This is a genomic window from Acinetobacter boissieri, assembly GCF_900096955.1.
In the GTDB taxonomy this organism is placed as follows: Bacteria; Pseudomonadota; Gammaproteobacteria; order Pseudomonadales; family Moraxellaceae; genus Acinetobacter; species Acinetobacter boissieri.
Genome location: NZ_FMYL01000002.1, coordinates 57,672 through 115,342, shown reverse-complemented (window position 1 = coordinate 115,342; position 57,671 = coordinate 57,672). Strand labels below are relative to the sequence as shown.

Annotated in this window: 49 protein-coding genes, 1 tRNA gene and 1 pseudogene (2 of these 51 cut by a window edge); 29 read left to right on the top strand and 22 right to left on the bottom strand. The window is 37.6% G+C overall.

Going from position 1 to position 57,671, the window contains the following annotated elements; genetic code table 11:
• On the bottom strand, positions 1-2,479 hold the 5' portion of the coding sequence (clpB, locus tag BLS38_RS02680; RefSeq protein ID WP_092746799.1) for an ATP-dependent chaperone ClpB. The gene continues 101 nt to the left of window position 1, outside the view; 2,479 of the gene's 2,580 nt are visible here — the first part of the coding sequence; it begins with the start codon at positions 2,477-2,479; its stop codon lies beyond the left edge, outside the window.
• Between the two features lie 290 nt (positions 2,480-2,769).
• Here clpB and BLS38_RS02675 point away from each other — a divergent pair, with 290 nt between their 5' ends.
• A complete protein-coding gene (locus BLS38_RS02675; RefSeq protein ID WP_425283447.1) occupies positions 2,770-4,947 on the top strand; it encodes a TonB-dependent receptor in 2,178 nt (725 codons plus the stop codon).
• Positions 4,948-5,074: 127 nt separating this feature from the next.
• The gene (locus BLS38_RS02670; protein WP_092746797.1) at positions 5,075-5,878 is read left to right on the top strand and encodes a peptidoglycan DD-metalloendopeptidase family protein; all 804 of its coding nucleotides are present in this window, start codon (positions 5,075-5,077) and stop codon (positions 5,876-5,878) included.
• Between the two features lie 28 nt (positions 5,879-5,906).
• On the opposite strand, the gene BLS38_RS02665 is transcribed toward BLS38_RS02670, so the two are convergent.
• Entirely contained in the window at positions 5,907-6,332 is a 426-nt protein-coding gene (locus BLS38_RS02665) for an OsmC family protein (protein ID WP_092746796.1), read from the bottom strand.
• Positions 6,333-6,498: 166 nt separating this feature from the next.
• Here BLS38_RS02665 and crp point away from each other — a divergent pair, with 166 nt between their 5' ends.
• Positions 6,499-7,182 carry a cAMP-activated global transcriptional regulator CRP gene (gene crp / locus BLS38_RS02660; RefSeq protein ID WP_092746968.1) on the top strand — a complete coding sequence of 228 codons (684 nt, stop codon included), beginning with the start codon at positions 6,499-6,501 and terminating at the stop codon, positions 7,180-7,182.
• Positions 7,183-7,233: 51 nt separating this feature from the next.
• Here the strand turns inward: crp and BLS38_RS02655 are convergent, their stop codons facing one another.
• Together BLS38_RS02655 and mqo are read right to left on the bottom strand one after the other, a co-directional pair.
• The gene (locus BLS38_RS02655; RefSeq protein WP_425283454.1) at positions 7,234-7,965 is read right to left on the bottom strand and encodes a M48 family metallopeptidase; all 732 of its coding nucleotides are present in this window, start codon (positions 7,963-7,965) and stop codon (positions 7,234-7,236) included.
• Between the two features lie 725 nt (positions 7,966-8,690).
• Positions 8,691-10,319 carry a malate dehydrogenase (quinone) gene (mqo, locus tag BLS38_RS02645; RefSeq protein WP_092746793.1) on the bottom strand — a complete coding sequence of 543 codons (1,629 nt, stop codon included), beginning with the start codon at positions 10,317-10,319 and terminating at the stop codon, positions 8,691-8,693.
• 748 nt (positions 10,320-11,067) lie between these two features.
• On the opposite strand from mqo, the gene BLS38_RS02640 reads away from it, so the two are divergent.
• The 3 genes from BLS38_RS02640 to BLS38_RS02630 all read left to right on the top strand — a co-directional run bounded on the left by BLS38_RS02640 (position 11,068) and on the right by BLS38_RS02630 (position 15,292).
• Positions 11,068-11,724 carry a hypothetical protein gene (locus tag BLS38_RS02640; protein WP_092746792.1) on the top strand — a complete coding sequence of 219 codons (657 nt, stop codon included), beginning with the start codon at positions 11,068-11,070 and terminating at the stop codon, positions 11,722-11,724.
• A gap of 92 nt (positions 11,725-11,816) precedes the next feature.
• The gene (mgtA, locus tag BLS38_RS02635) at positions 11,817-14,573 is read left to right on the top strand and encodes a magnesium-translocating P-type ATPase (protein WP_092746791.1); all 2,757 of its coding nucleotides are present in this window, start codon (positions 11,817-11,819) and stop codon (positions 14,571-14,573) included.
• A 5-nt stretch (positions 14,574-14,578) separates the two neighbouring features.
• Positions 14,579-15,292: an MgtC/SapB family protein gene (locus tag BLS38_RS02630; protein WP_092746790.1), complete on the top strand. Its 714-nt coding sequence runs from the start codon at positions 14,579-14,581 to the stop codon at positions 15,290-15,292.
• Between the two features lie 49 nt (positions 15,293-15,341).
• Here BLS38_RS02630 and BLS38_RS02625 read toward each other — a convergent pair whose 3' ends face one another.
• From BLS38_RS02625 to BLS38_RS02615, 3 genes are all read right to left on the bottom strand, one after another.
• A complete protein-coding gene (locus BLS38_RS02625) occupies positions 15,342-16,664 on the bottom strand; it encodes an adenylosuccinate synthase (RefSeq protein WP_092746789.1) in 1,323 nt (440 codons plus the stop codon).
• A gap of 51 nt (positions 16,665-16,715) precedes the next feature.
• Positions 16,716-17,891: an ATP phosphoribosyltransferase regulatory subunit gene (locus BLS38_RS02620; RefSeq protein WP_092746788.1), complete on the bottom strand. Its 1,176-nt coding sequence runs from the start codon at positions 17,889-17,891 to the stop codon at positions 16,716-16,718.
• 147 nt (positions 17,892-18,038) lie between these two features.
• On the bottom strand, positions 18,039-18,491 hold the full coding sequence (locus BLS38_RS02615) for an Lrp/AsnC family transcriptional regulator (RefSeq protein ID WP_092746787.1): 453 nt from the start codon (positions 18,489-18,491) through the stop codon (positions 18,039-18,041).
• Between the two features lie 153 nt (positions 18,492-18,644).
• Between BLS38_RS02615 and BLS38_RS02610 the strand changes: the two genes are divergently transcribed.
• On the top strand, positions 18,645-19,382 hold the full coding sequence (locus tag BLS38_RS02610; protein ID WP_092746786.1) for an AzlC family ABC transporter permease: 738 nt from the start codon (positions 18,645-18,647) through the stop codon (positions 19,380-19,382).
• Between the two features lie 12 nt (positions 19,383-19,394).
• Positions 19,395-19,700 (top strand): AzlD family protein, encoded by a 306-nt coding sequence (locus tag BLS38_RS02605; RefSeq protein ID WP_092746785.1) that lies wholly within the window; start codon positions 19,395-19,397, stop codon positions 19,698-19,700.
• Here BLS38_RS02605 and BLS38_RS02600 read toward each other — a convergent pair.
• Complete coding sequence (locus BLS38_RS02600) at positions 19,697-20,749, bottom strand: type I glyceraldehyde-3-phosphate dehydrogenase (protein WP_092746784.1); 1,053 nt, start codon at positions 20,747-20,749, stop codon at positions 19,697-19,699. The genes BLS38_RS02605 and BLS38_RS02600 overlap by 4 nt on opposite strands.
• 251 nt (positions 20,750-21,000) lie before the next feature.
• Here BLS38_RS02600 and alaS point away from each other — a divergent pair, with 251 nt between their 5' ends.
• The 3 genes from alaS (at position 21,001) to csrA (ending at position 25,459) form a co-directional block, all read left to right on the top strand.
• Positions 21,001-23,646 carry an alanine--tRNA ligase gene (gene alaS / locus BLS38_RS02595; RefSeq protein ID WP_171258517.1) on the top strand — a complete coding sequence of 882 codons (2,646 nt, stop codon included), beginning with the start codon at positions 21,001-21,003 and terminating at the stop codon, positions 23,644-23,646.
• Between the two features lie 66 nt (positions 23,647-23,712).
• The gene (locus BLS38_RS02590) at positions 23,713-24,993 is read left to right on the top strand and encodes an aspartate kinase (RefSeq protein ID WP_092746783.1); all 1,281 of its coding nucleotides are present in this window, start codon (positions 23,713-23,715) and stop codon (positions 24,991-24,993) included.
• Positions 24,994-25,216: 223 nt separating this feature from the next.
• Complete coding sequence (gene csrA / locus BLS38_RS02585) at positions 25,217-25,459, top strand: carbon storage regulator CsrA (protein WP_092746782.1); 243 nt, start codon at positions 25,217-25,219, stop codon at positions 25,457-25,459.
• 80 nt (positions 25,460-25,539) lie between these two features.
• Here the strand turns inward: csrA and rnhB are convergent, their stop codons facing one another.
• The 3 genes from rnhB to BLS38_RS02570 all read right to left on the bottom strand — a co-directional run bounded on the left by rnhB (position 25,540) and on the right by BLS38_RS02570 (position 28,284).
• Positions 25,540-26,106, bottom strand: coding sequence for a ribonuclease HII (gene rnhB, locus BLS38_RS02580; protein ID WP_171258529.1), 567 nt, complete (start codon positions 26,104-26,106; stop codon positions 25,540-25,542).
• Positions 26,106-26,495: a hypothetical protein gene (locus BLS38_RS02575; protein ID WP_092746780.1), complete on the bottom strand. Its 390-nt coding sequence runs from the start codon at positions 26,493-26,495 to the stop codon at positions 26,106-26,108. The genes rnhB and BLS38_RS02575 overlap by 1 nt, the downstream gene beginning before the upstream one ends.
• Positions 26,496-27,666: 1,171 nt before the next feature.
• Entirely contained in the window at positions 27,667-28,284 is a 618-nt protein-coding gene (locus tag BLS38_RS02570) for a LysE family translocator (RefSeq protein ID WP_092746779.1), read from the bottom strand.
• Between the two features lie 231 nt (positions 28,285-28,515).
• Here BLS38_RS02570 and BLS38_RS02565 point away from each other — a divergent pair, with 231 nt between their 5' ends.
• Positions 28,516-30,150, top strand: a complete 1,635-nt coding sequence (locus BLS38_RS02565; RefSeq protein WP_244518141.1) for a hypothetical protein — start codon at positions 28,516-28,518, stop codon at positions 30,148-30,150.
• Between the two features lie 671 nt (positions 30,151-30,821).
• Complete coding sequence (locus BLS38_RS02560; protein ID WP_092746778.1) at positions 30,822-31,523, top strand: Type 1 glutamine amidotransferase-like domain-containing protein; 702 nt, start codon at positions 30,822-30,824, stop codon at positions 31,521-31,523.
• Between the two features lie 300 nt (positions 31,524-31,823).
• Here BLS38_RS02560 and BLS38_RS02555 read toward each other — a convergent pair whose 3' ends face one another.
• The 7 genes from BLS38_RS02555 to glyA form a co-directional block, all read right to left on the bottom strand.
• Entirely contained in the window at positions 31,824-32,297 is a 474-nt protein-coding gene (locus tag BLS38_RS02555; protein WP_092746777.1) for a BLUF domain-containing protein, read from the bottom strand.
• A 121-nt stretch (positions 32,298-32,418) separates the two neighbouring features.
• Positions 32,419-32,847 (bottom strand): BLUF domain-containing protein, encoded by a 429-nt coding sequence (locus BLS38_RS02550; protein WP_171258516.1) that lies wholly within the window; start codon positions 32,845-32,847, stop codon positions 32,419-32,421.
• 1,000 nt (positions 32,848-33,847) lie between these two features.
• Complete coding sequence (locus BLS38_RS02540; protein WP_092746774.1) at positions 33,848-34,846, bottom strand: adenosine deaminase; 999 nt, start codon at positions 34,844-34,846, stop codon at positions 33,848-33,850.
• A gap of 67 nt (positions 34,847-34,913) precedes the next feature.
• Complete coding sequence (locus BLS38_RS02535; protein WP_092746773.1) at positions 34,914-36,236, bottom strand: NCS2 family permease; 1,323 nt, start codon at positions 36,234-36,236, stop codon at positions 34,914-34,916.
• 348 nt (positions 36,237-36,584) lie between these two features.
• A complete protein-coding gene (prmC, locus tag BLS38_RS02530) occupies positions 36,585-37,415 on the bottom strand; it encodes a peptide chain release factor N(5)-glutamine methyltransferase (RefSeq protein ID WP_092746965.1) in 831 nt (276 codons plus the stop codon).
• A 4-nt stretch (positions 37,416-37,419) separates the two neighbouring features.
• Positions 37,420-38,508 (bottom strand): peptide chain release factor 1, encoded by a 1,089-nt coding sequence (gene prfA / locus BLS38_RS02525; protein WP_092746772.1) that lies wholly within the window; start codon positions 38,506-38,508, stop codon positions 37,420-37,422.
• Positions 38,509-38,752: 244 nt separating this feature from the next.
• The gene (gene glyA, locus BLS38_RS02520) at positions 38,753-40,003 is read right to left on the bottom strand and encodes a serine hydroxymethyltransferase (protein ID WP_092746771.1); all 1,251 of its coding nucleotides are present in this window, start codon (positions 40,001-40,003) and stop codon (positions 38,753-38,755) included.
• A 226-nt stretch (positions 40,004-40,229) separates the two neighbouring features.
• Between glyA and BLS38_RS02515 the strand changes: the two genes are divergently transcribed.
• From BLS38_RS02515 to BLS38_RS02465, 12 genes and pseudogenes are all read left to right on the top strand, one after another.
• On the top strand, positions 40,230-40,919 hold the full coding sequence (locus BLS38_RS02515; RefSeq protein ID WP_092746770.1) for a putative quorum-sensing-regulated virulence factor: 690 nt from the start codon (positions 40,230-40,232) through the stop codon (positions 40,917-40,919).
• A gap of 900 nt (positions 40,920-41,819) precedes the next feature.
• A pseudogene (locus tag BLS38_RS13340) lies at positions 41,820-41,897 on the top strand (SEL1-like repeat protein); the annotation flags it as partial.
• Positions 41,898-41,912: 15 nt separating this feature from the next.
• Positions 41,913-42,164 carry a tetratricopeptide repeat protein gene (locus BLS38_RS13335; RefSeq protein WP_425283453.1) on the top strand — a complete coding sequence of 84 codons (252 nt, stop codon included), beginning with the start codon at positions 41,913-41,915 and terminating at the stop codon, positions 42,162-42,164.
• A 115-nt stretch (positions 42,165-42,279) separates the two neighbouring features.
• A complete protein-coding gene (locus tag BLS38_RS02505; RefSeq protein WP_092746768.1) occupies positions 42,280-42,414 on the top strand; it encodes a DUF2256 domain-containing protein in 135 nt (44 codons plus the stop codon).
• Positions 42,415-42,524: 110 nt separating this feature from the next.
• Positions 42,525-42,600, top strand: a tRNA-Arg gene (locus BLS38_RS02500).
• A gap of 174 nt (positions 42,601-42,774) precedes the next feature.
• Positions 42,775-43,710, top strand: coding sequence for an ABC transporter ATP-binding protein (locus BLS38_RS02495; protein WP_092746767.1), 936 nt, complete (start codon positions 42,775-42,777; stop codon positions 43,708-43,710).
• Complete coding sequence (locus BLS38_RS02490; protein WP_092746766.1) at positions 43,707-44,480, top strand: ABC transporter permease; 774 nt, start codon at positions 43,707-43,709, stop codon at positions 44,478-44,480. Before BLS38_RS02495 ends, BLS38_RS02490 begins: the two co-directional genes overlap by 4 nt.
• A complete protein-coding gene (queF, locus tag BLS38_RS02485; protein WP_092746765.1) occupies positions 44,477-45,295 on the top strand; it encodes an NADPH-dependent 7-cyano-7-deazaguanine reductase QueF in 819 nt (272 codons plus the stop codon). The genes BLS38_RS02490 and queF overlap by 4 nt, the downstream gene beginning before the upstream one ends.
• Before the next feature lie 107 nt (positions 45,296-45,402).
• Entirely contained in the window at positions 45,403-46,050 is a 648-nt protein-coding gene (locus BLS38_RS02480; protein WP_092746764.1) for a hypothetical protein, read from the top strand.
• Positions 46,051-46,151: 101 nt separating this feature from the next.
• Positions 46,152-47,303 carry a rod shape-determining protein RodA gene (gene rodA / locus BLS38_RS02475; RefSeq protein WP_092746763.1) on the top strand — a complete coding sequence of 384 codons (1,152 nt, stop codon included), beginning with the start codon at positions 46,152-46,154 and terminating at the stop codon, positions 47,301-47,303.
• A 38-nt stretch (positions 47,304-47,341) separates the two neighbouring features.
• The gene (gene mltB, locus BLS38_RS02470) at positions 47,342-48,325 is read left to right on the top strand and encodes a lytic murein transglycosylase B (RefSeq protein WP_425283452.1); all 984 of its coding nucleotides are present in this window, start codon (positions 47,342-47,344) and stop codon (positions 48,323-48,325) included.
• A gap of 229 nt (positions 48,326-48,554) precedes the next feature.
• Positions 48,555-49,172: a septal ring lytic transglycosylase RlpA family protein gene (locus BLS38_RS02465; protein WP_092746761.1), complete on the top strand. Its 618-nt coding sequence runs from the start codon at positions 48,555-48,557 to the stop codon at positions 49,170-49,172.
• Between the two features lie 859 nt (positions 49,173-50,031).
• On the opposite strand, the gene tsf is transcribed toward BLS38_RS02465, so the two are convergent.
• Entirely contained in the window at positions 50,032-50,910 is an 879-nt protein-coding gene (gene tsf, locus BLS38_RS02455) for a translation elongation factor Ts (RefSeq protein WP_092746759.1), read from the bottom strand.
• Positions 50,911-51,049: 139 nt separating this feature from the next.
• A complete protein-coding gene (gene rpsB / locus BLS38_RS02450) occupies positions 51,050-51,805 on the bottom strand; it encodes a 30S ribosomal protein S2 (RefSeq protein WP_092746758.1) in 756 nt (251 codons plus the stop codon).
• A gap of 218 nt (positions 51,806-52,023) precedes the next feature.
• On the opposite strand from rpsB, the gene map reads away from it, so the two are divergent.
• The gene (map, locus tag BLS38_RS02445; RefSeq protein WP_092746757.1) at positions 52,024-52,851 is read left to right on the top strand and encodes a type I methionyl aminopeptidase; all 828 of its coding nucleotides are present in this window, start codon (positions 52,024-52,026) and stop codon (positions 52,849-52,851) included.
• Between the two features lie 71 nt (positions 52,852-52,922).
• On the opposite strand, the gene BLS38_RS02440 is transcribed toward map, so the two are convergent.
• Positions 52,923-53,516 carry a nitroreductase family protein gene (locus tag BLS38_RS02440; protein ID WP_092746756.1) on the bottom strand — a complete coding sequence of 198 codons (594 nt, stop codon included), beginning with the start codon at positions 53,514-53,516 and terminating at the stop codon, positions 52,923-52,925.
• Positions 53,517-53,804: 288 nt separating this feature from the next.
• On the opposite strand from BLS38_RS02440, the gene BLS38_RS02435 reads away from it, so the two are divergent.
• The 3 genes from BLS38_RS02435 (at position 53,805) to oxyR (ending at position 55,967) form a co-directional block, all read left to right on the top strand.
• Complete coding sequence (locus tag BLS38_RS02435; RefSeq protein ID WP_092746755.1) at positions 53,805-53,969, top strand: rubredoxin; 165 nt, start codon at positions 53,805-53,807, stop codon at positions 53,967-53,969.
• Between the two features lie 135 nt (positions 53,970-54,104).
• Positions 54,105-55,046, top strand: coding sequence for an alpha/beta fold hydrolase (locus BLS38_RS02430; protein WP_092746754.1), 942 nt, complete (start codon positions 54,105-54,107; stop codon positions 55,044-55,046).
• Between the two features lie 15 nt (positions 55,047-55,061).
• Positions 55,062-55,967: a LysR family transcriptional regulator OxyR gene (oxyR, locus tag BLS38_RS02425; protein WP_092746753.1), complete on the top strand. Its 906-nt coding sequence runs from the start codon at positions 55,062-55,064 to the stop codon at positions 55,965-55,967.
• Positions 55,968-56,006: 39 nt separating this feature from the next.
• On the opposite strand, the gene gyrA is transcribed toward oxyR, so the two are convergent.
• On the bottom strand, positions 56,007-57,671 hold the 3' portion of the coding sequence (gyrA, locus tag BLS38_RS02420) for a DNA gyrase subunit A (protein ID WP_092746752.1). It continues 1,023 nt past the right edge of the window; the window shows 1,665 of its 2,688 coding nt (coding positions 1,024-2,688); the start codon falls outside the window, past its right edge; it ends in the stop codon at positions 56,007-56,009.

Here is a 57,671-nt window from a genome sequence, read left to right as displayed (position 1 = left end):
GTATATTTTCAATCTGTTGCTGAATCGCTCTTTTTAGTGGTCTAGCACCATAAATTGGGTCAAATCCTGCATCAACTAACACATCAAATGCACTGTCTTCTACGGTTAAGCCAATATCTCTATCTTGCAAACGCTCACGTAAACGGCCTAACTGAATATCAGCAATACCTCGAATCTGTGATTTTTTCAAGCTATGAAATACAACCAATTCATCAATACGGTTAATAAACTCTGGGCGGAAGTGTTGGCTTACTGCATTCATCACCACTGCATGAACTTCATCCTCTGATGCATCATCACCTAACTCTCGCACATCTTGTGAACCTAAATTTGAAGTCATCACAATCACTGTATTTTTAAAGTCAATCATACGCCCTTGCGAGTCTGTTAAACGACCATCATCTAACACTTGCAATAAAATATTAAATACATCTGGATGTGCTTTTTCGACTTCATCAAACAATACAACGCTATACGGTTTACGGCGTACAGCTTCGGTAAGTACACCGCCTTCTTCGTAACCTACATAGCCTGGAGGCGCACCCACTAAACGACTGACCGAATGTTTTTCCATAAACTCGCTCATATCAATACGAATCATGGCATCGTCATCATCAAATAGGAAATTGGCCAATGCTTTAGTCAACTCTGTTTTCCCCACACCTGTAGGACCTAAAAACAGAAATGAACCACTCGGACGGTTGGGATCAGACAACCCAGCTCTTGAACGGCGTACCGCATTTGACACAGCCACCACTGCTTCATCTTGCCCAACCACACGTTGGTGTAAGAAGCTTTCCATCGCAAGTAATTTTTCTCGTTCGCCTTGCAGCATTTTAGACACAGGTATACCTGTTGCCGCACTCACCACTTCAGCAATTTCATTTTCAGTCACTTTAGTGCGAATAAGTTGTAACGCATCATTTTCATCAATAACATCATCTTGCTCAAGTTGCTTTTCAAGCTCAGGAATAAGACCATACTGTAAACGGCCTGCTTCTGCCAAATTACCTTCACGCTGGGCTTTTTCCAGTGCTATACGGGCTTGATCAAGTTTTATTTGACTCTGTTTGGTACTTTCAACCAGAATTTTTTCTTTACGCCATACTTCTTCTAGACTGTCATACTCTTTTTGTAAAGGCTGAATCTGATCATTTAAATATGAAATTTCAGCTTTACTACCTTTATATTTCTCTTTTTTAACGACCTCTAACTGCATTTTAAGTTGAATAATACGGCGATCTAAACGATCTAAAGATTCAGGTTTAGAATCAATTTCCATTTTAATACGAGATGCAGCTTCATCAATTAAATCAATGGCTTTATCGGGCAATTGACGGTCTGTAATATAACGTTGTGACATTTTTGCAGCCGCAATAATCGCAGCATCTAAAATTTTCACACCATGGTGTACTTCGTAACGTTCTTTTAAACCACGTAAAATTGCAATCGTATCTTCAACACTTGGTTCATCCACCAACACTTTTTGGAAACGGCGTTCTAACGCGGCATCTTTTTCAATAAATTGACGATATTCATCTAAAGTGGTCGCACCTACACAACGCAATTCGCCACGTGCCAATGCGGGTTTAAGCATATTTCCTGCATCCATTGCGCCATCAGTTTTACCTGCACCAACCAATGTGTGTAACTCATCTATAAATAGAACTACTTGGCCATCTTGTTTAGCAAGGTCTTTAAGTAAGGCTTTTAAACGCTCTTCAAACTCACCACGATACTTTGCGCCTGCAAGCAATGCACCAATGTCTAAAGATAATACACGTTTACCTTTTAAACTTTCAGGCACTTCACCATTTACAATACGCTGTGCCAAACCTTCCACAATGGCAGTTTTACCCACACCCGGCTCACCAATCAGTACAGGGTTATTTTTGGTACGGCGTGAGAGCACCTGCACTGTACGACGAATTTCTTCATCACGGCCAATCACAGGGTCAAGTTTACCTAGCAAAGCACGTTCAGTTAAATCAATTGTGTATTTACTGAGTGAGTCTCTTTGCTCTTCATAATTATTACTGGTCACTTTTTCTCCACCTCTAATTTTTTCAATCACTTGACGTAATTTTATAGCCTCAACACCAACGGCTTTTAATAATTTTTGGCTTTGACCTGATTCCGCTAATGCCAATAGCACCCAATCGGTCGATACAAAGCCATCACCTGCTTTTTGTGCATATCTGTCGGCTAAATTAAGCACCTTTACTGCATCTGGGCTCAAGCCAACATCGCCTGTCGGTGTGGTAATCGTTGGTGCATCGTCAAGTGCTTTAGATACACTACTTTTTAGCACAGGAAGCTGTGCACCGGCCTGTTGCAATACACTTAAGTTGGCTGCATCTTCAAGTAAAACCGATAAAATATGTAATGTATCTATACTGGTATGATCTTTACCTACTGCCAAAGACTGAGCGGTTGAGAGTGTATTGGTTAAACCTGTTGTAAACTTATCAAACTGCATGATGTATTCCTCAAAATTATTATCTATTAATTTATATATTAGGTCAGTACTGATATTTTCAATAAAAATTTGTTTATTTTCATTAACTTAAATAATTTTATTTTGGGTATTTTTCTCTATTATATGTGAGTCTTAGATAAGGTTTTTCAAGTATAAAACAGTAAATATTTTGCAATATGAAATTTATCTTAAAAAAAATATGAAAAATGTAGGAAATATGAATATAATCACAACCAATTTGCAAACTAAATGATAATACTTTACATTATCTTTAACAATTGGTGACTACATTGGCTACAACATCCCTCCCCCTCTTTAAAGTCAGCTTACTTGCCCTCCTTATTTCAAATATTACTCAAGCATCTGTACAAAACATTGATCCTTCAGCGACTGCTACGCTAGAAACGATTAAAATAGAAGCAATGAGTGAGCTAGACCCCATCAAAAGCTACATTGACTATAAAGAAGCCAATGTTACACGTAACGGCTTAGCAAAAAGAGATATTCCCCAAACTGTAGATACCATTGATGTTCAAAAGTATAAAGTCTACGGCTCAAATGACTTAAGTGTCATGTTACAAGGTACTCCTGGGATCTCCACCAGTTACGACATGCGTGGTGACGGTATCACCATTCGTGGTTTCAATGCAGATACAGGCGACATTTACCGTGATGGTATTCGTGAAGGTGGACAAGTTCGCCGTAGTACTTCAAGCGTAGAACGTATTGAAATCTTAAAAGGCCCTGCTTCGGTATTATATGGCCGTAGTGCTGGCGGCGGCGTTGTCAATATGGTGAGTAAATACGCCAACTTTAACTCAAAAAGTACGTTAGGTATTTATGCTGGGTCTTGGAATAATTTAGGTACAGCCATTGATCTTAACCATGCGGTGAATGATAACTGGGCAGTACGTCTAAACAGTGAGTATGGCGAAGCCGATAGCTTCCGTAAAGGCATTCATAGCCGTCAAGTCATGGCATCGCCAAGTGTGACCTACCGTAACGATGACCATACACTCACGTGGACGACACAATACACCTTTGATAATTTACACCGTATACCCGACCGTGGTCCCTACGTATATAACTTACCGCAAGGCACATCAACCAAACAAAGTTATGCACAAAATGGCGACTTTGTTGATGATACATTGCATGTTGCACGTACAGATTTAAAATATGAATATGCACCAAATTGGAATTTTCATTGGGCACTCAGCTACCGTGTCGCTGAACAAAACTTCGATCATTTTTATTTAGGTACTATGTGTACCAGTACAGTGAAAGCAACAGCCACAAACTCTGGGTGCTATAAAGATTATATTAAACAAATTTACTATTGGCAAAATACCAAGAACACAACCACAACGAATACCTTTGATATCACTGGTGAGTTCAACACAGGCGTAATAAAACACAATATCATGCTGGGTGCAGACTGGACGTATGAACAACGTGAACCACAATTGGCAAACAGCAATCAAAATAACTCTCTCATTTATGGTTTTGTAAACCCGCTTACAGGTGATAAGTTTAGCTCTCGTGGTAGCGGAGATTTAAAACTTAATACATATAACTATAACCAAGCCACAGGTTTAGGCTTCTTTTTACAAGACCTTATTAGCTTTAATGAACAGTTTAAACTCATGCTTGGGGCACGTTACGACAGTTATGAATCTTCGACCAGCAATAAACTACTGGCAAGTAATAATCCGAACTTTAAACGAACTGTAGATAGTGAAAGTTTTAGCCCAAATGTGGGGTTAATTTATCAACCCAATGAACATCACAGCATATATGCATCATACAGCAAGAGCTTTTCACCCTTTGGCGGTTCTGCCGGTGTGAATGCAGTAACCTCAAGTCAAAACCTTGCGGTATTTAATGCAGAACCCCAGTACAATATACAATATGAAATCGGTGTAAAAAGTGATTGGCTAGATAACCGTTTGAATACTCAAATCTCTGTCTATGATATTCGTAAAGACAATATTCGCTATCGCCCAGACCCAACCAACAACCCTGATTTATGGGCTGTAGCAGGCCAACACGAGTCAAAAGGTGTAGAATTTAGCTTTATTGGCCGTTTAATTGACAACGTATTTGTACGCGGTGGTTATGGTTACACCGATGCAAAAGTGACTAAAGACTTACAAACACCAACAAATGTAAATAAGCGCCTTGCACTCACTTCAAAAAATACAGGCAATTTATTTGTACGTTATTTACCAACTGAAAGTGTGTACCTAGAAACAGGGGTAACGTATGTTGGGTCATTTTACAATAACCTCAACAATGATTATAAAGTCAAAGGCTTTAGTCGCTTAGATGCTGCGATTGGTTATAGCCAAGCACCTTGGAATGTTACCCTAGCTGTAGGTAACGTAACCAACAAGAAATATTGGCGTTCAGCTGACCTGCCAGGCACACCGCGCAGTGTTCTTATGCGTGTAAACTATCAATTTTAAGTCAATCAAACGATAAATCAAAAAAAGCCATACTAAAACGTATGGCTTTTTAGGTTATAAAAAACGTACACCAAATATAAATTGCTACCGCTATAATTAATTGACTTAATATTTATGTTGCATCTATATGACTTATAAAAAATTACTCACACTACTTTCAATTTGCTGTTTTTCTAGTTCAAGTTTTGCATTTTTACCACAAAACTCACTAAGAGCAGGTGGCATTGCTGTATTACCTATTTCAGAAGACGTACAACAGGTCAGCTTTCAGAATATGCCGGTGTTATTAACACACGAAGCACAAAAAAAATATGCAATTGTAGGCATTCCTTTGTCTACACCTGTCGGTTCTGTAAAAGTAGATACAGATCAAGGGCCAATTCATTTAGATATCCAACCATATGCCTATGCTGAACAACATATACAACTCAAAGATCAGAGCTTTGTCGAGCCTTCTGCCGAACAGCTGGCAAGATACAAACAAGAAGCTGAAGAACAACAACGTATTTACCATTCTTTTACGCCAAGTACGTGGAATAGCTTTCCACGATTTATTGCGCCAACACCAGGTAAATTTAGCAACTCATTTGGACGAAAACGATTTTTTAACCAAGAAGCACGAGCACCTCACTCAGGCCTAGATATTCCAGCACCTGTTGGGCAAAAAGTGGTTGCACCTGCAAATGGTACAGTTGTTGGCATTGGCGATTATTTTTTTAATGGAAAAACCATTTTAGTTGATCATGGACAAGGTTTAATTAGTATGTTTTGCCATTTAAGTGAAATAGATGTCACTGTTGGACAACATGTAATACAAGGTGAGCGTATTGGATTGGTTGGTAAAACGGGCCGTGTAACAGGGCCTCATTTACATTGGGGAATGAGCCTAAACGATGCACGTGTAGACCCACAATTGTTTCTACAAAAATAAATAATGCGAAATTATATCAAAGAATGACTTAAACACTGAGCTCAATCAGCTCGAAGTCATGGGTGATTTCAACACCACCATCGGTCAGCATTTTGCTGGCCGAACAATATTTTTCTGCTGAAAGCTCAACAGCTTTAGCGACTTGTTTTTCCTTTATACCATGCCCTTTCACCACAAAGTGAAGGTGTATTTTTGTAAACACTGCAGGAATGCTCTCTGCTCTCTCTGCTTGTAATTGACATATTACATCAGTAATATCTTGACGTGACTTTTTTAAAATAGTCACGATATCGAAAGAAGCACAACCGCCTAATCCCATTAAAATCAACTCCATAGGACGAGCACCACGGTTTTCACCCCCATATGCAGGTGATCCATCCATCACTACAGTATGACCACTTTCAGACTTGGCTTCAAATGCAACATTTTCAAGCCATTGAACTGTTGATTGCATTGCAACTACCTTAAAAAAAATATAAATTAAACACGATATACGTTACACTAACACACTTTGTTCAATGAGCCTATTCCCAATGGTTTGGGCTTATTTCATTGAACTCTTTCACCAAGTATTAAATTTACTTACACCCCCTTTAACTACTGCCTCTGGAATAGGAATCATGCCAGCTAATTTTTTCCCTTTTGCGAACGAGATACTCTCCCCAAATCAACTTCCTGAGTCTGTTAAAGCATTATTAAAACGTGCGTATATCAATCGTCACCCAAAACGTACAACACTCATTGAGTCTGGTAAAGAGTCTAAGTCGCTATATCTTATTTTAAAAGGCTCGGTATCTGTTATTTTACGTGAAGATGATGAACGTGAAATTGTTGTTGCTTATTTAAATGCTGGTGAATTTTTTGGTGAGATGGGGCTTTTTGAAACAGAACCACACCGTACTGCTGAAGTCAGAACACGTGAAACATGTGAAATTGCTGAAATATCATACGAAAACTTTTTAGAACTCGCTGTACAGTACCCAGACCTAAACTATGCTATTTTTTCACAGCTCACTAAGCGCTTAAAAAATACTACACGCAAAATGACTGACCTTGCATTTATTGATGTCACTGGTCGTATTGCACGTTGTTTAATTGATCTTGCTCACCAACCTGCAGCAATGCTTCTATCGAATGGTCGCCAAATTCGTATTACTCGCCAAGAAATTGGTCGTATTGTTGGATGCTCTCGTGAAATGGTTGGTCGCGTGCTTAAATCTCTTGAAGAACAAGGAATGATCGAAACAGAAGGTAAAGCCATTTTAATATATGATGCTGCTTTAGAGTGCTCAACTGAGAAATAGCCAATTAGATTGACGGCTAAATATAAGCCGTCATCTCGCAAGCAAAGAAACCTAGCGTGTTCGATTATAAATTGCAATCGCCGCAGGTAAGTTGTTCTTCATTTCAGCAATACGTTGTGTATTTGATGGGTGCGTAGATAAAAAACTTACGCCGGTATTACCCTGCGCTCTACTCATTTTTTCCCATAATGTTAGGGCTGCTTGTGGGTTATAACCTGCTTTTGCCATGAGCATCAGCCCGCCATAATCGGCACGTGTTTCTAAGTTTCTAGAATATGGTAAACCCACTCCCACTTGACTCCCTAAATCAATCGCTGCATTTCCAAATTGTCCAATGCTTTGCCCAGCATAATTTTTGCCAATATCGATTGCTAAATTGGTGAGTGCATCTGCACCTATTTTATTTTTTGCGTGTTCTTCTAAAGCATGGGTCATCTCATGCCCCATAATGGCTGCAATTTCATCGTCAGATAAATTAAGTCGATTCACAATACCTGTATAAAAGACAACCTTACCACCAGGAGCAACATATGCATTCAGCGTGTCTGACTTAATAACAGCAAGTTGCCATTGAAACGCTTGGCCTGTTCTATTAAGCTGATTCGCATAAGGCTCCATACGCTGTAATATAGTATAAATACGTTGGTATGTACTTGATGACGTATCGAGCACCCCTTTTTGTTTTGCTTCCTGTTGCATTTTAGCAAAGCTTTGTGCAGAAGTTGCATTTAGCGTGGCTGAATCTGCACCTGCCATATCTGCAATTGTGGTACATCCCGACATAATAAATAACGTAGAGAATCCTAACGCTATAAAAACCTTATTTTTCACCATATGTTCCTGTCTTATTTTTCATTCATTTTCATTATATACAACAATAAAATGTATTTAACATACCTACTGTGTAAATAAGCACTTCTCCTTTTTATTCATTAGTGTATTACCAAATCACTCTACTTTTACAAAAATAAAAAAGATTATCTCTATACTCACAAAGCACCATACTTTTGCCAAGTTTCACCACTATCCTCTTGATTATATTTATTTTTTATATCTTTAATATAATTATTTTGATGTATAACTAAAGAACATATCAAGATCAAAAATAGAATTTTTTTTGTTACTAACAATTTATTTACTTTGAATAATAATATGCTGTAAACAAAGCTTATAAGTGATAGAAAGTATTCTTGCGCCAAAATAAAATAAAAACTACTAAAACTAGCTAAAACCACAATATATACATTTCTATTACATGAATAATTAAAAAATTTAACAATACTGAGTGAGAGTAAAATATAGCTCATAAGGTAAAAAGAATGTACATCTCCACCAACAACTACAATATACATTGATTGAAAGAACAGAAAAAGTAGTATAAAAAAAGTCAGAATTTTAACCAATATTAAAAAAAAATTTAGGTAGATACTCATCTTATAACTCCATTTTTATCAACAAAAATAGGAGGTCATTTTGACCTCCTATTTATCACAACAACACTTAAAAAATTACTTCTGTGTATGCTGAGGAGCACCATTAAACAAATCAGTCGGTGTTGTATAATTCAAACCCAATACTGTACTTGTGTATTTACGTGTTTCATCTAAAAGCTTTGGATCTTCACGTAAATCTTGCTGATACGATCGAATGATTTCATGCAACTTAGGATTCCAATCTTGTTTTGTTTTTTCAGGGAATGCTTTTTCTAACAACGTCAATAACGTATAAGGTGATGTTGACGCGCCTGGTGATGCACCCAATAACGCAGCAATAGACTTATCTTTAGACACAAAAATCTCTGTTCCAAATTGAAGCTTAGCAGGTTTACCAGGCTCATTTTTAATGATCTGAACACGTTGACCACCTTGACTCAAACGCCAATCTTCTGGTTTAGCATTCGGATAATACTTTTTAAGTTCATTAAAGCGATCTTCATCTGACATCATCACCTGACTTACTAAATATTTCACAAGATCAAGATTCTCAACACCTATTTTTGTCATAGGTAACACGTTGTTCTTGTTCGTTGAAGCCAATAGGTCTAACTGAGAGCCATTTTTCAAGAACTTATTTGAATACGTTGCAAATGGACCAAACAAAACATATTTTTTCCCATCAATATAACGTGTATCAATATGAGGAACTGACATTGGTGGTGCACCTAATTCTGCACGACCATAAACTTTTACAGTATGCTTTGCAGTAATTTCAGGATTATCTGTAATTAAAAATTCACCACCCACTGGGAACCCAGCATATTGTTCAGCCTCTGGAAGACCTGTTTTTTGTAACATTTTAATGGCCGCACCACCTGCACCAATAAAAACAAATTTCGCTTTAATTCGACTAATTTCACCTGTTTTTAGGTTTTTCGATTCAACAGACCACGTTTTATCATCATTTTGACTAATATTGGTGACTTCGGTAGATGTACTGAGCATGAAATTCTTAGATTTTTCTAAATTTTTAATAAGTTGTGTGGTAATTGAACCATAATTAACATCTGAACCAATTTCCATACGAGTCGCAGCAACTTTTTGCTGAGGATCACGCCCTTCCATGACTAATGGTGCCCAAGATTTAATCACGCTAGGGTCTTCTGTATAGTACATGCCTTTAAACAATGGATGCGCAGACATGGCTTGGTAACGTTTTTTGAGAAAATCAACATTATCACCCCAAACAAAGGCATCATGTCCAACAGGATTAATAAAGCTTTTAGGTTCTCCTAATGCTTTATTTTCAACTTGATATGCCCAAAACTGTTTAGAGATTTCAAATTGATTTGCAACATTTACTGCTTTTGAAATGTCCATTTTACCGTTTTTTTCTTCGGTATAATTCATTTCCATAAAACCAGAATGCCCTGTACCTGCATTATTAAACCCGTTAGAGCTTTCTTGCCCAACTTGGTCTAAGCGCTCGAACATATGAACCTTCCAGTTCGGTTCTAGTTCATTGATATATGTGCCAAGGGTTGCACTCATGATACCACCACCAATGAGTACAGCATCAATGGTTGTTTCTTTCACATCCACTTGAATATGCTTAGAAGCAACAGGCCTAAACAAAAATAAAATAGCAAGTACAATCAATACAATGAGAGCGACAATTAGATATAATCCAATTTTCTTCATTCCAATATATCCTTAAAGAATAAAACATCCATCCATAGATAAAAGCCTGAAATACGAGATTTAAGACTCTTGTGTACGTTACTGTAGCGTACAAAGTCCTATCTGTAACAATCAAACCTTTCAAAGTTAGTCTGTTTTTTTATAGATACATCTTTTCTAGATGCGTTACTTCACAAAAAAACAGATTAACTCAAGTAAGACTTTAGTATAAACTCAGTCTTTGAGTTTGAACATACCCAAAGCTTAATTATTTCTTAAAATCATACTTAATAATTAAAATAACAAATATAATCAATATTTTGAAGATAAAATCTATGTGCTATTTTTAATACATTCATGGCAGGGAAATTTAATCGAATAAACTCATCGTTAAAATAATACTTTCAATTAAAAAACTTTACAAAAACCACACACTCCTAAGATATATACCAAAATTAATTTACAATTAAGAATTAATGTATATAATGCAGGCAATTTTTAAAGTGCGGAGACCCTCAGTGGGAAGTTGTTCGAGGTTTAGTGTAATTTACACTGTTGTATTCATCTTGAAAGCATAACGGCAACTCAGACACTTCGGGTCATGCCATCTTGCAACGAGATGGTATTAACAGCAAAACACATCATAAAATCATTATTTTAGAATCTACAGCATCTATATTCGATAGATATAGCTTCTGTATGTTCACGTAATGTGCTCAGAGCATAATACCTACGTGGGTATATTCTGCCTCAACCTTGGGGAATAGAAATGTATCACTACTTTTTTACATTATCTTTTTATACCAGTGTCATTATTATTGTGCTTATGTCACGCTATACATATGCTCTACCACTGTACAATACTGATGATGCACAAATCACAAGTAATAACACCTGCCAAATTGAATTTGGACAAACCAACAGTAAGCAACAACAACTTTTAAGCGCAAACCCTGCCTGTAGTGTATATAACTATGAGGTCTCTACACCTGTCAATTATGTTGACCGCACGACATCTGTTGCAGTGCAAATAAAACACCCTTTTTATGCATCTGAACAATTTGGTATTGCTGCTAGCGTAGGTTATACGCCAAATCAACATGCAGATGAAGCCAATTGGCAAGTTAACCTACCAACCTCTTTCTATATCACGCCACAATTTCAAATTGATGCAAACTTAGGTTGGTATCACTCCACAGAAGTGAATGTATCTACATGGGCAATTGCTGCAACACATGAGCTTCCCCATGCCCAAAAAATTGCAATCGAATACTACAAACCCGCATTAGACCCTCGCCAAGTACAGCTCATTTGGGGGCTCGATGTCATCAAAGACAAAACCAGTATTTATTTATCTTACGGTCAAACCATTCGGTCATCTATAGCCCGATGGATTGGCTTAGGCTTTAGTTGGAATTTTAGCTAACCGTTTTAATTACATAAACACATTTAACACTCACTTTGGTTTTTTTACAAAAACCGAAACGGCTCAGTATGACCTAAAGTTAGGAGACCCAAATGATGCGCAATCTATGGGAACAACTATTTTCACGTTTTTTAAAGAAATTTCACTTAACTCGCTATTTTTCTAAATCGGCATCACTTAAAGAATTACATCAATCTAGCCATGCTCAACACATTGGAAAGCAACTCACCGAGCAACTCACACATGCTTCTAGTACACCGATTGCTCGACTATTACAAGAAAAACAAACTCAATTGAGTGGCTTAGACGAAAGTGAAGTTGAAATACGTCAGCAACGCAATGGCCTAAATGAAATTCATACAGAAAAACCACTCACTTGGTGGCAACACCTTTGGTATTGCTACAAAAATCCGTTTAATATTTTACTCACGTTATTGGCATGTATTTCTGCCTATACAGGGGATCCTAAAGGTACACTCATTATTTCAATGATGGTAATACTCTCTACCATCTTACGATTCTGGCAAGAATCAAAATCAAATAAAGCAGCTGACACACTCAAATCTATGGTCAGCAATCAAGCAGCTGTATATAGAAATAATTCAGGCGATAAACTTGCACAATATGCTTTAGAACAACTCAACTCCAGTGCAGCACACAATATTTTTGATATTCCAACCAAATACTTGGTGAGTGGCGATATTATTAAACTCTCTGCGGGTGATTTAATCCCAGCAGATTGCCGTATTATTGAAGCTAAAGATCTCTTTGTTTCGCAAGCAGCTATGACTGGCGAATCAATGCCTGTTGAAAAGTTTGCACAACATCAAAGTGATAACATTAGCAACACCATGGCATTAGATAATATTGTTTTTATGGGTACAAGTATTGTTTCTGGTACGGCCACTGCGTTGGTACTCAACATAGGAAATAAAACGTACTTTGGTGCACTTGCCCATCGTGTGACAACACAAGATCAAGTTGCAACCTCATTTCAAGTGGGTGTTAACCGTGTCAGCTGGTTACTGATTCGCTTTATGATGGTTATGACACCCATCGTATTATTTATTAATGGCTTTACCAAAGGCGACTGGACTGAGGCAGCGCTCTTTGCACTGTCTATTGCTGTTGGCCTAACCCCTGAAATGTTACCCATGATTGTAACATCTACCCTTGCCAAAGGTGCTGTATTCCTTTCACGTAAAAAAGTGATTGTAAAACGCCTAGATGCCATTCAAAACTTTGGAGCAATGGATGTACTGTGTACCGATAAAACAGGTACGCTCACACAGGATAAAATTATTTTATCTAAACATCTTGATGTATTAGGCAATACTTCAGCACATGTATTACTGCTGGCCTATTTAAATAGCTACTATCAAACAGGATTAAAAAACTTACTTGATTTAGCAATTTTAGAACATGTTGATCAAGACATTAAAACTGAACGTTTGCACTACAGTAAATTGGACGAAATTCCATTTGATTTTGACCGTCGTCGCATGTCTGTTGTGGTAAAAACACCTCAAGCACAATCTCAGATCATCACCAAGGGTGCTGTTGAAGAGATGCTCAATATTTGTACTCATGTAGAAATTAATAACGAACGTACCGAACTAACTCAAGCACTGAAGCAAACTATTTTACAAAATAGCCAAAGCTATAATAAAGATGGCTTACGTGTCATTGCAATTGGTTATAAAAATGCACCCGTTACAGAGCAATCTATCTTTTCAATTCAAGATGAGAATAATTTAACACTCAGTGGGTTCTTAACCTTTTTAGATCCACCAAAAGACAGTTCAGCAAAAGCCATTCAAGCACTACACAACTACGGCGTAGAAGTAAAAGTACTCACTGGCGATAATGAATTTGTGACCCAAAAAGTCTGTCAAGATATTAATTTACCACATGAGCATATTGTGCTTGGTGAAGAAATTGACCAAATGAGTGATGACGAATTCAAACATGCTGTTGAAAAACACAATATTTTTGCGAAACTCAACCCAATGCACAAAGAACGCATTGTCATGCAGTTAAAAGCGAACAATCATGTGGTCGGTTTTTTAGGCGATGGTATTAACGATGCAGCTGCTTTACGTAGTGCTGATATTGGCATTTCGGTCGACAGTGCTGTAGATATTGCCAAAGAATCTGCAGATCTCATTTTACTTGAAAAAAGTTTAATGGTCTTAGAGCAAGGCGTGATTGAGGGCCGTAGAACATTTGCCAACATTTTAAAATACATTAAAATGACAGCAAGCTCGAACTTCGGTAACGTATTTTCTGTATTGGTTGCCAGTGCATTTATTCCATTTTTACCAATGCTCCCAATTCATTTATTAATACAAAACTTAATTTACGATGTATCACAAACTGCTGTACCTTTTGACAATGTAGATGAAGAAATCTTACAAAAACCACAGCGTTGGGAACCTGAAAGTATTGGTCGTTTTATGATATTTTTTGGACCAATCAGCTCAATTTTCGATATTATTACGTTCTTATTGATGTGGTTTGTGTTTAAAGCCAATACGCCAGAGCACCAAACGCTATTCCAATCTGGATGGTTCGTTGTGGGTCTACTCACACAAACTCTTATTGTACACATGATTCGCACCCCTAAAATTCCATTTATACAAAGCAGAGCATCTCTTCCTGTCATGGTCATGACTGTATTGGCAGTATCTATTGGTATTTTCTTACCAATGGGACCTTTAGCAAATTACTTCCAACTGCAAGCACTCCCTGTCACATACTTTATATATTTACCTGTTATTTTATTGGCATATATGGGTCTAACCCAACTCATGAAAACCATTTATGTTAAACGTTACGGTTGGCAATAATTAATATGCATGCTTTGAATCTGAGTAACTTAGACAACCTTTTAGATACACTAATCAGCCTAGCTACAGCATTTATTCTAGGTGGGCTGATTGGATTTGAAAGACAATACCGCCAACGGACTGCAGGCCTACGCACCAATGTATTAGTTGCGATTGGTGCTGCAGCATTTGTAGATACTGCTATGCTTTTACATGGTAGTGATGGCGCAGTACGTGTAATCGCCTACGTTGTTTCGGGGATTGGTTTCTTAGGTGCAGGCGTGATCATGCGTGATGGCGGTACAATTCATGGCTTAAATACAGCAGCAACACTATGGTGTTCTGCTGCTATTGGAGCGGCTGCAGGGGCCGATTTAATTATTGAAGCCTTTGCCATTACCATTTTTATACTGGCTGCCAATACACTATTACGCCCTATTGTAAGATTCATGGATCGTAGACCGTTAGATGATGATACCGAGTTAGTCAATGTCATCTATGTGGTCTGTGACCGTTTACAAAGTAAACAAGTCATTGAGCAAATTCATGTTGCGCTCAAACAATATAACTACCCTGCCAAAGACATTGAAATTGAACCTTTTGGTGAGTCAGATGTTGAAATTGAGACCACGCTACTGTCTACATCTATAGAGCAAACAGATATGTTCAAAATCTTAGAAATACTCAATCACATGCCTCAAGTCCGTTATGCCTATTGGGACAAAAACACCATGAGCTAATAAAAAAGCCGCAACAAATGTTGCGGCCTTTTTTATAAACTATTTATATTTAAGCAATTTCAAATGGATGACGCAAAATAATTGTTTCTGCACGGTCTGGGCCTGTAGAAATAATGTCGATTGGGCAACCGACCAACTCTTCAATACGTTTTACATAAGACAATGCATTTGCAGGCAATTGGTCAACTTGCGTCAAGCCGACTGTAGAACCTTCCCAACCAGGCAATGTTTCATAAATTGGCTTAAGCTGAGCAAATGCAATTGCGTCAGAAGAACCAATACACTCGCCTTCAACTGCTTCATAACCTACACAGATTTTAATTTCTTTTAATCCATCTAATACATCAAGCTTAGTTAGACAAATACCTGTAAGCGAGTTTACGTCAACTGAACGGCGTAAAATTTCAGCATCGAACCAACCACAACGACGTTGACGACCTGTAGATGCACCAAACTCATGACCAATCACGCCAAGGTGTTTACCAATTTCATCACCTTTGTCAGCAGCAGCATCGTAAACAAGTTCTGTTGGGAATGGACCACTACCCACACGTGTGGTATATGCTTTAGTAATACCCAAAACATAGTCTAAATGTAATGGACCCATGCCTGAACCTGAACTCACACCGCCTGCTGTTGTATTTGAACTGGTCACGTACGGGTATGTACCGTGATCAATATCTAACAACGAACCTTGTGCACCTTCAAACATAATTGGCTTGCCCGCTTTGCGGTACTGATGCAATGTTTCAGTTACATCAATGACTAATGGTTCAAGTACAGTTTTCCATGTATTGCACAGTGCAAGTACATCTTCAAACTTCACAGCTTCTACACCATAGTATTGTGTCAGTTGGAAGTTATGTAAATCCAACATTTCTTTTAGCAATTGCTCAAGTGGTTCACCACCACGAATCACATCTGCAACGCGCACTGAACGGCGTGCAACTTTATCTTCGTATGCAGGGCCAATACCACGACCTGTTGTACCAATTTTAGCATCGCCACGTTTCAATTCACGTGCTTGATCAAGCGCAATATGGTTCGGCAAAATTAAAGGACAGTTTGGAGAAATGCGTAAACGTTCTGTTACAGGCACGCCCTCTTTTTCCAAAATTGCCATTTCTTCAATGAGTGCTGCAGGCGAAAGTACAACACCATTACCAATAAGGCAAAGTACGTTTTCACGTAAAATACCCGATGGAATAAGGTGCAATACAGTTTTCTTACCACCTACAACCAATGTATGCCCTGCATTGTGACCGCCCTGATAGCGAACAACGGCAGCCGCCTGATCTGTGAGCAGGTCGACAATTTTACCTTTACCTTCGTCGCCCCATTGGGTACCCAGTACCACAACATTCTTGCCCATATTTTGCCTCATTACATCATGCTGTTAACAGTACAAATCAAGTTTAGCCAACTAAACTGATTCAATTTTTTTCATTACCCATTGACCTTGTTGCAACGCCAACACATGGGTTGCAAAAGGTACTGAGCTTAAATCATCACTACCGAGTAACTGTACAACTGCATGGCCATCTTGACGAGCCTGCGCAATCGCACCGATTAAATCTTTCTCTAAACCTGCAGGCGCAACCACTGTATCAATTTTTTCAAACTGACGTGCGCATAAGGCATACAAGTCACAACTAAAACCTGTTGCAGGACGCGCACGACCAAAGTGTTGACCAATCCCATCGTAACGACCACCTTGTGCTAATGGCTCTGCACGGTTTGGTACATATATGGCGTACATTAGTCCCGTATGGTAGTGGTAACTGCGTAACTCGACCACATCTAGACCAATAGATAACTTTGGCCAGCGTTGCTGAATTTCAAATACTGTTGTTTTAAGTACTTGTAGTGCATCACTAAAGGCAACATCTGCCAATACATCCGCACTTAAATGTGTTTCTAGTGCGATTAAATCACCAGAGTAACGACCGAGCATGTAAAAATCTTGTCCACACGGCAATGTTTTGGTGACTGCTTCTAATTCTGGTAAGGCTTTACGCTGATACAAATCGTGTAAAAGACGTTCATTATCTTGATCAAGCTGCGCATATTTCACTAAGCTTTTAAATAAGCCAACATGGCCTAAATCTAAATGCGTATGTTGTAATTTAAACGTGTTATGCAACAATCCAAGCATCACATCAATCATTTCAACATCAGCAGCAATGCTTTGATGGCCATATAACTCAGCACCCAGTTGCAAAGGTGTACGAGATGGACTTGAATTTTGTGGCTTGGTGTGTAGAACTGTACCTGAGTAGCAGTAACGTGCAACCCCTTCAATGGGATGTACATGGGCATCTATTCGAGCCACTTGCGGCGTCATATCGGCACGAATACCCAATAAACGACCTGACATTTGGTCAATGACTTTAAAGCTCACCAAGTCTAAATCTTGGTTGGCTTCAGACAATGAAGACAGCGATTCGATATACTCGATAAATGGCGTATACACCAACTGATAGCCTCGCTGTGCAAGGAAATCGAGTGATTGTCGGCGTAGCGACTCAATGACTTGTGCTTGTTCTGGTAATACGTCTGCTACCCCATCAGGTAACAGCCATGTCTCTGAAATCGGCATGTTTCGAACCTAAAATCTGATCAACGTAGAAAAAAATCCACATAAAAAAATCGGGGCGCACCCGACATACTGAAGTGTAGCATGATAGTTTTAGCCATGCACCTGTGATTTTTGCAAATCAGTCAAATAGCGCACAGCTTTTATGCGTTAAATCGGCAGTGCAGTACTTTGCTTAATATTTTGTAGTGGAATTTCCGTTTTAATATTTTGTATGGCTGCAATTTTATTTAAATGCTGAATTTGAAACTTACGATATGCTTCTAAATCGGCAGTCACAATTCGCATAAAAAAATCACAATCACCAGACATGAGCTGACACTCCAACACTTCAGGTAAATTTTTGACCGCATCAACAAACTGATTGACGGTTTGAGCACTTTGCTCTTTCAACCAAATTCGTGCAAATACCGTTAAACCCAAATTCACTTTAATCGGATCAAGTAATGCAACATAATTTTGAATAATGCCTTGATCTTCAAGTTGCTTTACACGGCGTAAACATGGCGAAGCAGATAACCCCACCTTTTGTGCCAACTCGTTATTGGCTAAACGCCCTTGTTGCTGTAACTCACGTAGAATTCTTCGGTCAATTTGATCCACCAACACAACCTTTAGCACTATCATTTAATTTTTATATTATTATTAGTTTTTTATACCAATATCAAGCAAAAATAAGCTAATTTTAGCGAATAATAGCCCATAGCAACGCATAAAATAGACAAACTCAAAAATAACACTTTATGTATGACAGATATGCTTACGCTTAGAAATACCCGCCAACAGCCACAAGAAACCTCTGAAGCGATTGAGTTTAAAAGAGGTTTAAAAGCATCTATTCCAGTTTTAATTGGGCTGATTCCGTGTGCATTGGTACTTGGTACACAAGCTGCACATAAAGGCCTTAGCATATTAGAGATTCCTTTACTGACGGGACTAAACTTTGCAGGTGGTTCTGAGTTTGCAATTTTAGAGGTCTGGACGAATCCACCTCAAATTTTACTGCTAATGTTTGTGACTTTACTGATTAATAGTCGGCATTTGTTAATGGGGGCCAACCTTGTACCCTATTTAAAACATTTACCCAATAAAAAAGCCTTATCTGCTTTATTTTTTATGTGTGATGAAGTCTGGGCTCTAAGTGTCTCAGATGCACAAAAAAGAAATTACCTCCCGCCCAAAGAAGCTTTTAGCATGCCTTTTTATGCAGGAATTAGCTTTGCGTTATATGTAATGTGGGTTTTATTTACCACACTCGGTGGTGCCATTGGCTCAACACTGGGTGACATTAGTAAATGGGGCTTTGACATGGCATTCCCTGCTATTTTTTTAGTCCTTTTACGCAGTATGCTACCGTCAGTCAAAGCGTCTTTGCCGTGGGTCATCAGTCTAGGGGCCGCCATTATCGCTTATCTTTACCTACCTTCGGGTTGGCATGTACCTGTAGGCACAGCCTGTGGTATAGCCACTGCATTCATCACCATTAAAAAATAAAAGGAGCAACGCATGATTTACTTACCGACTTTTATTGCAATACTTTGCGTTGCTATGACCACTTACGCCACCCGTGTCGTCGGCTATCTACTACTCAAAAACCGTGAGTTATCTATACGCCAAAAGAAATTGCTACAAATCACCCCCGGCTGCGTACTCATTTCAGTCATTGCACCGTACTTTGCCACGCAACATTTGGCAGATTTTATTGCCATTATCATTACTGCACTGGTTGCCATGCGGTTTGCGTTACTCCCAACTGTGGTCATTAGCATTGCATCGACTGCTATTTTACGTATGGTCTTAGTTGGCGCTTAAACACAGATATTTTGAGGCAATGCTACACTGGCTAAAATTTGACTTAAATCAAGTAACCGGTTGGCATACCCCCACTCATTGTCATACCAAGCATATACTTTGGCTTGACGACCCACCACCATGGTTTGAGTTAAATCAACAATTAATGATTGTGGTAAATGATTAAAATCGCTCGACACTAAATAGTCAGAAGTACACGCCATAATCTCTTTATAATCATGCATTGCCGCCTGTTGAAATGCTTGGTTTAAACGATCAACATCGATCTCAGATTGTGCCACAAACGTGAGGTCAATAGCCGCCACATTTAAAGTCGGTACACGAATGGAATAACCATGTATACGGTGCTCCATCTTGGGCATGACTCGTTTTAAAGCGCCCAATGCACTCGATGTTGTTGGAATAATATTATGCCCACATGCACGTGCCCGTCTTAAATCGCGGTGTGCATGATCAAGTACGGCTTGGTCTGTGGTCACTGCATGTATTTCTGTCATTAAAGCACTTTCCACACCAAAACAGTCATCTAACACCTTAACTAGTGGCACCAATGCTTGCGTGGTACAAGACACGCTCGAAATCACGCGATCAGTGGCTTTAATGTCTTTATGATTCACACCATATACAATCGCTGCATCGACATAATCAAATGGTGCTGCACCAACAATGACCCGTTTTGCACCTGCCTGTAAATGTTTTGATGCATCTGCATAAGAACGAAATAGTCCCGTACACTCAAGTGCAACATCTATATTAAGTTGTTGCCAAGGCAATGTCACAGGGTCAGCTTGTTGAAAAAATTGTATTTTTAAATGCCGCCCTAAATAAGCAACTTCTAAATATGCCCGTTTATCTTCTTGTACAACCTGCACTGTGCCCTTAAATGTGCCATGTGTTGAATCATATTTGAACAAATGTGCCAAAGTTCCAAGATCAGCCACATCATTCACTGCAATAATTACAAAATCATATGGCTTTTCCCGTTCAAACCATGCACGAACCACATTACGGCCAATACGACCAAAACCATTAAGTGCAATACGTTGCATGATTTATTCCTTTTTTCATCATTTTATTCAAAAATGGGGCTTATCTTACTTAAAGTTTTTAACTAAGAATACATCTATGCCTCTTATTGGTACATTTGTATGGCTTTATCTGTAAAATCATTGGTCATATACACATTTTTAGTTATACTTTTAGTCTTTAAAATTTAACAGTTATGTTGTAATCAAAGCCCTTAGATCGCCCAAGCCCAAGATTACAAACTACACTATAAAACCAAATGGAGTGACTTGTTGTGAGTACACGTTTTATGACGTCCGCTGAAATTCGTGAAGCCTTCTTACATTTCTTTGAAACTAAAGGTCATACACGTGTCGCTTCGAGCTCTCTCGTTCCGAGCAATGACCCAACTTTATTATTTACCAATGCAGGCATGAACCAGTTCACAGACAGTCTGCTTGGTCTAGAAGACCGTGGCTATGTTCGCGCAACATCAGCACAAAAATGCGTGCGTGCAGGTGGTAAACACAACGACTTAGACAATGTCGGTTATACCGCTCGCCATCATACATTTTTTGAAATGTTAGGTAACTTTTCATTTGGTGATTACTTCAAAAAACAAGCGATTGAGTTTGCATGGGAGTTTTTAACGACTACGCTACAACTCCCAAAAGACAAACTTTATGTCACGATTTACCATACCGATGACGAAGCATTCGATATTTGGCACAAAGACGTTGGCCTCGCAGCTGATCGCATCATCCGTATTGGCGACAATAAAGGCGGCCTATACGCTTCAGATAACTTCTGGACGATGGGTGATACAGGCCCATGCGGACCATGTTCTGAAATTTTTTATGACCACGGCGACCACATTTGGGGTGGACTGCCCGGTACAGCAGAAGAAGACGGCGACCGTTTTATTGAAATTTGGAACAATGTCTTTATGCAGTTTAACCGTACTGCTGACGGTTCACTTGAACGACTGCCTGCTCCCTCTGTAGACACAGGCATGGGCTTAGAACGTATTTCTGCGGTACTTCAACACGTGAACTCGAACTACGAGATTGACCTGTTCAAACACCTTGTACAAGCAGCAGCTCAAGTTGTAGGTATTGAAGATCAAGGTCAACCATCTTTACGTGTGATTGCAGACCATTCACGTTCATGCTGTTTCCTTATTGCAGATGGTGTGAATCCAAGCAATGAAGGTCGTGGTTATGTACTGCGCCGTATTATTCGCCGCGCCATTCGTCATGGTCACAAACTGGGTGCAACAGGTACATTCTTCTACCAAATGCTACAACCCCTCATTGATGTGATGGGTGAAGCCTACCCTCAACTGATTGAAAACAGTGAACGTATTAAAGCTGCGCTCATCAAAGAAGAAGAACAGTTCGCAAAAACCCTAGAGCAAGGCCTAAAAGTACTTGAAACAGAACTTGCAAACATTAAAGGTAAAGTGATTGCTGGCGAAGTCGTGTTTAAACTTTATGACACATACGGTTTTCCTGCTGACTTGACTGCAGACATTGCCCGTGAACGTGAACTCACCATTGATGAAGCAGGCTTTGAAGTTGAAATGGCGGCACAACGCCAACGCGCACGTGATGCAGGTAAATTTAAAGTTGACTATAACAGTATTGTGAAAGTTGATGCCCAAACACAATTTGACGGCTACACTGCAACACAAGGTCAGGGTCAAATTATTGCCATTTACAAAGATGGTCAACCTGTAAATGAAGTCAATGAAGGTGATGAAGCACTCATCGTACTTGACCACACCCCATTTTATGCAGAAAGTGGCGGCCAAGTGGGCGATACAGGTACATTCAAAAATGATACAGGTATTTTTGAAATTATTGATACGCAAAAATCAGGTAATGCTTTTGTACACCAAGGTGTGGTCACTGTTGGCCGTTTAAGTACTACGCAAAAAGTAGATGCAATCGTACAGCCTGAGCTTCGTAAAGCCATTTCTAAACACCACTCAGCAACTCACTTGCTACATGCAGCTTTACGTGAAATTTTGGGCACACATGTGGCACAAAAAGGTTCTTTAGTTGCATCAGATGTGCTTCGTTTTGACTTTTCACATGAACAAGCCATTGACCTTGTACAGCTTCAAGAGATTGAGCGCCGTGTCAACCAAGAAATTATGGCAAATACTGCTGTAGTGACCGAAGTACTCGACATTGAAACCGCAAAAACCAAAGGTGCAATGATGCTATTTGGTGAGAAGTATGGCGAGACAGTCCGTGTACTCACTATGGGTACAGTAAAAGATGACAAAGCATTCTCTGTAGAACTGTGTGGTGGTATTCATGTGAACCACACAGGTGAAATTGGTTTATTCAAAATCACTTCAGAGGGTGGTGTTGCTGCAGGTGTACGCCGTATTGAAGCTGTTACAGGCTTACATGCTTTAAGCACAGTACAAAAAGCAGAGAGCACTATTCATCAAGTCAATGCGTTACTTAAAGCACAAAAAGACCAAACTGTTGAAAAAGTACATGCTCAAATTGAACACAGCAGCGTATTACAAAAACAGTTCGACCAACTGAATCAAAAATTAGCGCATTTACATGCAATTGAGCTCATCAAAGACGTTAAAACAATTCAAGGGCGTTCTACTTTAGTCGCAACTGTGCAAAATACAGATGCAAAAGCACTGCGTCATTTACATGACAGTGTAAAATCAAAGTTAGACAATGCAGTGATTGTTTTAATTGCAGTTGATGGCGATAAAGTCAGCTTATTGGCTTCTGTGGCCAAACAGTACACTGCTGTATTAAAAGCAGGCGATATTATCAAGTATCTCGCAACAGAGCTTGGTGGTAAAGGTGGTGGTAAGCCAGACCTCGCACAAGGTGGCGCACCACTGAACGAGAAGTTTGACCAAGTCATTGCAGCACTGCCTGCATGGCTTGAAAGTCACTAAAACTTCACTTTTGTGTAACTGATAGACCCTAAATGCCTCTTAGGGTCATGCTTATATGGAATAACTATGGCATTAATCGTTCAAAAATATGGTGGGACTTCAATGGGTACACCCGAGCGCATTTTAAATGTCGCTCGCCGTGTAAAGCGTTGGCATGATCACGGTCACCAAGTTGTGATCGTTGTATCTGCAATGAGTGGCGAAACGAACCGTTTACTTGCCCTCGCTAAGGCCATTACCACAACACCAGAACCACGTGAGCTTGATCAAATGGTTTCTACAGGTGAACAAGTGACGATTTCCATGTTGGCAATGGCACTCAACTCAATTGGTGTACGTGCAAAATCTTACACAGGACGTCAAGTCGCCATTAAAACCGACCAGTCATTTACCAAAGCACGCATTGAATCTATTGACACCCACCTTATGACGACAGACTTAGAACAAGGTAAAGTCATTGTTGTGGCAGGCTTTCAAGGCGTTGATACGTTAGGTAATACAACAACACTCGGCCGTGGTGGATCAGATACAACAGGTGTTGCACTTGCAGCTGCACTTAAAGCAGACGAATGCCAAATTTATACTGATGTAGATGGCGTATATACGACCGATCCACGCGTTGTTTCAAAAGCAAAAAAAATCGATCGTATTTCATTTGAAGAAATGTTAGAAATGGCATCACTGGGTTCTAAAGTACTACAAATCCGCTCTGTTGAATTTGCAGGAAAATACCAAGTACCTTTGCGCGTATTGTCAAGTTTCGACAATGACAATGATGGTGCTTTTGATGAAGATTTTAAACAAAACGTAGGTACACTTATTACTACCGAGGCAGAAGACAACATGGAACAGCCAATCATTTCAGGTATTGCATTTAACCGTGATGAATCAAAGTTAACGATTCTAGGTGTTCCTGACGAACCCGGTATTGCTTCTAAAATCTTATCGCCAATCAGTGCAGCCAACATTGAAGTCGACATGATCGTACAAAATATCGAAGAAGATGGGACAACTGATTTCACATTTACTGTTAATCGTAGCGACTATGCGAAAGCAAAAAGCATTTTAGATGAAATTGCTCAGAACATTAAAGCACGTGAAGTTGCTGGCCGTGAAGATATTGTAAAAGTATCTATTGTTGGTGTAGGTATGCGCTCACATGCAGGTGTTGCGAGTAAAATGTTTACAGCGCTTGCAGAGGAAGGCATTAATATTTTAATGATTTCTACATCTGAAATTAAAGTATCCGTTCTGATTGAAGAAAACTACTTAGAACTTGCAGTCCGTTGTTTACATACTGCTTTTGGCCTAGATCGTGAACACGGCGAAAGTAGTGCACGTGCTTAATTAGTTTTTAGTGAAAAGTCCGATACTAGACATCGGATTACTCATATTTTTTTCAGAGCCACTCTATTTTATATAAAGTGGCTCTGTTATATTAAGTCTTAATATTTTTGAAAATAAGAGTGTGCAGGTTGTTCAACTCTTTTTTCAAAGTTGTGGTTCACTTTTTGCATATGCTTTATAGGTAAAAAAAACTGCAGGTTTAGCGCTGAGCAAGGAGATAAACATGCTGATTCTGACTAGACGTGTCGGAGAAACTTTAATGATTGGGGATCAAGTGAGTGTAACTGTACTTGGTGTAAAAGGTAACCAAGTACGCATTGGGGTCAATGCACCCAAAGAAGTGTCTGTACACCGTGAAGAAATTTATCAACGTATCCAACATGAGCGTGCTATGCACGAGCATCTGCAACAAATTGATCAAGCCTATCAGCCATCTTTTTATGATGAGTTACATCAAGATAAATAAGACCTGATTACACCTGATCCATTCCGATTGTGGTAAATACCCAAGAAATTATAACGCTTGGGTTTACCTACCTCTACTCACTAAACTGAGTCAATCCGCTTCTTAATTGGCCCGTAACTGGTCCGATGCTCTGCCAAAATCCCATATTGTTCAATTGCTAAAAGATGTGCTTTAGTCGGATATCCTTTGTGTTTTGCAAAACCATACGCCGGATAATCTTGATCTAGAAGTACCATCTGACGATCTCTATATACCTTGGCTAAAATACTAGCAGCACTAATTTCTGGGTGTAATGCATCTCCGCCAACCACTGCATCGCAATCTAATGCTAAGCCTTTAATTTTTTGATTACCATCTACTCGTACTTTATCAGGTACTATAGAAAGCTGCGCTACTGCACGGCGCATAGCTAGAAAAGTCGCTTGTAAAATATTCATTTGATCTATTTCGCTATGACTCGCCTCAGCAATAGACCACGCAAGTGCTTTTTCTTGTATTTCTACAAACAATTGCTCACGCTTCTTCTCGCTCAGTTTTTTTGAATCATTTAGACCTAGGATCGGTCGATTAGGGTCTAAAATAACTGCTGCTGCAACTACCGACCCAACCAAAGGACCTCTTCCCGCTTCGTCTACACCTGCAATCATCATCGTTTCAAGCTTTCCGCAACACATGCTTGTACAGTGTTATTAATCGCTTTTGTAGCAATACTTGTACGAGCTGCAGGATCAAAAGCCGCTGTTGCAAGATCTACTACATTAACGTTCTCAATTGCTTTATCACTCACACAACCACATACTTGATTTTGCGCATTTTGCTGTTGTTCCGTGGTCATCACTTGACTAGCCACCTTCCAAGCCGCAGTATTATTTAACTCAGTCGTGCATTTCGCATTAATCGCAATCTTTAAGGCAGTTACGCCAAGCTGTTGCGCTGTATTTTGATTGGTATTTGTTTGTCCAGTCGTTGCTGTACCATCGACCGCACATGCGGACAAAGCAAGAATAAAAGGAATGAGTGGTAGTATTTTTATCATGATCAAGTAAATCTCTGTTATTAAGTGCTGTATTTTGACTGATTTTATAAAAATAAAATATCTATACTCACAAATTTAGACTACATTTTAACTAAAATCTATCTTTGCTTATCTCATAACAGACTAGTACAAACTTATATGTTGTGATCTATTTAGTATTCAGAGTGGTTATTCTAATGTTTAAGTATTTAAAATAGTATTTACGCCATAACATTACTCACATGTATATAAGAAAATTTTCACACCTGATGATCGCCTTAATGTTTATTACAATTATTGGTTGCACAGAGGTAAATACCCATTCGTAATAAAGTTAATTACACAGATGCTTACCCTCTCAGTAAGAACTCTTATTTGTATATATTTATTTAATCTACGGCTCCCATCTTTTTTATTTTTAAAGCACAGCATTTAGAAAAATTTGAATAAAATTATTTTAAGTAACTATTTGTTATATATTTTTTATTTTCAAACAAGTAAAAACAGTGCTTGAGAACTATAACAGATAAAGTAACTACTTACGATCTGTTATATTTTTTTTTAGAAATTCTGTTGCTATGTTTTATATCATAAAACACACATAATCACGTTAAGCCTTCAATGAGTGATACATCAATGAGCGAACAACGTCCACATAAAAGAAATAACATTAAGCAAGCTACCATCGAATTTTTAAAACGTGAAAATAAAACATGGTTTGTATTTTTTATAATGATCGTTTATTCAATCATTGGAACCATCATCGGCTATATTTTTATTAGATAGTCGATGATGTATCGAGAAAAGAGACATATTTTTCTTCTTTGAGAGCATGATTACACTTTTTCGTCAGCGAATATTGAGGAGCACCGAGATTACATGAAATACTCATGGTTGACTGGGTGTAAATTAATCACCATTTATTTTTCTTATGACCCATAACATAAATATTCAAAATTTATCGACCTCAAGGTATTCATAATAGTTTTTCTTTGCCTGAAGTACATAAAAAACTAGCTGAGAGTACGCAAAACCTTACTAAAACCACTCCATTCAACCGCTACGTCTAGCCGTTCTTATTTATACTATCATTTAGACAGGCAAAAATTTTAATATGTAAAGTTATTTGCATTTCCCTATTTTATCAAATATTTACCTGTCTTTTATTCAACATACTTTTATAAAATTAAAATTAATGTGTACTCAAGATAAGCTTTATTGCAAAGATGATAAATAGCCCACCGCTCAAACGATCTATCCATTTAATAAATATTGAGTTTTTAATAAAACCAGAAACATAACGTGTTGCAAAAATAAGTATTAATGACCAGATTGTTCCTATCAATACATGAATAAATACCAACAAAAATGTCCAAACTATTGGGGAATGCCCTGTAGGAATAAACTGTGGTAAAAATGAGAGATAAAATATTCCCATTTTGGGATTTAAAGCATTAGTCAGCATTCCTCTCAAAAAACAGTTATTCGTTGATGCTTGACCATTCGCTAGCTCAAACAATTGCCTTGGTTTAAACAAGAGCTGGCCACCTAGCCACAATAAATAAGCTACGCCACACCACTTCAACAAATTATATGCCATTTCAGATGCGATCAATAAACCACCTAACCCAAAAGCAACGACAATGCCCCAAATAAAGCACCCCGTATCAATTCCTAGAGCCACTTGAAATGCTTTTTTAGCACCATCAAGCGTTGATGTACGTAAGATCAATGCAGTGTCTAGACCGGGCGTTATAGTTAAAAGTAAAGCTGCAAATAAATAAGTGACAAGACAATCGGTGACAGACATTCTTTCATTCCGAAAGCGGGGAATATACAGCAAAAAGTGAGATCAAAAAATTTTTAGTCATTAAAACAAGCCTTCTTTCCCACTTCAATTTTATATACTTTTTTGCATCGTCTGCATCATTTCAACAATAAAAAGATTCTCTCTTTTAGGCCGAATCCTAAAAGAGCTAGAATTAATCATAAAACTCATATATTAATAATACTAAATAAAAACATGGTGGAATATTTACCAATGCAAATAAAATACAGATGCATGATTTCTGTCATGTCTTTAGCCATGTTGGCCTCATGTAGCAATGAAAAATATGTAAAAAATATTACGACATCCAATCTAGCGCCTAAAACTACTTGTACATGGGATACCTCTGTTCCCCTCAGTTATGAAGAACGTCGCCTTGAAACACCCTTACCCTACTCTGGTATAAATGTTGTAGGTAATAACTCGGCCCCATTGGCCACACGTATTATTAATGGTACTGGTTTTGAAGATTTTACTCCTGCATTTAAAGCATCTCTTTGTGCTGAAGATGGTACGACAACGCTGAGTAACTTTAAGCAGGCAATGGAAACAGTGAATAGGTCAGGCGAACAACTTTGGCGTGCTGCTGTAGATCGAGCACAAAATAAACGTGTACGTAAACCCTCTGAAACCTTACCTTCTAGCGAAGATCGTATGTTGTATTGGACTCGTGTTCAAATGACCAAAGCTTTACGCCAATGGAATCCTCATTTTGCCCTTACTCTCAAACAAAAAGAGCAACTACAATGGGCATTTGAAAAATCTTCACGGGGCCAAAATGATATTAATTTGCCTAAAGGGACAACCGCTAATGGCAAAGTTTATCGCCGTATGATCATCAGTGGATTTGACGTATTTACCCTTGGTACGCCTGGAGAAGTCAATATGGGGCTACGTAATGGCAATCCAACTGGTGCAATTGCACTGGCACTAGACGGTAAAGAGTTTACGCTCTCAGATGGTTCTATTTTACATATTGAGTCTTATATCTTACCTGTAAGTTATGACCCATTTAGGAAGGGTATGCAAGAAGATACACTGGGCCCATGGTTTAAAAAAGGCCCTCAACGTGTCGATGCATCTATTACCATGAGCCAAGGAGCCAGCAACATATTTTGGCTAGAACAATATAATGGGCGCTACCACGGCACCTATCCGGGTAACGATGGAATGATCTACTGTCAGTCAAACAGTTTACCCAAAGATGTTCTTGCTGTTGGTACACAAATCAGCGTAGATGCTGAGCCAATTACACACATTGGCTCTGGTTGTAACATTGTAGTACAAGAGGATTGGTACAGATCCAACACCTCTTCACAGTGGATAAAAGATTCTCCACCACAATTTACTAAGGCCTCTTTACCGTATAAAAAAATATTAGAGAGTCAGACGCAACGTGGAATTGTTCGACCAATTGGTGCTACAAGTGAAGGTACAGAAGGCTTTGATGTAACATGGCATACCAATTACACTTACTTTCCAGACTGTAGTGTCTATAGTACGATTAATCAAGCATGGCATGGTGTAGTCAATAAAATGCCCGACCTTTCGACTGTCAAAGATCCTGATCCAACATGGTGCGCTCGTCGTGGTGGCGGCGGTGATTATTTATCCAATGAGTCTGGATACCGTAATACATTACTACGTGATGTGATGGGGCTCAATATTCCAGCAGGTCATGTTCATGTTCCTGTGATGAACTACTATTATGATGGTACTGTTATAAATGGTGGTGGTACTCGCGATGATAACTCAATAACAGATACAAGATACGAAAGTTACCGTACAGCGATTATTGGACAAAGTATCAATTTACTTAAAGTCATTGGAGAAAGCTTAATTCAATAAAATGAAAATTTTTTCATATAATGAATCTTTGGTCGCATAAATAATCACATTTTTAGACCCTAAAAGTATTATCATCATGTTCAAGCACATCAAAACATTTGTTTAAACCATCAATGTACTTGAACATGGAAGCGTACGTTTTAATCTTCACTACATGACTTTAAACATATATTGCTAAATAGATTTTTTAATAGAAATAGCCTTTTGTATTGTTTTACGAGTATTTTTTATAAATAAAACAATCAAATTTCATTTTTGAACCTTCAAGTCAATGTATCTACTTCTAGTAAATTTAACTCGAATGATTATATTTTTACCTACACGACACACCACTATTCTAAAAAGATATCTTTTCTAAACAACAAATAATTTCACAATAATAATTTGCAGTAACTTTTCTCTATTCCTTCCACTCAACATGCTATCTTTATAGGCAAGTTTTGGTCTAATATGTCTACTTTACATGCTGTATTATATTAATTTTACAGTTACTATCGTTATATTAATTCTAAGTATATAAATAAATCTGTAGCTTAGCTTAGTACACAAAATTTTAACTACGCTACTGTGTAATCATTGCTGCAGAAAAAAGATCAATCATTTAATGAATTAAGTATATAAAACCAAGTACATTGGGAATGTAATATTTACCAATAAATTAAGAGTTTAAAATGAAAGGCACAATTATCGCTATGGGTGGTGGCGGTTTTTCTACAGAAGTAGATAACTCGCTCTTAGATCAATATATATTAGATTCATCTAGCATAAAACAACCTAAAATATGCTTTGTTTCAACAGCCAGTGGGGACAATAAAGACTATATATCTAAGTTTTTTTCAGCATTCTCTCAACATGAATGTCAGCCATTTTACCTCTCTTTATTCAAACCGCAAACAGAAGATATAGAGTCTTTCTTATTGGGTATGGATATTATTTATGTCGGTGGAGGAAATACAAAAAATATGCTTGCCCTTTGGGAAGCTTGGGGAATTCCAAAAATTTTAGAAAAATGCATGACAAAAGGAATCGTGCTCGCAGGAGTGAGTGCTGGAATCATTTGTTGGTTTGAAGCAGGTATTACAGATTCATACCATGGTAAATTATCTCCTATAAATGGTTTAGGTTTTTTAACAGGCAGTTTTTGCCCTCATTGTGATTCGGAGGAGTCTAGAGTTTCAACATACATCGAATATCTTGAAAAAGATCAGATTCCGTTTGGTTATGCTTTAGATGATGGTGTTGCGCTTCATTTTAAAGATGGACATTTATTAAAAGCAGTAGCATCTAAATCTGATGCCCAAGCCTATTTTATTTCAAAAAAAGATACATCAATTGATAAAAATCAACTTAAAATTACCACACTAATAACTTAGTATATGAATCAGCAGATTATAAGTATTAAGCCATTACACTTCTGTTGAACGACTATCGTTATATCTAAACTATAGATATCTTCAATAAACTCAATACATCAGAAGATATCTATAGCTCCATTCTACTAAAATTCAGTAACTTTATTAAAACCATCAAATTATTAGCGAAAACAAATATTCAAAAAATCTATTTAAATTATAAATATTTAGATAACAATCAACTTGCTATATGAAACAAGGAAAGATAGATCTACGATACATTCTCCATTTTATTTTGAACAGTGAGTAAAGGCATCATCACTATAGAATCAAATTTCGAACTTTATATCCTCTTTTATAGGTTTTCTTCTTAGCTATTGTAAATTGTGTTGCAATCACATCAACTAATTTTTTTTGATCTTTCTTACTAAGGCATAAAGGAGTAAATCGAAAAATATTACGCTCCTTAAAAAAACCAAATATGACTGACTCCTTTTTAACATATCGCATACTCCATTCAGAATATAGTGATTCATTTAAATCATCAATTGTATTTATATGTGTAATTGATCCTAACTTATTTAACTTATTTAACGCGAACAATAGCCTTTCAACGACATCCGACTCACCTTCAATGCAGTGATAAAAAGATAGATTTGCGTAATAAAAAACACCGGTAATATGATTTGTATGAGAAAAATTAAGAATGAGATTTTGGAGAGAATGTAGTGTTTCAACTAAAGTTTCATCCTCTTGTAGAACCACTAAACCAAAGTAAGAAGATTGTATTTTCACGAGTATATGACCCTATTAAAAAGATGTAATAAGTAATCAAATACCGTTCTTTCTTAGAAAAATTAAGAAATCGAATTGCTATAGATCAATCTAACACAAATTCACCTAATGAGATGGTCTTTTATGTATCACCACTCTTTTCAATCAGGATTAGTTCCTCAATAAATACAATTAAATTATCTTCAACCACATGGTAAGAAACAGGATAATTTTTTTCTCTTTCCTCTAAAAATGCCCTTATTCGAGAATCGCCTTTCACATACTTCATTGACCAGTCTTTAAAACGTCTTTGTTCTGTTGGCAAAGTACCGTAATAATGAATAGCATGGTGTCTTTTATCAACCGCAATATGATCAAACAAATTTTCGATGGTAGGTTTAAATCCCTCAATGTACTGAAAAAATTGTCCATGCGAATAATACAATACACCCGTAATATGATGCTTTTTATTAAATACACGTGCAACCTGTAAAATATTAGTAATTTCTTCTAATAAATTTTCGTGATCATCTGTACGAATACTTGAATAACATAAAAAATGTAACCTCACATTACTTATCTCGAAATGATAAAAAAGAAGTATGTTAAAAATAACCAATGATTGATAGTGCTTAAAAATTAAGCTAATTATTTGTAAAATTATGTAACCATATGATATTAATATTTTTATTTAGATATTGGCTAAATAGTGATCTTTTCTTGTAAGTAATTACGTACAAATATATTTTTTTTTAACAAAAAACAAGATATCTGTTGAGTAAAATAGATATACAAAATACTAAAATAACTCGGTATATATTTAACTATTAGGTATTTGATGAATAACTCATCTGTCTTTTTGCAATCGAGCAAAATGGTTTTTCTAAGGCTAAATTGTGTCGAAGAAACCGTCACAGATCAACAAGGCAATATCCACACAAGCCACTTTTGGGTAGACGCCGAAGACGATGTCTTAATTCACTTTCAATTATATAAAGTATTTGATCAAGCACAAGTAAATCAAAGTATTTTAATTAATGATCAATTGTTTACAGTCGTTAAAGTAATTGAAAAATCAATAATTAAAAGCTGTAATTGCATATCATAAATTTCTTCTAAACAGTCACCCATCAGATGAAGCACTCACTGAAATACATTAAAGCTTTAAAATATTATCTTTAATATTTTTAAAGAGAACATAAGACTTTAAAATGATTCATGTGAGGCTTCACCGTAAACTATGCTAAATATGATTTTAAAAAAGACAATTTTTGATAGCTGTATATATTTAAATTATTTATTTTTTATAAATACTCATAAATGGTTTTAAATTTAAAAACAGGATTAATAAGACATTATCAGAAAAAAACGACTGAAATGCTTTTTTCATAAAAGCTCGCTTAAAACCGTATTCTAATGACTTAATAAAAAATATTTTCCTATGGTAGATAGGCATTTGTAAATAAAAGCCTACCTACTTTAGTGACGATTTAAAAAATAATAATGCAAATCTGCGAGTAAGTTTTGAGTAACTGGTAGTTATCAAGAACTCAATGCCTTTAAATCTTTGTTTACTCTGCTTGAATTAATTTAATCCAGTATTGCTTCTGCGCTTCTGGTAAAAATGATGCTTCAAAAGAGTTTATAGCCAATGCTTTTAAGTCATCATTACTCAGATTTAATGCTTTTGTAATGGCAATAAAGTTGTCATTCATATATCCACCAAAATAAGCAGGATCATCTGAATTCACAGTTACACATATACCCTTTTCAAGTAACCGTTTAATATTATGTTGCTTCATATCATCAACAACACACAGTTTTAAATTACTTAAAGGGCATACTGTCAGTGGCATGCGCTCTTTAATCAATCGCTGTAACAATTCATCATCTTCTTCTGAGCGCACACCATGGTCAATACGATTTACTTTTAATAAATCTAGTGCTTCCCATACATAAGATGCAGGGCCCTCTTCGCCAGCATGAGCAACAATTAAAAAGCCTTCCGCTCTTGCTTGAGCAAAAACACGTTCGAATTTTGATGGCGGATGACCTAGCTCACTTGAATCTAAACCAATACCTGCAATATGCTGTTTAAATGGCAATGCTTGCTCAAGTGTTTTAAATGCATCTTCTTCGCTTAAATGCCTTAAAAAACATAAAATTAGTTGTGATGAAATCTCTAATTTTTGTTCAGCATCTTGACAAGCACGTAATATACCTTTCAATACTGTTTCAAAAGCAATACCTCTTGCAGTATGTGTTTGCGGATCAAAAAATATTTCCGTATGAACCACATAATCCGCCTTACACTTTTCAAAGTAAGCCCACGTGAGGTCATAAAAGTCTTGCTCATGAATTAAAGCATTGGCACCAGCATAATAAATATCTAAAAAAGATTGTAAATTATGAAAATTATAGGCTTGCTTTACCTCTTCAATATTTTTAAATGGAATATTTACCCCATTACGCTGAGCAATTTCAAACATTAACTCTGGCTCAAAAGTCCCCTCAATATGAACATGTAGTTCTGCTTTAGGGAGTTTTTGAATTAAATCAAGTGGACGCATGCCATACCTCATAATAAAAAAGGGTGTAAATAATTACACCCTGAAAAATGACTTATTCAGTAGTCATTTAGCCACCATAAACTGCAAATTTCAAGACCCATAAACCTGCAATAACCCATGCCATCCAATGCACACTACTTGCTTTACCTGTTACAAGTTTAACTACTGCATAACTAATAAATCCGAATGCAATTCCATCTGCAATTGAATAAGAAAATGGCATAAATGCAATGGTTAAAAATGCAGGTACTGCTTCAGTAATATCTTCCCAATCAATTTTGGTAATACCTTGAATCATCAGTACCGCAACAAATAATAATGCTGGCGCGGTAGCAAACCCAGGTACAGATTGTGCTAGAGGAAAGAAAAATAAACAGATCAGAAATAATATTGCAACTACAACCGCTGTTAAGCCTGTACGACCGCCTGCAGCCACACCAGATGCAGATTCAATATAAGGTGTAGTCGATGATGTACCTGCAGCCGCACCTGTAACAATCGCAACAGAGTCAGCAAGTAGTACTTTCTTTAAACGTGGAATTTTACCATCATCTTTAATAATTCCTGCACGGTGTGCTACACCAACCAGGGTCCCTGTCGAGTCAAATAAGTCAACGAGAAAAAAGACAAAAATAACACCAATTAAAGTTGCACTAAATAGATTCGAAAAATCCATTTGTAATAGTGTTGGCGCAATTGAAGGTGGTGCACCCACAATCCCTTTAAACTCATTTAAGCCCATAAAGGTCGCAAGTATTGTAATAATTAAAATACTAATAATAATCGCACCGCGTACACGGTAGTAATGTAAGCCAACCGTGATAAATAAACCAAGAATAGCTAAAAGTGCTTTAGGATCTTTGATATTACCTAGACCCACCATTGTTGCAGGATTTGCAACGATAATACCGGCATTTTTCAATGCAACAAGTGCTAAAAACAAACCGATTCCGCCTCCAATGGCAAACTTTAGAGACATTGGAATGGCATTGATAATCAGCTCACGTACACGTACCAAACTGATTACAATAAAGATCACACCCGACATGAAAACTGCAGCTAAAGCCGTTTGCCATGGAATATGCATTCCCAAACAGACCGAATAAGCAAAATATGCATTTAAGCCCATACCCGGTGCAAGTGCGATAGGATAATTGGCCAATAAACCCATGACCAAACAACCCGTTGCAGCAGCAATACATGTTGCAACAAATACAGCGCCGTGGTCCATCCCTGTAGCAGAAAGAATCAAAGGATTAACAATAATAATATAACACATGGTTAAAAATGTCGTTAAACCCGCCACAGCCTCTGTTTTTACAGAAGTTTGATTTTCGCTGAGTTTAAAAAGACGCTCTAATAAACCAACAGAAGGTTGAGGAGTCGCCATAAATAGCCCCTATTAAATTTCATTGTCCAATATGATGTGAAAACACTGGAGCATAAAGATAAGAATGTATATTTGTGGTTCACAAATAAGTAAAATTAACGCCAATATTTTGAGTTTAATCTTTACAGACCAGTAAAATCATGACATAGCTGAATTCAAATACAGCGAAGTACACATGGAAAAAAGTTGTTCAATACAGCTTTTTTATGACGAAATGCGTTGTGCCCCTTCAGCGGCAAATGTATTGCCACATAATTATAGCACAAGTCATTCATCGAGTAATACGCTACAGCAGATTAAGAAATCAACATATAGTCAAACAATATCAGTCACTTAAATATAATTAAATTATATATTTAAGCCCATTTTATACTGAGCAAACGTCACTCTGTCATTTCCTGCATAATCTTTTATAGTTTGAATACAGCTAAAGTTTGCTTCATGAAATAGTGTTTGTACTGCATCTTTCTGGTCAAATCCATGCTCTATCGCCAACCAACCTCTTGCATTTAATCGATGGGTCGCACCTTGTATAATTTCCACAATATCTGCTAACCCATTGTCTGCACTCGCAAGTGCTCTTAAAGGTTCACTTTTTAATTGCTGTAAATGCGAGTCATTCGGTGCAATATAGGGAGGATTCGATACAATTACATCAAAATGACTTTGTGGTAAGTTTTTATACCAATGGCTTTGAAAAAACTGAACGTGTGACAACTGGTGTTTTTGTGCATTATCACGTGCAACCTGTAACGTCGGCTCGTAAATATCTGTAGCCCAAATCGTCCAATTTGGCTTTTCACTAGCCAATGCCAAAGCAATCGCACCTGTACCGGTACCTAAATCTAGTACAGATGCCTGTATCGGTACATCTAAAGCCAATACCTTTTCCACCAAAACTTCAGTATCTGGTCTAGGGACCAAAGTATCTGATGTAACGTTTAAATCAAGCGTCCAAAAAGGCTGTGATCCCAAAATATAAGCCAAAGGTTCATTTTTGTCTAAACGTGTTAGACCATCTAAATATGCTGTAGTTTGCTCATCTGTCAATCGCTCAGATAGCCGCAATTTCAAGGATAAGCCATCTATCTCCAAAATATGAGCCAATAACCAAACCGCCTCTTGGCGTTCATAACTATCGACATCACCACGTAAATTTAATGCATCAACCACTTGCATGACTTTAGCCACCATTTTGTTGTGCAATCATTGCCAACTGGTCAGCCTGATATTCTCGATGTAAGCTGTCAAGAAGTTCTGTTAAATCTCCCTCAACAATCGCATCTAGTTTATACAATGTAAGGTTAATACGGTGATCTGTCATACGACCCTGTGGATAGTTATAAGTACGAATACGCTCTGAACGATCACCTGATCCAACCAAGTCACGGCGCATTTCTGAAGTCGCATTTTCTTGCTCTTGGCGTTTTGCATTTTCTAAGCGTGAAACCAATAACGATAATGCTTTAGCTTTATTTTTATGTTGTGAGCGTTCTTCTTGGCATTCAACTACTACACCAGATGGAATATGAGTAATACGTACCGCAGAGTCAGTTTTGTTAATATGCTGACCACCTGCACCAGAGGCTCTATAGGTATCTATGCGTAAATCTGATGGGTTAATTTCTACTGTAGTGTCTACATCTATTTCAGGTAAAATGGCCACTGTACATGCAGATGTGTGTACACGTCCTTGAGACTCTGTTGCAGGCACACGTTGTACACGGTGGGCACCACTTTCAAATTTTAAACGACCGTAAACACCTTCACCATTAATGCGACAAATCACTTCTTTATAACCACCGTGTTCGCCCTCATTTTCAGACAACACTTCAATACGCCAGCCTTGTGTTTCAGCAAATTTACTGTACATACGGAATAAGTCGCCAGAAAAAATGGCTGCTTCATCACCACCTGTACCAGCACGCACTTCAAGGTAAGCAGCATTGGCATCATTAGGGTCTTTTGGAATCATTAAAACATTGAGTTGATCTTCAAGTGTTTTAAGCAAGTTTTGATTCTCACGAATTTCTTCTTGGGCCATCTCTTTAAAGTCAGCATCACTCAACATATCTTCTGCAGTGATAATGTCTTGCTCTGCCTGACGGTATTTTTTCCAAAACTCAGTGAGTTCAGTGAGATCATTATGTTCACGTGACAATGTGCGAAAACGCTTATTATCAGAAATCACTTCCACATCTGCAAGCAGTGCGTTCAGCTCCTCATGGCGATCAGTCAACTGATCTAAACGTAAACGTAACGACTCTTTCATCTTTCACTATTCTCAAATAAAAATACCCAAATAACACATGATTATGTCAGCAGGTGAAATACAATGCGGCATAGTCTAACCATGATTGCAAAAAAATCCTAGAATTATCAAAACAACTATCATCATTTTTTTGTGTCATATCACTTAAACACAGCCACACAAAGCAAAAAACCGAGCCAACAATGTTCACTCGGTTTTAGTGGATTATATGATATTTAAAACATCATCTAAATATATTACTTACCTATGCATACACAGGGAATTTTGCGCATACTGTCGCTACTTTTTCTTTCACAGTAGCAATCACTGCCTCATCGCCTTTACTGTCTAGTACATCAGCAATCCAGTGTGCTAAGTCAGATACTTCTGATTCGCCAAAACCACGTGTTGTTACCGCTGGTGTACCAATACGAATACCTGAAGTCACAAATGGTGAGCGTGGATCATTGGGCACAGAGTTTTTATTCACTGTAATATGTGCAGCACCTAACCATGCATCTGCTTCTTTACCTGTCACATCTTGTTTAATTAAAGACAATAAGAACAAGTGATTATCTGTACCACCAGAAACAATTTCATAACCACGTTCAATTAAAACGTTTGCCATGACTTGAGCATTTTTAACCACGTGTTGTTGATAGGTTTTAAACTCAGGTGTCATTGCTTCTTTAAAGCATACCGCTTTACCTGCAATCGCATGCATTAACGGGCCACCTTGGTTGCCTGGAAAAACTGCTGATTGTAATTTTTTCTCAATAGCTTCGTTCGCTTTAGCTAAAATAAGACCTGAACGTGGGCCACGCAATGTTTTGTGCGTTGTTGTTGTGGTTACATCTGCAATTTGTACAGGGTTCGGGTAAAGACCTGCTGCCACAAGACCTGCTACATGTGCCATATCAACAAACAAATAGGCATCTACTTTGTCTGCAATGTCACGAAAACGTTGCCAATCTACTACACGGCTATACGCAGAAAAACCAGCAACGATCATACGTGGTTTATGTTCTAATGCTAAACGCTCTACTTCTTCGTAATCAATTTCACCTGTTTCAGGATTTAAGCCATATTGTACGGCGTTATACGTTTTACCTGAAAAGTTTACTTTTGAACCGTGTGTTAAATGACCACCGTGGGCAAGACTCATACCAAGCACAGTATCGCCTGCACTGAGTAAAGCCAAATAAACAGCAGCATTTGCTTGCGAACCTGCATGGGGTTGCACATTTGCATAGTCTGCACCAAACAATGTTTTTGCACGGTCAATTGCCATTTGCTCGATGACATCAACATTCTCACAACCACCGTAGTAACGTTTACCAGGATAGCCTTCTGCATATTTATTTGTTAGTTTACTGCCTTGAGCTTCCATTACGGCAGGAGAACAATAGTTTTCAGATGCAATCAACTCAATATGAGCTTCTTGACGAGCATCTTCAGCAGTGATTTGTTTTGCTAATTCTGGATCAAACTCAGAGATAGAAATGTTGGCAAACATTGTCGAGGTCCTATTTATTAGGGCTTTTAAGCCGTGCTAAAACTAGCACTTATTGTAACATGAAGTTTATATCTTTTTGGCAGGAACTTTAATCTAGATCTAATAAAATATTTTACATCGGTATATAGCATTACAAGGCTTAATAAATACCCAGCTTCATATCTTGATTGTGGCAAAGCTTGCAAAATGTTAGAGTCATATTTCCGTTTAATATGTTTTCACAACTATGCAAAGTATTATTCTAGATACAGAAACCCATACACTCAATGGATTACCTATCGAAATTGCATATGCACCTATTTGCTTAGAACATGGCCAATTAAGCCTATTTAAAGAACAAATTTTTGATCAGCTCTATCAGGTTGATGAACCCATCTCTTTTGCATCTATGGCTGTACACCATATTTTAGAGTCGGATCTTGTAAATCAACCACATTACACTACCTTTCAGTTACCAAATTCAGTGGAATACATTATTGGTCATAATATTGACTATGACATACAAGCCATTGCTCGTTGTGGTATAGACACCTCTAATCTCAAACCTATTTGTACATTGGCATTAGCAAGACATGTTTGGCCAGATGCTGAAGCACACAATATTTCAGCCCTTATTTACCAAATCAGCCAAGGCAGCTTAAGAGCAAGACAACTCCTTAAAGGTGCACATCGTGCCGATGCAGATATTATATTAACTGCTAATATTTTGATGCATATCATTGCAGCCATGGGCGTGCAAAACATACATGCATTATACTTAGCCTCTGAAGAGGCTCGCATTCCTAAAAAACTAAGCTTTGGTAAACACAAAGGGACTTTAATTAAAGACTTACCAATAGACTATGTACAGTGGTTACTTAAACAACAAGAGCTCGACCCTTACTTAAAACAGGCTTTAGAAAATCTGGTGTTTTAATGAAAAAGCCATGTAGATAACACATGGCTTTTTACTTTATTGTAAAAATTAATTAACAGCTAACTTACTATTAACACAAGAAAAATCATCGCACACAACTAAATCGTACAAATAAAAAACAGACAACTCTAAGGTGAGTTGTTATCATTCAATATATAAATCATTTAAAGATACCCAAAAGGTTTTTTCAATATGAAATTTAATTCAGTTATTTTATCGACTTTACCATTACTTATTTGCATTACATCTGCACATGCAAACAACACCAATGAAAGCAACGAAAATAGATCAATCACAGGTCAACAGCAAACCAATCTACGCCAGCAAACTTCTGCGAGCAGTGTAAATAACTCAAACTCGACTAGAGTTGCTCAAAATAGCAATAGTGGAAGAGTATCTGAGGGCAATTCTAACAGAAACAATGAAGGCAATAATGCTAGAAATTCTAACCAGAACCAAAATATACGTGGTAATGGCCAAGATATTTCAATAAGCAAAATCCAAAATGCACCTCAGACAAAAGAGGTGGCTCTACCGTCACAACCATCAAATACCAGAAGTGAAGAGAGATCTATTAACTCTAATCAGACTACACGTGGGACTAATCAAGAGAACTTTAGAAACAATCAAGAAGTGAGCCGTGGGACTAATCAAGAGCACTCTAGAAACAACCAAGAAGTGAGCCGTGGTAACAATCAAGAGAGCTCTAGAAACAACCAAGAAGTTATTCGTGGTAACAACACCCAAGAGAACTCTAGAAACAATCAGACTTCTCAACAAAATGTAAGAGAAACCCCGGCAACAAACTCAAGATCAAATACTAATTCAACAAATGGTAATACTACTCTTGATCAACTTAGACAAGCTGCTAATAGAGGTGACACAACGGCTCAGACAAATTTAGGGCTACTCTATATTGCAGGACAAGATGTTCCTAGAGACTTTGACCTTGCTACACAATGGTTTAAAAAAGCAGCCCAACAAGGCAACGATGTGGCTCAAACAAATCTAGGTCTTGCTTACAAGGTTGGCCAAGGTGTTTCAAAAAGCCCAACGCTTGCCATAGACTGGTTTAAAAAAGCAGCCGAACAAGGCAATCCAATTGCTCAATACAACCTTGGCGTTATGTTACTCGATGGCATAGGTACCAACCAAAACCGTAGCCAAGGTATTAAATGGTTAAGACAAGCTGCAGATCAAGGACATTCTCGTGCTAAAAGTGCACTTGAAGGCTTAAGCTACTAATCTCACAAAAATGAAATACAGCTCTATTCAAGAGCTGTAGCTCTAATATTATACGCCAAAATGGAGGGTCGATAAAATACATGACTCTCCTTACTTATATTTTGGGTAATTCAATATGAAAAAACAGCACTTACCTGAAAAAATCTGTGTGTACTGTCATAGGCCGTTTAGCTGGCGTAAAAAATGGCAACGTTGTTGGAATGAGGTTAAGTACTGCTCTGAGCGCTGTAAGCGAGAAGCTAAAAAATGAAACGTGTAATATATTAATCCATACCTGTTCTGATTAAATCATGTACATTAGATATAATTTATAAGATCAATGCTTTACCTTATGGTTTTTTTTGTTATGATGTGCGCCATGCGCCTATAGCTTAACTGGATAGAGTACAGGTTTCCGAAGCCTGTGGAGTGGGTTCGAGTCCCGCTGGGCGTACCAAGTATAAAAACAATAAAAATCAACCCATTATTATAAAAGAATTATTAAGTTTCCTCATATATCTTATGCACTGCGTAGTTTTACGGCAAATTAGCAATACTTTACTTTATACACAGTTGGTTTATTTTATATAATACTGTCACTATCACCTATTCTGTTAGCTGTGAGCAACTTATGACTTCTGCCTTGGTACTTCAAGAACTCTCAAAGACGTATAAAAATGGGTTCCAAGCACTTAAAAATATCAATTTAACTGTTCCCGAAGGCGAATTTTATGCACTTCTAGGTCCAAATGGTGCAGGAAAATCGACAACGATTGGTATTATTAGCTCACTAACGAAAAAAACATCAGGGCAAGTCAATATTTTTGGCCACAATTTAGAAACAGATCCATCAAATGCCAAACAATACCTCGGCGTTGTACCACAAGAATTTAATTTTGGACACTTTGAAAAAACGTTTGATATTTTGGTCACTCAAGCAGGCTACTACGGTATTCCTAAAAAAGTAGCTGAACAGCGCGCCGAGCACTATTTAGAAAAACTCGGATTGTGGTCAAAAAGAAATGTACAGGCACGTATGCTTTCTGGTGGTATGAAACGACGCCTAATGATTGCAAGGGCGATGATGCATAACCCCAAACTACTTATTTTAGATGAGCCTACAGCAGGTGTAGATATTGAACTACGTCGTTCAATGTGGAGTTTTCTACAAGAAACGAACCAACAAGGTACAGCAATTATTCTGACTACACACTATTTAGAAGAAGCAGAAATGCTGTGCCGACGTATTGCAATTATTGATCATGGCGTGATTAAAGAAGATACTGCTATGAAAGACTTCTTAGGCCAACTCAATGAAGAATCTTTTATTTTTGATTTGGAACATGCCATTGAACCCATTCATGTCCAGCTCATTGGTATTGAATTTAACCTAATTGATCCAATGACACTTGAAGTGACTATGAATAAAGCACATTCACTCAACGAGATTTTTCAACTTTTTAGTACACTCGATATCAAAGTTCGCAGTATGCGAAATAAAACAAATCGCTTAGAAGAAATTTTTGTCAAAATGGTAGAAAAGAATCTGCAAGAGGCAACATCATGAATTTATCACAACTGCGTGTTGCACTCTGGACACTGGTCTATAAAGAAGTCAGACGTTTTTTACGTATTTGGCCACAAACATTGCTTCCACCCGCCATTACTATGAGCTTATATTTTGTAATCTTTGGCAATTTGGTCGGATCACGTATTGGTGAAATGGCAGGTTTTAGCTATATGCAATTTATTGTACCTGGTCTTATTATGATGTCTGTCATTACCAATAGCTACTCCAATGTTTGCTCAAGCTTCTTCAGTGCTAAATTTCAACACAGTATTGAAGAACTGATTACTAGCCCAACACCCATGTATTTAGTACTTTGGGGTTATGTGATTGGTGGAATATGCCGTGGTGTCTGTGTTGGCTTTATTGTCACGCTGGTGAGCTTATTTTTCACACACCTTGGTATTTATAATATTTTTGTGACTATTTACACCGTTGTCATTACCAGTTTATTGTTTTCACTGGCAGGTTTCATCAATGCATATTATGCAAAATCTTTCGATGACATTTCTATTGTACCCACATTTATTTTAACACCCCTTACCTATTTAGGCGGTGTATTTTATTCAATGAGTAGCTTAAGCCCATTTTGGCAAAACCTATCACTAATTAATCCAATTGTTTATATGGTCAATGCTTTTCGCTACGGTATTTTAGGACATAGCGATGTTAATGTAATGATATCACTCTTGGTGATGACCATATTTTCTGCCATATTTTATGCAATTGCTTACTACTTACTTTCTAGAGGTTCAGGAATACGTGAATGAGTGTTGAAAAATCACTGCTCGGCAAAGAAACCGACTATCCGACACAATATCAACCCAACATATTGTTTCCAATTGCTCGTGCGCCAACACGCCAAAGCTACCAAAACATTCCATATATTGAACAAGGTATGGATTGGTGGCACGTATTTGAACTCTCTTGGCTAAATACACATAATGTGCCACAAGTTGCGATCGGCCGGTTAAGTATTCCTGCAACATCAGCTTGCCTAATTGAGTCAAAATCACTCAAACTGTACTTTAATAGTCTGAACTTTGTACAGTTTGACTCACCTACGCAACTGATAAATACTGTGCAGCAAGATCTGTCTCAGGCAGCACAAACCCATGTAGGCCTTGAACTTATAGATGTAAATGGTTTACATGTCAGCTCACCTGTAGGGAAATGCCTAGATCATTTAACACCATCTAGGCATGCCAAACACCCAGATGCGTCTTTACTGGCCCTTGATTCAAATGAACCTCATATTATTGAAGAAGAATTACATTGTAATTTATTACGAAGTAATTGCCCTGTGACTGGCCAACCAGATTGGGGCACGCTCTTTATTCGCTATGAAGGCAAAAAAATAGATCACGCATCGTTATTGGCATATATTATTTCTTTTAGAGAGCACAATGGCTTTCATGAGCAATGCGTTGAACAAATTTTTGCAGAAATTTGGCAAACCTTACAACCTGAACAGCTTATGGTCTATGCTGCTTACACACGCCGTGGTGGACTAGACATTAATCCTTGCAGAAGTTCAAACCTCAAATGGTTACCCGATGTACCATTACGTTTGGCTAGGCAATAACACCATAAAGGTGAAGCTAGCTAGCTTCACCTTTATTTTTGTAATTTGTGATAAAACAACCGCAACACAAGATATAATAAACAAAACAATATCAATGAGATATTTACATGGCACACTTTGGTTTCACTCCATCAGAAGAACTTTTACAACAGACGCAACAATTTATCTCTAAAAAGAATAATGTTGATTTACATGAGCTTAGAAATAATATTGCATTAGCAATTAATCAAGAAATTATTGATACGCTTGTCACACAAGTCATTGTAAATTTTCCAGAAAGTGAAAAAAAAGAAACTGCAGCCAAACTTGCAAAATTTATTCAATCAAGTGTTGCCGTGTTACTAAAACAGCTTCTTGGAAAATCAAATACCAATAGCTTGCAACAATTGATTACTTTTTCAAAGCAAAGTCTATTTAAAATGGACCAAGACTACAAAGTCGGCCATGAACTTCCAAAAGAGATTGTGATTAATTTAAAACAGCATTTTGCAGATTTAAAATTGGGCAATAAAGTCAACTTACAGGTATTAATCGCAGACTATAAGCTTTTTGCAGATGAAGTCATTCGCCACTTTATGCACAAATTTTATCAAACTTTAGATTTAGGCATGATTAAACGAAAAACTGCAGATATTGGCTGTATTACAACAACCAAAGCGATACATGTCGCTATCGATAAAATCATACCTCAATTAAACAAAAATGAGTTAAAAGCATTAGCAATGCAACATGATACACTCTTTTTTACACACTAAGTCCACCTTAATCCATCATGTCTGACGATACGTTTACTCACACATGATATTATTTATTATGATAGCATTTGTCTTGCAAATTATTGTAGATTGTACCTGTTATGCCACCATCTTCTCCGAACACACAATATAAATTTTTACGCCAATCACCTCGTGATGGCTTAAGCACAGCCATGAAACCCTCTGCATGGCAACGTATTCACATTGATCCATGGCTATTTTCTTTTTTACTTATGAATGCATGCTTAGGCCTATTTGTACTTTACAGTGCATCGGCTCAAGATATAGGGCTGGTCAGTAAACAAGCCATGAGTTTTGGTATTGGCTTTGTGATTATGATTATGATTGCACAAGTTCCACCAAAGGTATTTCAAGCTTTTTCACCATATCTTTACGTATGTGCAGTGCTGTCATTAGCGGCAGTTAAAGTATTTGGTGAAATTCGTATGGGTGCACAACGTTGGCTAGATATTCCTGGTGTAGGGAGTGTTCAACCTAGCGAGTTTATGAAAATTGGTATGCCGATGATGGCTGCTTGGTTTTTAACACGCTACCCGTTACCGCCCAGCTTTAAAAATGTATTCGTTACTCTTGTACTTATTTTTGTCCCTTTTATTTTAATTGCAGAACAACCAGACTTAGGTACTTCCCTTTTAGTACTTGGTAGTGGCATTTTTGTACTATTTTTGAGTGGCCTATCTTGGAAGTTGATTGCAGTGGCATGTGGTGCAGCAGGTATAGTTATTCCAATTGCATGGGAATTTTTACTGCACGACTATCAAAGACAACGTGTTATGACTTTGCTTAACCCCGAAGCAGATGCCCTAGGTACAGGTTGGAATATTATTCAATCAAAAACTGCCATTGGTTCTGGTGGATTTTCAGGTAAAGGATTTCTCAATGGGACACAATCACACCTTCACTTTTTGCCTGAAGGACACACAGATTTTGTTATTGCAGCGTATTCCGAAGAATTTGGTCTAATTGGTGTTTGTATACTCATCGTTTTATATTTTGCAATTATTTGCCGTACCTTCCAAATCGGCATGCAGTCTTTTCATAATTATGGTCGCTTAGTTGCAAGTGCTTACGGTCTAGCTTTTTTTGTTTATGTCTTTGTGAATGCTGGAATGGTCAGTGGTATTTTACCTGTTGTAGGTGTGCCACTACCATTTATGAGTTACGGTGGAACTGCTATTATTACGCTCATGACAACCTTTGGTATTGTCATGTCTATACACACACATCGCTAAATGGATCACACATAATGGCCCCTATATTTATTCAAAAGATGTGCAAAACTATAATATTATTTACAACCGTATTGTGTCTGAGTGCAACAAGCGCTGCGAATGATTTTGCGAATGATCCAACCTATCAAGATTTTAAAAACCAAACCATACAAAAATATGGTCTAACAGCTGAGCAAATTGATCAAGCAATGTTTGGGGCGCAAAATCGCCCGAACATTTTAAAAATTATGGAAAAACCTGGTGAAAGTAAACCTTGGTATCAATATCAGAGCATGTTTTTAGTAGATAGTACGATTCAACGTGGTGCTCGGTTTGAAAATCAATATTCAAATGCTTTAAACCGCGCAGAGCAACAGTTTGGTGTACCAAAAGCAATTATACTTGGCATACTTGGTGTTGAAACAGGGTTTGGGCAAAACAAAGGAAGTATTGTCACTCGTGACGCACTTGCAACTCTGGCATTTGGTTATCCAAGACGTAGTGAATACTTTAAAGATGAATTAGCTGCCCTTATTGCATGGTGCTATAAAGAAAACTACCCAACTGCAAGTATTGTTGGGTCATATGCTGGCGCAATTGGCTTTCCACAATTCATGCCAAGTAATATTTCAAAATATGGCATTGATTATGATGGTAGCGGCCACATAGACTTACGTAATTCTGCACCCGATGCAATCGCTTCAATTGCTAATTATCTAGCACAGCATGGTTGGCATGCCAATCAGCCTATCGCTATTGCAGCGCAATATACAGGAAATACACCCGATAGCGTCATTAGCAAAGATTTAAATATGCCAGTCCCTTATGGTGTATTACAGCAACAAGGGGTTGTCCCTCTTGACCAACGTACTTCTATAGACCCCTTAGAGCTCGTCTCACTCATTCAGCTACAAAGTGAAACAGGTCCAATTTATTATATTACTTTTTCTAACTTCAGAGTGATTACGACTTATAATCGTAGCCGTATGTATGCAACTGCTGTTTGGCAACTAGGTACTACTGTTGACTCGACAACACCATAAATTTTACTATTTGTTACAAATATGGTTATATTTTAACCTAAAAATTCACAAAGATTAGCCTTTTTGTAACTCATAAAGGCTCTTTCCTAGACATGCTTAGCCATGGACTAATATCATTGTGCCACATTAATGATATTCACTCTTGTCTGTATGCCAGGCATGTTTTTATTCTCGTTCGTTTTATTTAGACGTTAAGCGAATAAAATAAGAGGTCTAGGAGATTCAATACATGCATTCACCCTTAAAGCTTTTTGTAGCAGTTAGTCTAGGTTTGTCTTTAGCACAAGCTGGATATGCAGACTTAGTACAAAATCCGACCTCCTCTGTTTCAGATAACAACGATATATCTAGCCTTGCAGCTAAAGTCATTAATCGTGACAACTATAATAACCAAAATCTGCCATCACTAGAAAGTCTGTCTATTTCTCAACGCTCTAATGACACTGTACGTCGCCAAGCGCTTAACTCTAGGGTTGAACTGCCCCAAGATGAACCTTCTGTTATCGACCGTTTAAACAGCGTTGCATCAAATACAGTAAAACGATTTACCCAAACAGGTGTTGCATCTTGGTATGGTCGCCAATTCCATGGCAGAAAAACTGCAAATGGTGACACTTTCGATATGAATGCACTTACAGCTGCACATCGTAGCCTACCTTTAAACTGCTATATTCGCGTAACAAACAAAGATAATGGCAAAAGTGTTGTTGTAAAAATAAATGACCGTGGCCCATTTCATGGTAACCGCGTTTTAGATCTTTCTTATGGCGCAGCTAAACGACTGGGTATCACTAACTCAGGTACAGCAAAAGTCGGAATTGAACGTGTTGAAAGCCCAAACTCTTAAGTAACTTGAATGCGGTCTCAAAACAAATAGAAAAAGCCTTATGATTTGTCATATAAATACGAATCATAAGGCTTTTTTATGAAAGAGAGAATGATTTTGGACTTTAGGCGTTTTAATCATAAATTAAACGCAGAATTCAAAATTTCTTTCGTTTTAGTAACTCGCATACAAAATCACATCAAGATTAAACTGATGTATATCCATTTCATCAATCTAGCTCTCAACTATTTAAACAGTGCCTTAAAGATTACTCAGGACTTAAAACAGAGCATTAAGGTTTAGTTTAACATAAGGTCCCAATCAATCTTGTATATATGCCCTTTATTTACTTTATAGTCAAAAAATCAAAGCCATCGTGAATCATTAACCTTTTACAATACTCACCAATAGTATTTTGGTTAAATGAACAGTACATAGATAATACCGAACAAAAAACCGTAGAATACGCTCATATTGATAGTCATTAGGTATTTTGTAGCTTAGCATCCTATCATCAATCTTAAAAAGGTTCATGAGTAGGTTTAATATTAATGTATTTCTACTAACTTCAAATTTTTTAACAACTCTCCATATAAAGCAACATTTATAAAGCATCGCATATTCTGTTTACCTAAAACATCTTACATAGCTTATTGTTGTACTCTTAAAGACGCTTAGTTTTAAATACCCACAACACATCAATAATTGATTGTAAATTTTTATATACAAAAGGTTACTTCATAGAAAATTAATCTTTTAAAAAAGATAAAAAGCATCTCTCCTTCTAGTCAATGAAATAGAAAGTATCCGCTATAATATTTCCCATAAAAAAACCCCAACATAAACACTTATGTTGGGGTTTTTATCACACTAAATAGACTTATTTAGCGCTAGCAGCTTGAGCAGCAGCAACTTCTTCAGCGAAGCTCATTTCTGCTTTTTTCTCAATGCCTTCGCCTACTTCAAAGCGAACAAATTCAGCAACAGTTGTACCTGTTGATTTTAGAATTTCTGCAACTTTTTTGTCATTGTCAATCACGTACATTTGACGCTCAAGAACAACTTCATTTAAGTACTTTTCTACAGAACCTGTTACCATTTTTTCAACGATATTTGCAGGCTTGCCAGATTCAATTGCTTTTGCTTCAGCAATTTCTTTTTCTTTTGCAACAAGCTCAGCCGGAACTGATTCTGCATTCACAGCAACTGGGTTAAACGCAGCAATGTGCATTGCCAAACCTTTGCCAGTATCTGCATCGCCTGTGTAAGACACAACAACACCAATTTTTAGACCGTGTTTATACACTGCAAGGTTTTCACCTTCAACAATTTTTGCACGGCGAATTTGGATGTTTTCACCAATTTTTTGAACAAGTGCAATACGTGCTTCTTCAATTGTTTGTGAATCATCAAATTGAAGTGCAACTAACTGAGCTATATCTACAGTACCCGTTGCTAAAGCAACTTCTGCAACTTTCTTAGAGAAGTTCGCAAAGTTTTCATCTTTTGCAACAAAATCAGTTTGGCAGTTTACTTCTAACAAGATTGCTTTATTGCCATCTTGAGCAATTGTAATTGCGCCATCAGCAGCAATATTACCTGCTTTTTTAGCCGCTTTTGCTTGACCAGATTTACGTAGGTTATCAATCGCAAGTTCGATATCACCATTCGCTTCTGTTAATGCTTTTTTACATTCCATCATTGCAAGAGCAGTACGGTCACGTAATTCTTTTACCATGCTTGCAGTAATTGCAGTCATGTTATTCTCCTAAATTAAGGTAGAAAATAAATCTATGAAGAAAAACGGCCCAAAAAAGATATGGGCCGTTTGCTTTTCTTGACGCTCAGTTTGCCACCATTAGATGTTACAAAAATGACACGCTTGCGTCATTTATGCATTAAGCCTCAGAAGCTGCTTCTTTCGCTACTTCTTCGCTTTTTGCTTGAGCATTTGCTTGAGTTGCAGCATATTCTTTACCAGCAAGAATCGCATTCGCCATTGCAGAAGCATAAAGTGTAACAGAACGGATCGCATCGTCATTACCAGGAATGATGTAATCAACATTGTCTGGGTTAGAGTTTGTATCTACGATACCAATTACCGGAATACCAAGGTTTTTAGCTTCTTTAATTGCAATCGCTTCGTGATCAACGTCAATGATGAATAAAGCATCAGGCAAACCGCCCATGTTCTTTACACCACCTAAAGAGCGCTCAAGTTTGTCCATCTCACGAGTACGTTCTAATGCTTCACGCTTAGTTAGCTTAGCAAAAGTACCATCTTGAGATTGAGTTTGAAGATCTTTCAAACGATTGATTGATTGGCGAAGTGTTTTCCAGTTCGTCAACATACCACCTAACCAACGGTGATCTACATACGGTTGGCCCGCACGCTGTGCTTGTTCACGAATGATATTAGACGCTGCACGCTTAGTACCTACGAACAATACTTTGTTCTTTTTGCTTGCAAGCTGGTTTACAAAATTTAATGCATCGTTTAACGCAGGAACAGTGTGTTCCAAGTTAATGATGTGAATTTTGTTACGCGCACCAAAGATGTAGTCACGCATTTTTGGATTCCAAAAACGTGTTTGGTGACCGAAGTGAGCGCCTGCTTGAAGAAGGTCGCGCATGCTTACGTTGTAATCTGCCATTTTAATACCTTAAAATTTGGGTTAAGCCTCCATATATCCTCATCCTCCACCTTGTTAAAGGCACCCAGAGTAATGTGTCGATATATGTGCGGATTTATTTAGAACACGTTTTAAACATCAGCCCTTCTGAAACAAAATTTATTCACAAAAGCATTTGATAAAACGGGTGCGTATTTATACCATAGTCACATATAAATTAGCAAAAGTTTTTGAATATCATGAACAGTACTTATCAAGCACCAAGCCACCTCATCAAAACACCTGAAGAAATTGAAAAGATGCGCGTGGCTGGGCGTCTAGCGGCAGAAGTTCTAGAAATGATTAAGCCACATATTCAGCCCGGCGTCAGTACATTTGAAATTGATAAAATTTGCCATGACTATATTGTCAATGTTCAACAAGCCATTCCAGCCTGCTTAGGTTATGGTGCAGCACCAGGGCGTGCAGCGTTTCAATATGCTACATGTACATCTGTAAACCATGTTGTTTGTCACGGTATTCCATCAGAAAATAAAATTTTAAAACAGGGTGATATTTTAAATATTGATGTCACTGTTATTAAAGATGGTTATCACGGCGATACCAATATGATGTACATTGTTGGTGGTGAAACTTCTATTTTAGCCAATCGTTTATGTAATGTTGCTCAAGAGGCATTATACAGAGGCATTGAAGTGGTTAAATCTGGTGCTTATGTCGGTGATATTGGGGCAGTTATTCAAAAATATGTTGAATCTGAACGCTTCAGTGTTGTACGTGAGTATTGTGGCCATGGTATTGGTGCAACATTCCATGATGAACCACAAATTTTACATTATGGTCAAAAGAATACTGGCATGCGTTTAGAAGCAGGTATGACCTTTACCATTGAACCTATGGTGAATGCAGGCGTTTGGCAAACAAAAACTTTAGGTGATAAATGGACCGTTGTAACAAAAGATCATAAATTATCTGCACAATACGAACATACACTGCTCGTGACCGACACTGGGGTTGAAATTTTGACTCCACGCCCGGATGAAGATTTAAGCCGTTTTACTTCATAAGTATCTAAAGAAAAAAGAGGGTGCCTAACAATGACACCCTCTTTTTTATAACAGTTTAAGCAAATATTTGATTATGCAAATGTCTTAAAACGGTCTTCGTCTGTCATAAATTCTTTTTCTTGTGCAGATGCTTCGATTGAGCCAAATACCAATTGTGCACGCAACTTCCACGATGCAGGTACATCAAACACTTTTGCGACTTCTTCATCGGCAACAGGGTTGTAATGTTGTAGTGAAGCACCTACTTTTTGCTCTGATAACGCTGTCCAAACTGCAAATTGTGCAATCGCTGTAGAGTGTTCAGACCATACTGGAAAATTGTCTGCGTAAATTGCGAATTGTTCTTGTAGACTCTTTACAATATCTTGGTCTTCATAAAACAATACAGTACCTTTACCTGCGGCAAAACTATCCATACGTGTTGCTGTAGATTCAAATTTATCTTCAGGTACCATTTTACGTAAAGTTTCTTTTACAATCTCCCAAAATTTAACATGTGATGTATCAAACAACACCACTGCACGAGATGACTGTGAGTTAAATGCAGATGGGCTTAATCGAATTGCTTTTTTAATAAGTGCTTCTAATTCTGCATTAGATAATTCTGTGGTGTTACCAAGTGCATAAATACTACGACGTGTTTCGATTTCTTGAATAAATGACATGGTATATCGCTCCGTAATAAATATCGTTTTATGATAAAGCTAACTAGCAAAATAGTTTTACCGTAACAGTATAAGTAAAACAAGCAGTATAGATATATGTTATTTTCTCAACAGATCATTGCACTATTGCAACGATCTGAGTTAAATATGTAATCAAACTAAAGTAATGTTATAATATTATTAAGGTCGTTTTTTATCTAAATCATAAGACTATAATTCTAGTCTCGAACGACGCTTTACATACCCTCTTTTAAAACCTATAGGAATATTACGCGTCATAAGGCTTTTATGAAAACATATCAATGTATTGTATGCGATTTTATTTATAACGAAGCAGAAGGTTGGCCAGAAGATGGGATAGCCGCAGGTACAAAATGGCAAGATGTTCCTGAAGACTGGACATGTCCCGATTGTGGTATGACCAAAGCATCTTTTAAAATGGTTGAAATATAATCAAAAAGTGTTCAATTTTTTATTTGCTGGATAAAAATATATTCGCATATATTCACAAAGCTTGTACTTAAAGGCAATTTGATGTTTATATGTATTAGATTATCATGAATACAAGTTGTGTGACGATATAATACAATGACCAATACAATATATCATTTACGCCCTTCTCCTCACTCTTTAATTTTTCAAGAAACGCGTGTACAGCTAAATAATCATTTAACAATACATGTAGAAGTTGCTGGAAACCCGAAAGATCCATGTATTGTACTTATTATGGGCTTAGGGTGCCAATTGATTCATTGGCCACTTAAATTTTGTGAACACTTGGTAGAACAAGGTTTCTATGTTGTACGTTTTGATAATCGAGATATTGGCTTATCTTCAAAAACTAAACCATTAATCGTACCGAAAAACCTATTCCCTTTTATGCTTAAATTTAAATTAGGCTTAAAAAATAAGTTGGTGAGCTATACGCTAATAGATATGGCTGAAGATACAGCCGCATTGTTAACTCAGATGGGTATTGAAAAATATGGTGTGATTGGCGCATCTATGGGCGGGATGATTGCGCAAATCTTAGCAGCAAAATACCCACAGAATGTTGAAAAACTAGGCCTACTATTTACAAGTAACAATCAAGCATTTTTGCCTGCACCACGCCCTAAGCAATTACAAGTATTTTTCAGTCGTGCAAAATCTACAGAGAAATCAGATGTTATTGCACACAATATCAAAGTAAATACTGTGATTGGTTCACCCCATTGTGTTAATAAAAAACAGGTACAAGAGATTTCAGAAATTGCATATGATCGCTGTTACACACCGAGTGGCGTACTACATCAATTATTCGCTATACTATGCACAGGGTCCTTACGAAAGTGGGATAAAAAAATTACTCAACCAACTCTTGTAGTTCATGGCGACTGTGACAAACTTCTCCCTGCACAGCATGGAAAAGCAGTTGCTAATGCAATAAAAGGCGCAAAGTTTAAACTCATCTCAGGTATGGGGCACGATATTCCAGATGAATATATTGCACACTTGAGCACTTTGTTTACGCAACATTTTAAATCTTAAAAGTACTATTATATTATGGCCGCACTACCTTCACTCAGACAGCTGTCTTACTTAGTTACTCTGTCCGAAACACTACATTTCACCGAAGCAGCTCGCAGATCTTTTGTTACACAATCCACTTTATCAGGTGGAATTATGGAACTTGAAAGATTACTCAGCGGTGTTTTAGTTGAACGAGATAGACAAAATGTCCGCTTAACACCGCTTGGCGAACAAGTTGTTGCTCGGGCTCGAGTATTATTAGCAGATGCTCAAGATTTAATGCGCTTAAGTCGTGAAATGAGTGAACCTCTCACAGGCGATTTGCATCTTGGTATTATTCCAACCATTGCACCTTTCATTTTAACGCAGCTACTTGACGAAGTTCACAAGCAATTGCCAAAAATTCAATTGCATTTACACGAAGCACAAACTGAAAAAATTGTTGAAAAACTTGAACATGGTAGCCTAGATATGATTATCTTGGCACTACCATTCGATATTCGTGGTTTAAAAGTTGCTGAAATTTTCGAAGAAGAACTCGTATTAACTTATAATAAAGATGACCAACAATGTATTGAAGCAAACAGTTTAGATGACTTAGACAACACACGACTTATGTTACTTGAAGAAGGTCATTGCTTACGTGATCACGTATTGAGTGTATGCCCTATCGGTGATCGTAAAACAGACCACCGTATAAAAGCCAGCTCATTACCAACACTGGTTGAAATGGTTTCTTCAAACTTAGGCTATACTCTGTTGCCTGAAATTTCTTTACACAAACAAGTTTTACAATATAACCGTGAGTTAAAAACCAAGCACATTAAAAACGCACCAAATCGTACAATTTCATTAGTTACACGTAAAAGCACTCCTTTACTTAAAGAGTTTGAAGTGCTCACTGAGATTTTGAAAAAAATCACGCAAAGAACAGAATAAATTGTATAAAAAAAGGAAGCCGAAGCTTCCTTTTTTACTCTACTCTGCTATAGGTGGTAACTCGTCAGCCACTTGTTCAGTGTCTAACTCTACATCAGTGTCTTCTTCAACCACTGCTTCTACAGAAACAACTTTAACTAAGGTTTCATCTGTCAAGCGAATTAAACGTACACCTTGTGCATTACGACCCGTAGTTGCTACTTCAGATGCTCGTGTACGTACCATTGTACCCGCATTAGAAATAAGTAGCATTTCTTTGCTTTCATCAATGGCTACTGCACCAACAAGCTCACCATTACGGTCACTGGTTTTAATCGCAATAATGCCTTTACCGCCACGTTTTTTGGTTGGAAAATCATCAACCGATGTACGTTTTCCGTAACCATTTTCACATGCACACAGTACTTCACCATGTTCAGGTACAACGACTAAAGATACAATACGACTCACGATGTTGAGTGCAATCTCATTATCTTCACACAGCTCTTCTTGCTCAAGTTCTACTTCTTCTAAATCTACAGCACCAGAAGACGCAAAGCTCACTCGCATACCTCGAACACCACGTGCTGTTCGACCCATTGCGCGTACATCAGTTTCTGCAAAACGAATAGCTTTACCTTCGTTAGAGAACAACATAATTTGCTTTTGGCCATCTGTGATCGATACACCAATTAAAGTATCTTCTTCATTTAGCTCAATTGCACGCAAACCATTTGAACGCACATTACTAAACTGAGATAACTCCACACGTTTGACTGTACCCGAAGCTGTTGCCATAAATACATAATGATCTTCTGGAAAATCCTTAACTGGCAAAATTGCAGTAATCGTTTCATCTTGTTCTAATGGCAACAAGTTAATCATTGGACGGCCTTTGGCACCGCGTGACGCTTGTGGTACTTCATAGGCTTTTAAACGGTAGACTTTACCTACATTGGTAAAACACAGTACAGTCGAATGGTTTGACGTGACAATAAGATGCTGAATAATATCGTCAATTTTCATTGATGTCGCAGATTTACCACGACCACCACGGCGCTGTGCTTGGTAATCAGACAGAGGCTGGGTTTTTGCATAACCTGTTTGTGAAACGGTCAGTACAATTTGCTCTTCAGGAATTAAATCTTCACGGCTAAAGTCAATACGTGACTCTACAATATCGGTACGACGTGCATCGCCATACTGGTGTAATACTTGTGCCAATTCATCTTTTATGACCGTCATTAACAAATTAAAGTCATTCAATATAGCCGTAAGTTCAGCAATTTGACTTAAAATTTCACCATATTCTGCATGCAGTTTATCTTGTTCTAGACCTGTTAGACGATGCAACCTCAATTCTAAAATAGCATTCACTTGTACTGGCGATAAACAATACACCTGATGAGATAATCCAAACGGGCGTGCTAAGTCTTCCCCTTCAATCACTTCTGGGCGAACAGATACAGAACCAGCTTTTTCTAGTAGTGTAATTACGCCATTGCCCGACCATTCGCTGTCTAGCAAACGTTTACGTGCTTCGCCTGGATTCGGTGATGTCTTAATTGTTTCAATTACTGCATCAATATTCGCTAAAGCAACTGTTAAACCTTCTAAAATATGCCCACGCTCACGTGCTTTACGCAACTCAAACATGGTACGACGTGTTACGACTTCTTGACGATGTCGAATAAATGCCGCAATAATATTCTTCAAGTTCATTAG

What these genes read in the sequence shown, in the direction of transcription:
- BLS38_RS02590 (WP_092746783.1), top strand. Translation starts at nt 23,713, where the DNA reads ATGGCATTAATCGTTCAAAAATATGGTGGGACTTCAATGGGTACACCC.
- BLS38_RS02535 (WP_092746773.1), bottom strand. Translation starts at nt 36,236, where the DNA reads ATGGCGACTCCTCAACCTTCTGTTGGTTTATTAGAGCGTCTTTTTAAA.
- BLS38_RS02605 (WP_092746785.1), top strand. Translation starts at nt 19,395, where the DNA reads ATGATTTACTTACCGACTTTTATTGCAATACTTTGCGTTGCTATGACC.
- crp (WP_092746968.1), top strand. Translation starts at nt 6,499, where the DNA reads ATGCCAGCTAATTTTTTCCCTTTTGCGAACGAGATACTCTCCCCAAAT.
- BLS38_RS02625 (WP_092746789.1), bottom strand. Translation starts at nt 16,664, where the DNA reads ATGGGCAAGAATGTTGTGGTACTGGGTACCCAATGGGGCGACGAAGGT.
- BLS38_RS02505 (WP_092746768.1), top strand. Translation starts at nt 42,280, where the DNA reads ATGAAAAAACAGCACTTACCTGAAAAAATCTGTGTGTACTGTCATAGG.
- BLS38_RS02640 (WP_092746792.1), top strand. Translation starts at nt 11,068, where the DNA reads ATGTATCACTACTTTTTTACATTATCTTTTTATACCAGTGTCATTATT.
- tsf (WP_092746759.1), bottom strand. Translation starts at nt 50,910, where the DNA reads ATGACTGCAATTACTGCAAGCATGGTAAAAGAATTACGTGACCGTACT.
- BLS38_RS02630 (WP_092746790.1), top strand. Translation starts at nt 14,579, where the DNA reads ATGCATGCTTTGAATCTGAGTAACTTAGACAACCTTTTAGATACACTA.
- queF (WP_092746765.1), top strand. Translation starts at nt 44,477, where the DNA reads ATGAGTGTTGAAAAATCACTGCTCGGCAAAGAAACCGACTATCCGACA.
- oxyR (WP_092746753.1), top strand. Translation starts at nt 55,062, where the DNA reads ATGGCCGCACTACCTTCACTCAGACAGCTGTCTTACTTAGTTACTCTG.
- BLS38_RS02495 (WP_092746767.1), top strand. Translation starts at nt 42,775, where the DNA reads ATGACTTCTGCCTTGGTACTTCAAGAACTCTCAAAGACGTATAAAAAT.
- BLS38_RS02570 (WP_092746779.1), bottom strand. Translation starts at nt 28,284, where the DNA reads ATGTCTGTCACCGATTGTCTTGTCACTTATTTATTTGCAGCTTTACTT.
- mqo (WP_092746793.1), bottom strand. Translation starts at nt 10,319, where the DNA reads ATGAAGAAAATTGGATTATATCTAATTGTCGCTCTCATTGTATTGATT.
- BLS38_RS02600 (WP_092746784.1), bottom strand. Translation starts at nt 20,749, where the DNA reads ATGCAACGTATTGCACTTAATGGTTTTGGTCGTATTGGCCGTAATGTG.
- BLS38_RS02620 (WP_092746788.1), bottom strand. Translation starts at nt 17,891, where the DNA reads ATGCCGATTTCAGAGACATGGCTGTTACCTGATGGGGTAGCAGACGTA.
- BLS38_RS02565 (WP_244518141.1), top strand. Translation starts at nt 28,516, where the DNA reads ATGCAAATAAAATACAGATGCATGATTTCTGTCATGTCTTTAGCCATG.
- BLS38_RS02540 (WP_092746774.1), bottom strand. Translation starts at nt 34,846, where the DNA reads ATGCGTCCACTTGATTTAATTCAAAAACTCCCTAAAGCAGAACTACAT.
- BLS38_RS02430 (WP_092746754.1), top strand. Translation starts at nt 54,105, where the DNA reads ATGACCAATACAATATATCATTTACGCCCTTCTCCTCACTCTTTAATT.
- rnhB (WP_171258529.1), bottom strand. Translation starts at nt 26,106, where the DNA reads ATGATTGCAGGTGTAGACGAAGCGGGAAGAGGTCCTTTGGTTGGGTCG.
- map (WP_092746757.1), top strand. Translation starts at nt 52,024, where the DNA reads ATGAACAGTACTTATCAAGCACCAAGCCACCTCATCAAAACACCTGAA.
- BLS38_RS02655 (WP_425283454.1), bottom strand. Translation starts at nt 7,965, where the DNA reads ATGTCGGGATGTACCACAATTGCAGATATGGCAGGTGCAGATTCAGCC.
- BLS38_RS02490 (WP_092746766.1), top strand. Translation starts at nt 43,707, where the DNA reads ATGAATTTATCACAACTGCGTGTTGCACTCTGGACACTGGTCTATAAA.
- BLS38_RS02665 (WP_092746796.1), bottom strand. Translation starts at nt 6,332, where the DNA reads ATGCAATCAACAGTTCAATGGCTTGAAAATGTTGCATTTGAAGCCAAG.
- rpsB (WP_092746758.1), bottom strand. Translation starts at nt 51,805, where the DNA reads ATGGCAGATTACAACGTAAGCATGCGCGACCTTCTTCAAGCAGGCGCT.
- mltB (WP_425283452.1), top strand. Translation starts at nt 47,342, where the DNA reads ATGTGCAAAACTATAATATTATTTACAACCGTATTGTGTCTGAGTGCA.
- BLS38_RS02480 (WP_092746764.1), top strand. Translation starts at nt 45,403, where the DNA reads ATGGCACACTTTGGTTTCACTCCATCAGAAGAACTTTTACAACAGACG.
- BLS38_RS02560 (WP_092746778.1), top strand. Translation starts at nt 30,822, where the DNA reads ATGAAAGGCACAATTATCGCTATGGGTGGTGGCGGTTTTTCTACAGAA.
- BLS38_RS02435 (WP_092746755.1), top strand. Translation starts at nt 53,805, where the DNA reads ATGAAAACATATCAATGTATTGTATGCGATTTTATTTATAACGAAGCA.
- mgtA (WP_092746791.1), top strand. Translation starts at nt 11,817, where the DNA reads ATGATGCGCAATCTATGGGAACAACTATTTTCACGTTTTTTAAAGAAA.
- prmC (WP_092746965.1), bottom strand. Translation starts at nt 37,415, where the DNA reads ATGCAAGTGGTTGATGCATTAAATTTACGTGGTGATGTCGATAGTTAT.
- rodA (WP_092746763.1), top strand. Translation starts at nt 46,152, where the DNA reads ATGCCACCATCTTCTCCGAACACACAATATAAATTTTTACGCCAATCA.
- BLS38_RS02610 (WP_092746786.1), top strand. Translation starts at nt 18,645, where the DNA reads ATGCTTACGCTTAGAAATACCCGCCAACAGCCACAAGAAACCTCTGAA.
- BLS38_RS02515 (WP_092746770.1), top strand. Translation starts at nt 40,230, where the DNA reads ATGCAAAGTATTATTCTAGATACAGAAACCCATACACTCAATGGATTA.
- prfA (WP_092746772.1), bottom strand. Translation starts at nt 38,508, where the DNA reads ATGAAAGAGTCGTTACGTTTACGTTTAGATCAGTTGACTGATCGCCAT.
- BLS38_RS02670 (WP_092746797.1), top strand. Translation starts at nt 5,075, where the DNA reads ATGACTTATAAAAAATTACTCACACTACTTTCAATTTGCTGTTTTTCT.
- BLS38_RS02575 (WP_092746780.1), bottom strand. Translation starts at nt 26,495, where the DNA reads ATGATAAAAATACTACCACTCATTCCTTTTATTCTTGCTTTGTCCGCA.
- csrA (WP_092746782.1), top strand. Translation starts at nt 25,217, where the DNA reads ATGCTGATTCTGACTAGACGTGTCGGAGAAACTTTAATGATTGGGGAT.
- glyA (WP_092746771.1), bottom strand. Translation starts at nt 40,003, where the DNA reads ATGTTTGCCAACATTTCTATCTCTGAGTTTGATCCAGAATTAGCAAAA.
- BLS38_RS02440 (WP_092746756.1), bottom strand. Translation starts at nt 53,516, where the DNA reads ATGTCATTTATTCAAGAAATCGAAACACGTCGTAGTATTTATGCACTT.
- BLS38_RS02465 (WP_092746761.1), top strand. Translation starts at nt 48,555, where the DNA reads ATGCATTCACCCTTAAAGCTTTTTGTAGCAGTTAGTCTAGGTTTGTCT.